This is a genomic window from Oceanospirillum multiglobuliferum, from assembly GCF_900167095.1.
Taxonomy (GTDB): Bacteria; Pseudomonadota; Gammaproteobacteria; order Pseudomonadales; family Halomonadaceae; genus Oceanospirillum; species Oceanospirillum multiglobuliferum.
In genome coordinates, this window is sequence record NZ_FUXG01000008.1 from 1 (window position 1) to 57671 (window position 57671).

The 57671-nt window shown below is 43.6% G+C and carries 44 protein-coding genes (1 of these 44 running past the window's edge); 18 read left to right on the forward strand and 26 right to left on the reverse strand.

Going from position 1 to position 57671, the window contains the following annotated elements; all coding sequences use genetic code 11:
* The first annotated feature begins 2 nt into the window (after positions 1–2).
* Positions 3–281, forward strand: coding sequence for a zinc ribbon domain-containing protein (locus tag B5D26_RS06920; RefSeq protein WP_234985219.1), 279 nt, complete (start codon positions 3–5; stop codon positions 279–281).
* Here the strand turns inward: B5D26_RS06920 and B5D26_RS06925 are convergent.
* The 5 genes from B5D26_RS06925 to B5D26_RS06945 form a co-directional block, all read right to left on the reverse strand.
* Positions 202–2460 (reverse strand): ATP-dependent helicase, encoded by a 2259-nt coding sequence (locus B5D26_RS06925; RefSeq protein WP_078745009.1) that lies wholly within the window; start codon positions 2458–2460, stop codon positions 202–204. The genes B5D26_RS06920 and B5D26_RS06925 overlap by 80 nt on opposite strands.
* 1 nt (position 2461) lies before the next feature.
* Positions 2462–3028 (reverse strand): DUF1285 domain-containing protein, encoded by a 567-nt coding sequence (locus B5D26_RS06930; protein ID WP_078745010.1) that lies wholly within the window; start codon positions 3026–3028, stop codon positions 2462–2464.
* Positions 3029–3095: 67 nt separating this feature from the next.
* Entirely contained in the window at positions 3096–3911 is an 816-nt protein-coding gene (xthA, locus tag B5D26_RS06935) for an exodeoxyribonuclease III (protein ID WP_078745011.1), read from the reverse strand.
* Positions 3912–3917: 6 nt separating this feature from the next.
* Positions 3918–4124 carry a hypothetical protein gene (locus B5D26_RS06940; protein WP_078745012.1) on the reverse strand — a complete coding sequence of 69 codons (207 nt, stop codon included), beginning with the start codon at positions 4122–4124 and terminating at the stop codon, positions 3918–3920.
* 220 nt (positions 4125–4344) lie between these two features.
* Positions 4345–6735 (reverse strand): sensor domain-containing phosphodiesterase, encoded by a 2391-nt coding sequence (locus B5D26_RS06945; RefSeq protein WP_078745013.1) that lies wholly within the window; start codon positions 6733–6735, stop codon positions 4345–4347.
* 351 nt (positions 6736–7086) lie between these two features.
* Between B5D26_RS06945 and B5D26_RS06950 the strand changes: the two genes are divergently transcribed.
* A complete protein-coding gene (locus B5D26_RS06950; protein WP_078745015.1) occupies positions 7087–7506 on the forward strand; it encodes an immunity protein Imm33 domain-containing protein in 420 nt (139 codons plus the stop codon).
* A gap of 107 nt (positions 7507–7613) precedes the next feature.
* Positions 7614–8735: a phosphoribosylaminoimidazolesuccinocarboxamide synthase gene (locus B5D26_RS06955; protein WP_078745016.1), complete on the forward strand. Its 1122-nt coding sequence runs from the start codon at positions 7614–7616 to the stop codon at positions 8733–8735.
* 57 nt (positions 8736–8792) lie between these two features.
* On the opposite strand, the gene B5D26_RS06960 is transcribed toward B5D26_RS06955, so the two are convergent.
* The 7 genes from B5D26_RS06960 to B5D26_RS06985 form a co-directional block, all read right to left on the reverse strand.
* On the reverse strand, positions 8793–10232 hold the full coding sequence (locus B5D26_RS06960) for a 1-acyl-sn-glycerol-3-phosphate acyltransferase (protein ID WP_078745017.1): 1440 nt from the start codon (positions 10230–10232) through the stop codon (positions 8793–8795).
* A gap of 63 nt (positions 10233–10295) precedes the next feature.
* The gene (locus tag B5D26_RS06965; RefSeq protein WP_078745018.1) at positions 10296–11669 is read right to left on the reverse strand and encodes a hypothetical protein; all 1374 of its coding nucleotides are present in this window, start codon (positions 11667–11669) and stop codon (positions 10296–10298) included.
* 202 nt (positions 11670–11871) lie between these two features.
* Positions 11872–13494 carry a methyl-accepting chemotaxis protein gene (locus tag B5D26_RS16160; protein ID WP_078745020.1) on the reverse strand — a complete coding sequence of 541 codons (1623 nt, stop codon included), beginning with the start codon at positions 13492–13494 and terminating at the stop codon, positions 11872–11874.
* 310 nt (positions 13495–13804) lie between these two features.
* Complete coding sequence (locus B5D26_RS06975; protein WP_078745021.1) at positions 13805–16288, reverse strand: EAL domain-containing protein; 2484 nt, start codon at positions 16286–16288, stop codon at positions 13805–13807.
* A gap of 263 nt (positions 16289–16551) precedes the next feature.
* Complete coding sequence (locus tag B5D26_RS16605) at positions 16552–17013, reverse strand: SLC5/6 family protein (protein WP_327196252.1); 462 nt, start codon at positions 17011–17013, stop codon at positions 16552–16554.
* Positions 16919–17944: a sodium-dependent transporter gene (locus B5D26_RS06980; protein WP_327196253.1), complete on the reverse strand. Its 1026-nt coding sequence runs from the start codon at positions 17942–17944 to the stop codon at positions 16919–16921. Before B5D26_RS06980 ends, B5D26_RS16605 begins: the two co-directional genes overlap by 95 nt.
* Positions 17945–18016: 72 nt before the next feature.
* Positions 18017–19111: a Glu/Leu/Phe/Val dehydrogenase dimerization domain-containing protein gene (locus B5D26_RS06985; protein ID WP_078745022.1), complete on the reverse strand. Its 1095-nt coding sequence runs from the start codon at positions 19109–19111 to the stop codon at positions 18017–18019.
* A 480-nt stretch (positions 19112–19591) separates the two neighbouring features.
* Between B5D26_RS06985 and B5D26_RS06990 the strand changes: the two genes are divergently transcribed.
* The 5 genes from B5D26_RS06990 to B5D26_RS07010 all read left to right on the forward strand — a co-directional run bounded on the left by B5D26_RS06990 (position 19592) and on the right by B5D26_RS07010 (position 28878).
* Entirely contained in the window at positions 19592–21199 is a 1608-nt protein-coding gene (locus tag B5D26_RS06990) for a sensor domain-containing diguanylate cyclase (protein WP_078745023.1), read from the forward strand.
* Positions 21200–21451: 252 nt separating this feature from the next.
* Positions 21452–22888: a C45 family autoproteolytic acyltransferase/hydrolase gene (locus B5D26_RS06995; RefSeq protein WP_078745024.1), complete on the forward strand. Its 1437-nt coding sequence runs from the start codon at positions 21452–21454 to the stop codon at positions 22886–22888.
* Positions 22889–22916: 28 nt separating this feature from the next.
* Positions 22917–24356 carry an extracellular solute-binding protein gene (locus tag B5D26_RS07000; RefSeq protein WP_078745025.1) on the forward strand — a complete coding sequence of 480 codons (1440 nt, stop codon included), beginning with the start codon at positions 22917–22919 and terminating at the stop codon, positions 24354–24356.
* A 28-nt stretch (positions 24357–24384) separates the two neighbouring features.
* Positions 24385–27918 carry a response regulator gene (locus tag B5D26_RS07005; RefSeq protein ID WP_159445609.1) on the forward strand — a complete coding sequence of 1178 codons (3534 nt, stop codon included), beginning with the start codon at positions 24385–24387 and terminating at the stop codon, positions 27916–27918.
* A gap of 18 nt (positions 27919–27936) precedes the next feature.
* Positions 27937–28878: a GGDEF domain-containing response regulator gene (locus B5D26_RS07010; RefSeq protein WP_159445610.1), complete on the forward strand. Its 942-nt coding sequence runs from the start codon at positions 27937–27939 to the stop codon at positions 28876–28878.
* A 160-nt stretch (positions 28879–29038) separates the two neighbouring features.
* On the opposite strand, the gene B5D26_RS07015 is transcribed toward B5D26_RS07010, so the two are convergent.
* Both B5D26_RS07015 and rlmF read right to left on the reverse strand, forming a co-directional pair.
* Positions 29039–31015, reverse strand: coding sequence for a methyl-accepting chemotaxis protein (locus tag B5D26_RS07015; protein ID WP_078745028.1), 1977 nt, complete (start codon positions 31013–31015; stop codon positions 29039–29041).
* A gap of 292 nt (positions 31016–31307) precedes the next feature.
* Complete coding sequence (gene rlmF / locus B5D26_RS07020; protein ID WP_234985220.1) at positions 31308–32300, reverse strand: 23S rRNA (adenine(1618)-N(6))-methyltransferase RlmF; 993 nt, start codon at positions 32298–32300, stop codon at positions 31308–31310.
* A 99-nt stretch (positions 32301–32399) separates the two neighbouring features.
* On the opposite strand from rlmF, the gene B5D26_RS07025 reads away from it, so the two are divergent.
* Positions 32400–33488, forward strand: a complete 1089-nt coding sequence (locus B5D26_RS07025) for a site-2 protease family protein (protein WP_200810634.1) — start codon at positions 32400–32402, stop codon at positions 33486–33488.
* 85 nt (positions 33489–33573) lie between these two features.
* Here the strand turns inward: B5D26_RS07025 and B5D26_RS07030 are convergent, their stop codons facing one another.
* Positions 33574–34800 (reverse strand): aspartate aminotransferase family protein, encoded by a 1227-nt coding sequence (locus tag B5D26_RS07030; RefSeq protein ID WP_139776627.1) that lies wholly within the window; start codon positions 34798–34800, stop codon positions 33574–33576.
* 241 nt (positions 34801–35041) lie between these two features.
* Between B5D26_RS07030 and B5D26_RS07035 the strand changes: the two genes are divergently transcribed.
* The 4 genes from B5D26_RS07035 (at position 35042) to B5D26_RS07050 (ending at position 38526) form a co-directional block, all read left to right on the forward strand.
* Complete coding sequence (locus B5D26_RS07035; protein ID WP_234985221.1) at positions 35042–36082, forward strand: GlxA family transcriptional regulator; 1041 nt, start codon at positions 35042–35044, stop codon at positions 36080–36082.
* A gap of 254 nt (positions 36083–36336) precedes the next feature.
* Complete coding sequence (locus tag B5D26_RS07040) at positions 36337–37107, forward strand: ABC transporter ATP-binding protein (protein WP_078745030.1); 771 nt, start codon at positions 36337–36339, stop codon at positions 37105–37107.
* Between the two features lie 40 nt (positions 37108–37147).
* The gene (locus tag B5D26_RS07045) at positions 37148–37834 is read left to right on the forward strand and encodes an ABC transporter permease (protein WP_078745031.1); all 687 of its coding nucleotides are present in this window, start codon (positions 37148–37150) and stop codon (positions 37832–37834) included.
* A 2-nt stretch (positions 37835–37836) separates the two neighbouring features.
* Entirely contained in the window at positions 37837–38526 is a 690-nt protein-coding gene (locus B5D26_RS07050) for an ABC transporter permease (RefSeq protein ID WP_078745032.1), read from the forward strand.
* Between the two features lie 59 nt (positions 38527–38585).
* On the opposite strand, the gene B5D26_RS07055 is transcribed toward B5D26_RS07050, so the two are convergent.
* Both B5D26_RS07055 and rraA read right to left on the reverse strand, forming a co-directional pair.
* The gene (locus B5D26_RS07055) at positions 38586–39467 is read right to left on the reverse strand and encodes a DMT family transporter (protein ID WP_078745033.1); all 882 of its coding nucleotides are present in this window, start codon (positions 39465–39467) and stop codon (positions 38586–38588) included.
* A 118-nt stretch (positions 39468–39585) separates the two neighbouring features.
* The gene (rraA, locus tag B5D26_RS07060; RefSeq protein ID WP_078745034.1) at positions 39586–40077 is read right to left on the reverse strand and encodes a ribonuclease E activity regulator RraA; all 492 of its coding nucleotides are present in this window, start codon (positions 40075–40077) and stop codon (positions 39586–39588) included.
* A gap of 331 nt (positions 40078–40408) precedes the next feature.
* Between rraA and B5D26_RS07065 the strand changes: the two genes are divergently transcribed.
* The 3 genes from B5D26_RS07065 (at position 40409) to B5D26_RS07075 (ending at position 45048) form a co-directional block, all read left to right on the forward strand.
* The gene (locus B5D26_RS07065; protein ID WP_078745035.1) at positions 40409–42400 is read left to right on the forward strand and encodes an exoribonuclease II; all 1992 of its coding nucleotides are present in this window, start codon (positions 40409–40411) and stop codon (positions 42398–42400) included.
* Positions 42401–42524: 124 nt separating this feature from the next.
* Complete coding sequence (locus tag B5D26_RS07070) at positions 42525–43037, forward strand: hypothetical protein (RefSeq protein ID WP_078745036.1); 513 nt, start codon at positions 42525–42527, stop codon at positions 43035–43037.
* 130 nt (positions 43038–43167) lie between these two features.
* Positions 43168–45048 (forward strand): methyl-accepting chemotaxis protein, encoded by a 1881-nt coding sequence (locus tag B5D26_RS07075; protein WP_078745037.1) that lies wholly within the window; start codon positions 43168–43170, stop codon positions 45046–45048.
* A 115-nt stretch (positions 45049–45163) separates the two neighbouring features.
* Here the strand turns inward: B5D26_RS07075 and B5D26_RS07080 are convergent, their stop codons facing one another.
* The 9 genes from B5D26_RS07080 to B5D26_RS07120 all read right to left on the reverse strand — a co-directional run bounded on the left by B5D26_RS07080 (position 45164) and on the right by B5D26_RS07120 (position 56507).
* Positions 45164–46204, reverse strand: coding sequence for a CaiB/BaiF CoA transferase family protein (locus B5D26_RS07080; protein ID WP_078745038.1), 1041 nt, complete (start codon positions 46202–46204; stop codon positions 45164–45166).
* Between the two features lie 59 nt (positions 46205–46263).
* Complete coding sequence (locus B5D26_RS07085) at positions 46264–47307, reverse strand: HD-GYP domain-containing protein (protein WP_078745039.1); 1044 nt, start codon at positions 47305–47307, stop codon at positions 46264–46266.
* Positions 47308–47320: 13 nt separating this feature from the next.
* A complete protein-coding gene (locus B5D26_RS07090; RefSeq protein ID WP_078745040.1) occupies positions 47321–50890 on the reverse strand; it encodes a response regulator in 3570 nt (1189 codons plus the stop codon).
* Positions 50877–51809, reverse strand: a complete 933-nt coding sequence (locus B5D26_RS07095; RefSeq protein WP_078745041.1) for a cytochrome-c peroxidase — start codon at positions 51807–51809, stop codon at positions 50877–50879. The genes B5D26_RS07090 and B5D26_RS07095 overlap by 14 nt, the downstream gene beginning before the upstream one ends.
* Before the next feature lie 152 nt (positions 51810–51961).
* Positions 51962–52570 carry a flavin reductase family protein gene (locus B5D26_RS07100; RefSeq protein WP_078745042.1) on the reverse strand — a complete coding sequence of 203 codons (609 nt, stop codon included), beginning with the start codon at positions 52568–52570 and terminating at the stop codon, positions 51962–51964.
* A gap of 117 nt (positions 52571–52687) precedes the next feature.
* The gene (locus tag B5D26_RS07105) at positions 52688–53473 is read right to left on the reverse strand and encodes an enoyl-CoA hydratase (RefSeq protein WP_078745043.1); all 786 of its coding nucleotides are present in this window, start codon (positions 53471–53473) and stop codon (positions 52688–52690) included.
* A gap of 72 nt (positions 53474–53545) precedes the next feature.
* Positions 53546–54151, reverse strand: a complete 606-nt coding sequence (gene paaY, locus B5D26_RS07110) for a phenylacetic acid degradation protein PaaY (protein WP_078745044.1) — start codon at positions 54149–54151, stop codon at positions 53546–53548.
* A 127-nt stretch (positions 54152–54278) separates the two neighbouring features.
* Positions 54279–55946, reverse strand: a complete 1668-nt coding sequence (gene paaN, locus B5D26_RS07115; RefSeq protein ID WP_078745045.1) for a phenylacetic acid degradation protein PaaN — start codon at positions 55944–55946, stop codon at positions 54279–54281.
* 111 nt (positions 55947–56057) lie between these two features.
* The gene (locus B5D26_RS07120) at positions 56058–56507 is read right to left on the reverse strand and encodes a flavodoxin domain-containing protein (protein ID WP_078745046.1); all 450 of its coding nucleotides are present in this window, start codon (positions 56505–56507) and stop codon (positions 56058–56060) included.
* A gap of 251 nt (positions 56508–56758) precedes the next feature.
* Here B5D26_RS07120 and B5D26_RS07125 point away from each other — a divergent pair, with 251 nt between their 5' ends.
* Positions 56759–57532: a Phenylacetic acid catabolic protein gene (locus B5D26_RS07125; RefSeq protein ID WP_078745047.1), complete on the forward strand. Its 774-nt coding sequence runs from the start codon at positions 56759–56761 to the stop codon at positions 57530–57532.
* Between the two features lie 138 nt (positions 57533–57670).
* Position 57671, forward strand: partial view of a 2,3-dehydroadipyl-CoA hydratase PaaF gene (gene paaF / locus B5D26_RS07130; protein WP_078745048.1) — a 1-nt sliver only. 773 nt of this gene lie beyond the right edge of the window; a 1-nt sliver of its 774-nt coding sequence is all that appears in the window; the start codon is cut by the window's right edge — 1 of its three bases falls inside, at position 57671; its stop codon lies beyond the right edge, outside the window.

Consider the following 57671-nt stretch of genomic DNA (forward strand, 5'->3'; position numbering starts at 1 on the left):
AGTTGGAGTACAAGTCTAAAGCGCAAGGTAAGCATCTGGTTAAAATCGACCAGTGGTTTGCCAGCTCCAAGACCTGTTCTTGCTGTGGACACAAGGTAGACACCCTGCCGTTGTCGGTTCGCATCTGGGCATGCCCGGCTTGTTCGGTAGAGCTAGATCGCGACATCAACGCCGCGATCAATATCCGCCAGCAGGGTGTTATCAAACTAAAGGCCGAAGGACTGTCGGTTCCTGCCAATGGAGGCTTGCGTAAATCCGGCCACGCGCCGGTTGCTGCCTGAGAAGTTGGAAGCCTCGCCCGAAAGGGCGGGGAGCAGTCACCCCTCTTCCAAAAAGCTTGTGCTTTATTTGGTCACCTATTTTATAGGTTAGCTTATTCTCTAGGGACGTATCGACTGATGACAAGGTGCCATAGCTGGCTATTGAGACCGTTTGACTACCGACCCTGAAGTTTAAGGCATTCAGTTGTAAATATTGCTGTACTAAAGGGGCTTTTTGTACGACTAAACCAAGATCTTTTTCCGGCTGCTTGAGCTGAGTAACCGTATTCAAACAGTCGGTTAGCGACATTTCGCCGATAAAGCGGCTCACCTTTTTTCGTTTATCTTCAATTAAACCAGTATCTGTGAGTAACCAGAGCATTTTTTGGGCACGTGTCATGGCGACATAAAATAGTCTGCGCTCACTTTCTTCATTATGCTTATTAAAATCACTGAGGTTTTGATAGCAAGGGAATTGCCCCTCTGTTAAACCTGCTAGCACTACATAAGGCCACTCTAAGCCTTTGGCTCCATGAACTGTGCTGATGATGATGCCTTGATCGGACTCCAAGCTTGCGCCTGCCTCACGCTGCCAACGCACTTGTTCTAATAGTGCTTGTACAGACATACGTTGCTGTCTCAGGTAATTGACTAAACCTTGCAGCATGCGCTTGCGCTCTTCTGCTTGATCGCGGGTTGCTGCTGCTTTTTCAATCAGTTCAAACGCTTCTGTTTCTTGTAGTAATCGTGTTGTTAAAGGGCCAACCGCTTGCTCTGCTGATTCTTTCTGCAATTTCTGCAAAAGCGTTAAGCGTTTTAGTAATCGTTTTCCGCTGTAAGGCTTAAGACTCAGGCTTTTACAAATGGCTTTAGGGTCAAGGCCATTCACAGCCACCAGCTGCTGAATACGCTGCTGCTCTTGTTGTGATAAAAATAGAGGCGGAAAGCTGAGTAATGCAGTAAGTGTTTCCGGCTGAATCGGTGCCTGTACAGGCGCAACCACTAAGTCTAAATAGGCCAAAAACTGTGTGATAAGGGGTTGATTAAAGACAAAGTGCCCTTGCTGTAACAGCTTGAAAGGGATCTGCTGTTGCAAAAAAGCTAATTGTATGGGGACGCTTAAAGCCCAGCTACGTACTAATACTGCACACTGATGAAAGCCTTGTTCAAGCCCTGTCTGCTTTATCAGTGGTAACAGCTCTACAAGCTGGTCTAGCTGTACAATATCAGTATCGGAGTGTTGAGCAGTTGCCAAACAAAGCTGCGCTTCACGTTCTCGATTTTCATTAATCAGATGGTTTGCAGCCAAGGCAAGGGTATGGCCGTAACGGAATGAATAACTCAGGGCATAGCTTTCAGGATTAGGAAACTGTTCTGCAAACTCTGACAGCATAAACTCAGGGCGAGCTCCCCGCCACTCATAGATGCATTGATCCACATCTCCAACGACCATCACCTGAGCGCGTGCACCTGCTAGAACCGACAATAGATAATGTTGAATACCGTTAATGTCTTGGTACTCATCGACAATCACTTGGTCTAAGTGATTGCTGATACGGGCTTTCAGCTCTGGTTGGCTTAATAGCGCCATCACAGGGCGATAGAGCAGATCTGAAAAGGTCATTACGCCTTGATCTGCCATAAGCTGTTCAAGTTGCTCAAAAGCACTGACAAAATAGAGCTGGTCGTCTGGTAGCGCCAGCTGTTTGAACTGTGTTGCTGCGGGGTCTAGGTCTGCTTTAACTCGCTCAACAAATTGAGAGAAAGCCTCTAGATGATCAAGGTCAAGCGCGGTGCGGCGGCTTTGTTCATCACAATCCGCAAGCGCTTGTGTGATCGCTTGGCGCATCAAACGCTCATAAGACCAACCTTCTTGTATCAACTTTCTCCGCTGTATTACACCCCAATTGCTTAAGGTGTCACATAAACGATGGCCGACAGAGTGGAAGGTGCGAATATCAGGTAGTGGCTGTCCATAAGGTGCTAACCGCTGAATTTTATGGGTAAAGTCTTCCTTAGCCGCGCGGTTATACATCAACACCATAATTCGCTTGGGCTGAAAACCCTGCTGTAATAAAAACAGTACGCGATGTACCAATGTGGTGGTTTTACCGGAGCCTGCAACAGCCATGACCCGAGCATGACCTTTGCCATGTTCAACCACCTGTTGCTGCTGATTTGTTAGTACAGGAGGCTGCACCTTATAGCTTACCCAGTGACCAAAACTGCCCAGCGCTTAAAACCCCTAAATGGGTTTCATCTCCAATGGTTTGCTCAACGGCTTGCTCTATAAGCTGATAAAACAGGTTGCGGTGCAAACGACCTTCTAACGCATCTCGCACTAACAGATAAGGTATAGGTTCATCTTGATCATTTAGTGTTACGTGTAACGGATGCGCTGTATCCAGAGGTACAATGTCGCCAACATTGGTCAAAAAGACCAGCGTATCATCAGAATAATTGTGCTCAGTAAGCTGTTGAGTGATTAGAAAAGGAGCGTCTTCAACTTGAATGCCAACTTTCTCAACGGGAGTCACCAAAACATAACCATGCTCTGGATCTTTACGTAGAATCGTTGAAAACATGCGTACTAAAGGCGCTCGGCCAATAGGGGTTCCCATATAATACCATTGCCCATCACGGGCAATACGCATGTCAATGGCACCACAAAAATCAGGGTTCCAAAGATGAATCGGTGGTAAACCTTTTTCACCTTGATTGGCTTCGATCTGCTTGGCTAAGTTAAGCGGAGAGAATGACAGGCTCATAAAGTTCACCAATGTATTGGGCTAGTTGAGGGTAATATTGTAAACTCACCGCCTAAAAACTAGCAGTTTAAAAGCTAAAAGTCGCCCAAACAGGGCAGTGATCTGAGGGCTTCTCCATTGCCCGAATCTCATAATCAATACCTGTCGCACTGCATTTGGCCATTAATGACTCAGTGACCATCAAAGTATCAATTCGTAGACCACGCTTTGGCTCATCATCAAACCCTTTACTGCGATAATCAAACCAACTGTACTGGCTACTATCATCTGGGTGTTGAGCGCGGTAGCTATCAATTAAGCCCCAGTTTTCTAAACGGGCAAACCACTCACGTTCTTCAGGTTGAAAGCTGGCTTTACCTGTTTTCAACCAACGCTTACGGTTGACTTCTCCTATACTGATGTCAAGATCAGTTGGCGATATATTGAAATCACCCATGATGACTAGAGCCTGCTGCGGACTGTACTCCGTTTCTAATAACCGTTGCAGGTCTTGGTAAAAGCGGCGCTTGGCAGGAAACTTCGTTTCATGTTCAACGTTTTCCCCTTGCGGGAAGTAACCATTCATTACTGTAATGACAGAACCATCCGCAGCGGTGTACTCTGCGCTAATCATGCGGCGCTGTGCATCATCAGCATCTGTCGGAAAGCCTTTGCGCACATTCTGAGGTGCCTGTTTAGACATCAACGCAACACCATAGTGGCCTTTTTGGCCATGAAACACCACTTGATAACCCATCGCTTCAATATCAGCGAGCGGAAAAGCACTGTCCTCCACTTTAATTTCTTGCAATCCAATCACATCTGGCGCTTGCTGATCAATTAAAGCTTGTAGCTGGTGAAGACGTGCCCGTAAGCCGTTAACATTGAAACTAATGATTTTCATGCAGTATTAACCCTCTTTCTTACTGATGCCAGAGCGCTCAAGCTTTTTGGCTGCTTGTTCTTTGCGTTGTTTGGCTTTTTTCTTTTGAAATGCAGATTTAGGTTTATTGGCATCATCCGCCCTTTCATGACGCCATTCACGGTAGTCATCTTTTTTACCTGTGCGGATATTAGCTTTGCCTTTCAGCGAGCGGGTTTTCTTAATACGGGTCATGGTGATTAGCTTCACTGTGCGCTTGAGGAAAAAACAGCAGGCTCAGGTTACCTGAGGGGCAAGCATTTTAGGCTACCCAAGCCAAGGTTACAATGATGATAGTAAGCAGGGCGATAATTGAACGAGGCTAACAGACCTTTTAGATCATCTTTTAAAGCTTGAAGGAGGAGCACTAGTTTAAATGCAACCTAGAAAGCAAGGTATACTGCCTAAATTCTATCTAAGAGCTTTCTAAAACAGTGGCAGGTAAGTACTTGGCTTCAAACTCTGCCAGTGGCAGTGGCCGGCTGAAGAAAAAGCCTTGAAACTCATCAACACCCAGATCCTTTAGCATCTGGATTTGTATTTCGTTCTCAACCCCTTCAGCATTAACCCACAAACCTAAACCATGTCCCAGCTCAAGAATAGTTTTAATGATAGCCTTATCTTGTGGGTCTTCATGCATATCCATCACAAAGCTGCGGTCGATTTTAAGTTTATCAACGGGCAATCGTTTTAGATAACTTAATGACGAGTAGCCTGTCCCGAAATCATCCAGCGCAATTTTAACCCCCAGCTGTTGCAATAGCGTTAATGTACTGTAGACATTATCTAGGTTGGCGATCATATTTTGCTCGGTAATCTCGATGCAAAGCGTCTCCGGTGGAATGCGGTATTTGGCAATAACTTTCTGCACAAACTGTGCAAAATCTTTTTGATTCAATCTATTCGCTGAAATGTTGACCGATAGTACAGGTGCATCTATACCTTGATGCACCCACATACTGATCTGCTGAGTGGCGGTTTCTAAAACCCAATCATCAAGCTTAGTAATTAAGCCTGTTTTTTCAGCGATAGGAATAAAATCAAAAGGAGGGATTAAACCGCGCTCAGGATGTGGCCAACGCACCAATACTTCGGCGCCAATTAAGGCTTCAGTGCTCGCATTGAGTAATGGCTGATAGTACAAGCACAGCTGATTGTCAGCGATGGCAACTTTCAGCTCTTTCTCTACTTGTTGCTCTTTTTCAACTTCCAGCTGCATTTCAAGCGCAAAAAAGGTGTAACGGTTACGCCCTGATGCCTTTGAGCGATAAAGCGCCAAATCTGCATAGCGGAAAAGTTGCTGATGCGCATCACCCTCTTCGATAACCTCTTTGGCTTCAGGGTAAATAGCAATGCCTGCGCTTACCGTACAGATGATCTCACCGTTATCAAACTCAACGGGTTTCTGTAGCTCTTCCATTAAAATATTGAGGCGTGCTGCAATTTCGACGCGATCGCTGACGTTCGGTAAGATAATTGCAAACTCATCACCGCCTAAACGGAAAAGCTGCCCTTTACCCACAATCAATTCTTGCAATCGATGTGCCGTTTTAATCAGCAACATATCACCCGTGGTATGACCTTGGGTGTCGTTAATGTCTTTAAAATTATCCAAATCCAGTAATATTAAGCTTAGTGCGCCTAACTCACCGTCTTCTACATCGCCCAGCAGCCTGCCTAGTTCATTTAGAAAGGACACCCTATTAGGCAGGGTCGTTAAGCTGTCAAAATGTGCTAAATACTGGATACGCTCATGAGAGCGCTTATTGTCAGTTACATCAACCACAGAGCCTTCAATATGCTCAGGCATCTCCTTAGTGGCTGCGATTAAACGATTGCTGACCGAGACCCATTTTTTACGCCCATCTCTAGTGCAAATCTCCACTTCATTTAAAGTGAAATAACCTTCACGACGTAGGCGATTCATTGCCTTTAACCATTCGTGGGGGCGCACATAAACCTGTTTACCAATATGTTTGACTTGTTCGATACATTGCTCTGTGGACTCATAGCCTAAGATACGAGCAAGGGCAGGATTCACGTTGATGTAACGACCATCTAAAGTGCTTTGATGCAGGCCTGCTAAAGAATTTTCAAAGATGCTGCGAAACTTATCTTCAGCGGTTATCAATGCCCTCTCTGCATTCTTTTGCGAAGTAATATCATGGACTGTACCAACAACTGACTGCGTTAGGCCATCTTTACCTTTAATAGCGCGGCCATTTAAACGAATCCAAAGACTCTGACCGTCTGTTCGTTTCATGCGTAGTTCCATACCGCGCACTTGACCAAACTGATCTAAGAGTTTGATAAACTCAGTACGATCTGCTTGGTCAACATAAAGGTCTGTAGCCAAGTTTTCAATCTGTTCGCTCATAGCGGTAGCGTTGGCATAGCCAAAGGTATCTGCTAAAGCCTGGTTGGCATAAATCAACTTGCCTTGTCTATTGGTTTGATAAACCCCATCCACCGAGTTTTCTAGAATAGTTCGATAGCTTTCTCTGTCTGTTAAGTTATAGGCAAACAATAACAGTCCGCGTTCAGAAACCGATACTAACTGCCAACGCAGCACCAAGGCTTCCGAATAAGTGGCGTCATATACACTGCCGACTTCTGCATGGGGGTTTGAAAAAATCTGTAGCCTAAAAGGTGCAGGTATCAAATAGGCGCAAGGCTCTATCTTAAGCTCCATGAGTAATTTCTTGGCGGCCTCATTAGACTCAAGGCAGTCCCCTTCATGCGATAGCAGAAGCATCGGTAAAGGTAAGTCTGTGAAGTCCGTTTGCGCCAGAATAGATGTACTCATGAAAAACTTAAACAACCTCTTGAATAGTAGTAGGGGTTAGCCTATGAGGTAATGACACAAAGTACAACACTAAGGCTACAAATAAATTGTTCACTCAAACAATTTGTTACAATTCATTGTGTTAGAGCATCTGGCTTACACAACTTTACATGCGCTCAAGATAGAGCCCGCAAGCAGCTTTATATACCATAAAGCCAAAACTTATGGCAATTCAGCTTAGGAGTAGCACCAGATTCCCCCCTATCCTGTAACGTTTATTATTACTTGCTGGCCTTAGCGCCTTAAAATTCCGTTCCACGCCACTCTGTATTAGAATGTGCGACCCTATATTTACTTTGCCAGCGAGTTATTATGCGAACACCTCATATCGACGACGCAAAAAATCCTGATTTGGAAACCAATCAAACTAAAAATGGTTTTCTGTGTCTGGTCTCTAAACTGGTAATTGATGAGAAACTCCCGATTCGTTTTATGTATAAAACGGTACCCGATCACCTAAATGACACGGGCTGGCGCATGTATACTGGGTATGAAACAGAAGACTTTCTCGAAGATGAGCTACTGAACATGATACCTATGCCTGTCGAAACCATGTGTAAAGCTGATCCGACATTAACCAAGCTTGTAGAATATAACGCAGGCACAGTTTGGGAGCGTCACCCCGGCGCAGATGAGAATGGCTGGGAGCGAGTGTATGATTATAAAATCCCTTCTCCTCAGGTTGACGTCAGTATCACCAATGATGCAGATGAGTTTAACAGTCTGAAGTAGTCAATATATAAAGACCTGAGTATTGAGCATAGAATAGCGCCTGACTCAGAAGCCACTAAATGCTTAGCGATTGAATCTAAAACATCACTTAAACGGGACAGTTAACAATGAGTCTTGATAATTCAGGGAACTTGGCAAATAAAGTTCTAGCGGTAAATAATGATCTGCCTATTCGTACCCATCAGCCTGTTCATAGTGGAAAAGTTCGCTCTGTTTATTGGCTAACTGAAGCCGATAGCAAGCGCCTGATTAAAGAGAAAGGCTACAACGTTGTCCCTGATGCGCCTCTCGCTATCATGGTGATTAGTGACCGTATTTCTGCTTTTGACTGCATCTGGCATGGTGAAGGTGGTATGAACGGCGTACCAGGTAAAGGGGCTGCGCTGAATGCAATATCTAATCATTGGTTCAAGCTATTTCGTGAACAAGGTTTGGCCGATAGTCATATTCTAGACATTCCACACCCTTTTGTTTGGATTGTACAGAAAGCACGCCCAGTTATGATTGAGGCAATTTGCCGCCAATACATTACAGGGTCAATGTGGCGCTCATATACAAAAGGCGAGCGCGAGTTCTGTGGTATTGCAATTCCTGATGGTCTACAGAAAGATCAGAAACTGCCTGAACTACTGATTACACCTTCAACCAAAGGTATTTTGAAAGGTATTCCAGGCGTGCCAGAGGCCGATGATGTCAATGTTACTCGCCAGAACCTTGAACAGAACTTCTCTGCGTTCAACTTCCGTAGTGCTGATGATATCGACCGTTATGAAACCTTATTAAAAGAAGGCTTTGGTGTTATCAGCAATGAGCTTGCCAAGCTAGATCAAGTGTTTGTTGATACTAAATTTGAGTTTGGTTACGTCACTGATGCCTCTGGTACAGAAAAGCTAATCTATATGGATGAAGTAGGCACACCTGATTCGTCCCGCATTTGGGATGGTGCGGCCTATCGAGATGGTAAGGTAGTTGAGAACTCTAAAGAGGGCTTCCGACAGCTGCTGCTAAACTATTTCCCTGATCCAGATATTCTATTGAATAAAGACCGTATGCCAGAGCGTCAAGGTTTAGCCCGTGACAACGCGCTACCTGAATCCGTTCTGATGGCTGTATCAAAAACCTATATTGATATTGCTGAGAAAATTACAGGTGAAAAGCTAAACCTATCTGATAATCCAAAAGCAGAGATCATCGAAGTTCTACGTGAACAATATGGTTTGATTGATTAATCACGTCCTGATCAAAGCAAGCTCTTGATGATAAAGCCGCCAAGGATGGCGCTTTTATTAATCTGTTTTGTTTACTTCTGCATCAGGTAACGAGTTATGATAGTACTCGAACATTTTTTGATAGCCTAACATTGGCAAGTAAAATCCTGCTGAATTTCGTACCAACATACCCCGCTTTCTAAGGGTGTATAAGCCTTGTGCTATAGCCTGATCTAGATCGCCATCAGGCATCAATAAGTAAGCTCCTTGTTTCTTCAAGTTATGCAAAATCTGATTAGCTTCCACTTTTATCTCTAAACTAGTACGTGCTTGCTGCATGTCTTGTAGAAAAATACCCGACAAAACAGATACAGGTAAAACAGGGATCTGCTTCTTAATCTCTCCCGCAAGCTGCTCACCTAATTGATTGATTACGGCAATCCGTTCGTCCTTGCTTAAAGTTGTGATGTCATCAATATTTTGGTCATTTAGCCAGCGTTTTAGAGAGATAGGCTCGCCAAAATTAACGCAAGCATAACCAAAGGGCTTATGCCGATGCGGTAACAAATGTACTGACAACTGAGCAAAAAACTGCACAAAAGACCAAAGCGAATAAAAGCGGTTTTTTTCTTTAAAACTACCATTTTGGTGAGCCAATAGTGTTTTATCCTCTGGTATCTTGTCGTAATTCAAAGCAGAGGGAATAAAAACAATATCTTGACACTCTTCATGCCCCATCGCTTTGATCACGTAATTTAACATCCCTAATTTCAAGGGCTGCATTTTACCATCACGACTTAACCCCCCTTCAATAAACAAGCCTTGAGGCACGCAGTTTGAAACTGCCGTGTATACGTAGCGCTCCAGTAACTTACGATACAGCGGATTACCACTTTCTCGTCGAATAATATAAAAGCCAATTGCGTGTAAAATTTGCCGAAAGGGCCAGCCCCTAGCCCATTCACCAGCAGAGAATGAAATAGAAGAACGCTTTGAGGCTAAGTAAATTAAAAACAGAGGGTCAAAATTAGAACGGTGGTTCGACACTAGTACGACACAAGCATGTTTGTCTATACGATCATAAGCGGTTTCAGCGGAATAGCCGACCTGTATACGGTATAGAAAACGTAGAAATCCACGCGCTAGCCAGTAGCCGACTCGAAAGTAAAGCAACAAATTGAACGAAGGCACCAGCTCAAATGCATATCGTCTAGCCTTATGCCAGCTTTCTTTGAATTGTAGCCCTGATTGTTCTGCATCTTGTGTAATAGCCGCCACCACGGGAGGATCACTTAATAAGCGTTCAATCCAAGATAATCGGTTTGATAAGGCTTGGGGGCGTAAACCATGAGCTAATTTTTCATCTAGTAGGTGGTACGTATGTAATGTTCGTTGGTAATACAGCCAATGGATAAGAGGGTAAATAATGTAATGAATAATACCCGCAGTGGCCCAAAAACTTAATACAAGTACAAGCCATATAGGAAGCTCGACGCTGCTTATTAGCGTGTGAAACATAGTGAAACCCTTTTTTGTTTTTATTGTTGTTTTGACTTTGTTTATTGCTTCAGTGCAATAGTATTAGCGATTGAGAATACCCCAGAGCTGTAATAGCGGCTCATGGTCACGAATCAAACCAAGAGGCACAGTAAAATGCCCCCTCTGGTAAACAAATCGGTTCACAGCAGGTACTTGCCAAAGATCTAAATGCTGATTACCTGAGGCAAAAGGGGTTACCGTATCTTCAGAGCCTAATACGCTAACAATATGGTTAGGTGGCATCACAGGCTCTCCGTAAGGATCAAGCCGTTCTAGCCAGCTGCGTGCTAGCTCTTTATTCCAGCCTTTATCACGCAGTGCATCAGACAACCCCCAAATTTTTGATAAAGCACCATCTAAGGCCGCTTCCGCAATATGGGTGCAATGAGTCACCATATACAAAGCATCGGGCCGTAATATTTCTGGCCAATCTTTTGCACGTACCGCCACAGACTTAGCTGTTTGTGCTCCTAAGCTACTACCACCAATCGCTACTTTTCCTGAGCTTGTTTCGCGACTCCATGCAATCCAGTTTGCCCACTCTTTGGTTTGGCTACTCAAAAACTCAATCAAACCTGCAGGAGAGGTCGACAATAGTCGCTCGCCACCAAAACGACCCGGTAACACTCTGCGACCGTGCCAAGGTGCCTCTGGTCGAATGACACGAATTCCCATGCGATTCAATGCAGCTACTTCATTAATTAAATTGTGATGGTGATCAAACTCAATAAAAATGCCATGGCCGAAAATTAATGTCGGTGGATTTTCAACACCGTAAGGTTCATGGACACGAGCATAGGCCATATCTTGCATATCTTCAGAATAAAAGCGTAACCAGTAGTTCTTACCCTCAGGTACATTAATTGAACGAGAGCGCTCCACTTTCGCTCGCTGCTTGGGCAAGGCAAAGCACTGCTCTAATTGGCCGGGCTGACCATACTGTTGTTCAATTTCCTCTGGTGTCGGTGGTTCTAGCGCGATCGCTGACTTAACATATTTACGCAGTGGCATAAACTGCTTACGCATCATCAAATACGCAGTACGGGTATCAAGACGCATCTCTTCTATGATTTGTAAACGTTGCTCTGAAACCTCCTCTTCTCCGAAAAAGTAGGTTTGCCAAAGCTGCTCTGTCATCTCATTTTTAAGTCGCACATGCTCATAAACATCAAGTAATCGACGTATTTTGGCAACTTTTGATGCAGGGGGTTGAATAGGCGCTTCATGAATAAAACGTTCAACAGAGCCCTCTGCAACATGAGCCGCAGCCCAGAGCCTAGAAAGTGGAAAAAAGAACTTTTGTAATCCTTGCAAAATCAAGGCATCAGCCCAAGGCTGGGTCACCAATCGGCTAAAAGGCGACTGTAAAAAGCGCATGGTGTGGTCAGAGGCAACATAACGAGGGCGGCTCACCATAAACAATATTATCCTTTAACTTTTTACAAGCGACACAATTAATCAAACAAGTATCATGTTCTTGTATCAAATAGGCAAGTATAGGATTGTGTGAAATATCGGGTTATGGGGCTAGATCAATAAAGGAGGATGATTAGTTAACATCTTAGGCTATGTACTCCTCGTCGCTACAGAGTACATAACCTAAGCAAAGATAGACTCTCTAGGCTGTGAACTTAGCCAGCTGATTTTTCAATGCAACGGCAGAGTGTTGCAAGCGCTCTGCAGCATCTGATATTTCATTTGTACTATTAGTATTGTGATGAGTTTGAGATTCAACATTACCCATAAGGCTTAATACATTACGTGTACAGCTTAGTACTTCTGATACATTGGTTGAAGTTTGATGCATTTTATGACGCGTACCATGCATTGATGAGGTACTTTCTGTAACACGTTCAAGCGCCGTATTAGACTCTGTCAGTAGCTTATCAAACTGGCCTGCGCTATTTTTCATTTTGCCTGCAATACCGCCAATTGATACGACAATATTGCCGATAATAGAGCTGGTTTTATCTAAGCTATCTTGTGTACGTGTTGCTAACTGGCGAACCTCATCAGCAACAACAGCAAAGCCTCGACCATGCTCACCTGCACGGGCAGCCTCAATGGCAGCATTAAGCGCCAATAGATTAGTTTGATCAGCAATACCACTGATCACTGATAACACCTCGTTGACGCCTTCAGCTTGACGGGACAATTGATCTAATTCCTCTGAAAGCGCTGACTGCGAACGCGTAGTGTACTCAATAGTTTCAGCAACCTTCTTAATAGCTGCCTGTCCTGCATCCAAACGTTCAACTGAGCGCAACACTTCAGCAACCGCATTAGACAGCTCTGTATCGGAGGACTCCAACAGTTGCCCTGTTGACATTGCATGTTGGCGCACTTCATCAACTGCAGACACTACCTCTTGCGCTCGGATACTCATTTCATGGCTACTGGCTTGTAGCTGATCAGCAACAGCAGCTGTTTCCCATGCGTTTCGAGCGGTATTTGCCAGAGCACTTTGTAATTCAGTCATTAAGTTATTAAAGTCTTTTAATAACAAGCCAATCTCATCAGGGCCTGTTTCAGCACGCAGAGAAAGGTCTCGACTACTGGCAACCCTGCGCATTAACTCCTGTGCTGTAGCTAACGGTTTTAATACACTAGCAACCAAACCATAGGTAATAAGTGATGCAATCACAAAAATCACAAAGCCAATACCACAAGAAGTTAGCAACGTTGCCATTAGCTCGGTGCTGATTTGAGTAATAGCAATATCAGCACCCGCAACAAACTGCTGCCCTGTTGTCGTTGTGTAAGGGATAAAAATCGAACGAAACTCACCCCACTCATCCTTATATTCATCAAAAACGGGCTGCTGTGTTCTAAATGCCTCTGCAATACCGTCGCTAGGGTCTTTATATATAGAGAGCTTCTCGCCTAAATCACCTTTATCAATTTCCTCTTTTTCAGGTGTGTCTAGAACAAACGCAATGCCTTCTGGTTTTTGCACCATTGTGTAAATATAGGTCACATTGGTTGATTGCAGTAGGTTATACACTCGGCGCTGCAAGCTATCAGACTCTTGCTGAGTGAAACTGCCATTTGCTACTCGGTCATATAGAGACTGATCGGTGAGATGAGCAACTGTACGGGCTGCAAAGCTGAGTTGACTGTCTATTTGATGGTATAAATCAGCTTTACGCACTTGATAAAGGTAAGCGGTATAGCTAGCAACGGCTAAGGCATTAAGCAATAGCACGACAACCAACAGGCGGGCGCGAATAGTAACAAACATGATTATTCCCTAAAACATGTTAAACGGAGTTGCAAATGATAGAGTTTAGGTCGCTCTAGAGCAGCTAAGAAAAAAACAGCCGCAAGAGCGAACACCTATTGTAGAGTTAGGGGCAATACTAGTTAGTCACAGAAAGAGTGCAACTGTTTTGTTGCTATATGTTAATAACGTCAGTACAAAAAACACCCAAAGGTGTATAGAAAAATGTCAGGTTGAGACTCTAGCTACTTTAAGCCTGTATGCAGGAGGCGGCCGATAATAGATGCTTCATATCTCTGGGCGAGAAATCAAAACACTTTTGTTCAGGTGTTTATTTATCTTCACAGCCAAAAAACTCAACTTTTGGCAGCTTAAAGCCCTCTGTTATCATTTGTGTGCAACGTGAGGCTTCAACCGGAGGGCTAAACAGATAACCTTGTATCAGATGACAGCGTAGCTGTGCTAGAAATGCCAGCTGTGTTGCTTCTTCTACGCCCTCAGCTACCACTCTCATACCTAGGCCATGCGCCATTTGAATAATAGACTTTACCATCACTGATTCATCACGATGATGACAGATATCCATAATAAATGAGCGGTCAATTTTTAGTTTATCGATAGGAAATTCTTTCAAGTAGCTCAGCGAAGAAAAACCAGTACCAAAGTCATCAAGTGCTAAGCTCACCCCCAGAGCTTTGAGTTCGTGTAACCTATTTTTGACCCATTCAAGCTGCTTAACTGCAACACTTTCTGTAATTTCAAGCTCTAGCCAGCGTGCAGGTAACCCCGTATTTTTTAATGCTTGCTGTACTTGGATAATAAAGTCATCTTGACTGAACTGTATGTTAGAAACGTTAACAGCCATCTTTACAGGCTTGCCTGCATCAAGCCACTCTTTGGCTTGCATGCAAGCTTGGCGTAATACCCAGTTGCCAATAGGTATAATAAGCTGGGTTTCCTCTGCCAAAGGGATGAAACGAAAAGGTGGCACTATGCCTTTTTCTGGATGACGCCAGCGAATGAGTGCTTCGACACCAATTACCATGCCATTGTCTGGGTTGACCTGTGGTTGGTAGACCAAAAATAACTGCTCTTCTTTTAATGCGGTACGCAGATCCTGTTCCATTTCCAGCTTTTGTTTGGCTTGCTCTGTATGGTCTGGTTCGCAGCTTCTAAAGCAGTTGCGCCCAGCCTGCTTCGCCTGAAATAAGGCCATATCTGCGTGCTGTACCAGAATTTCGGAGCGCTCACCATGCATAGGAGAGATGGCGACGCCTATACTCAAAGTAAGGTTTAGTGTTCTATCTTTTAATGCGATAGGGTGTTGAGAAAAATGAGTAATTATTTGCCCAGCTAGTTGTTCCGCACCGTATAAGTTTAATCCTGATGCAGCAACAATGAATTCATCACCTCCAAAACGACTCACTAGAGCGTTTGGTGGTAACAAGGTTTGTAGTTGTCGGCTGACTGTTCGAATCACCTCATCACCAAAGCTATGACCGAGAGAGTCATTCAAGGTTTTAAAGCGGTCAATATCAATAAATAACACTGCTAAAGGTTGATGCTTACCTAATAAAATAGCCAGCGATTGCATAAAATCTAAACGATTAGGTAGGCCTGTCAGTGTGTCATGGTAGGCTAGGTGACGAATTTGCTCCTCTTGTTGCTTATACTGAGTGATATCTCGAGTTGCGCCACGCATCCCAGAAACAGTTCCGTCCACGCCAAAAATTGGTACTGCGCTACTTTTATACCAGTGTTCAACGCCTTTCGAACTACGGCGGCGAAACTCTAAGTCATGGAATGGAATGCCCTTTTCTATAGCACCTAAAAAGACGCTTTTAACACGCTCCATATCTGCATCTGCAACAAACTCAAAGCAAGAACGACCAATATAATTTCTTTCTGCTGGATGGCGGTTTTGGTCTACATCTGCATCTTGCTTGTGATTCTCTTTTGATAAATAGCTATAACATGCCTGTGAATCAGACTCCCAGACGGTTTCATCAAAGGCTACGATCACGTCACGAAAGCGTTGCTCGTTATCAGAAACTTGTTGATAAGCAACAACTAATTCTGAATAAATATCTAATAGTTCTCCAGAAAATAAATGTACATCTTCTTTGCTCAAATCTCGGGTTCTGATTTTTGTTAGAAATAACTTCAAATTCCTTTGGAAGCGACCAAATACTAATTGTGTCCCTAGCATACCCATAATCAGAATTGCAAATATCAAGGGCAGCTGCTTATCTAAAGCCGCTAATAGCATCTGTTGGAAACTTTTAGCAGAGATATTAACCCAGATATGACCAACGACTTCATTGTCTCGGATAATAGGGCGAATCGTCGCTATCACTTGCGTTTGCCGAGTTTGGGAGTAGTCACTAAAGCGATATGGTTTGGCTGTTCTATAAACAACTCGAGATTTAGAGTTTGGAGAAATATCAATTAAACCAGCCTCATTAAAATTCGGGCCGAATGCAACAATTCGATTGAGTTTTTTCGAGTAATAACCCGCACCATACCCAGGAAATGCCTTTGTAATATGGGTGATATCAGGTTGTAGTTGAGCATTGATATCTGCAAGTGTTTTTTCGGTGAGGTCATCTGCCGTGATAGTTGAAAAAATATTCTTATTTCCGTCTAGCTCATCCTCAAGCATTTTAGCTAGTGCGCCTGTTAAATAATATTGCTCCTCCTCTAGAGCAACGCGCATCTGCCATAACTGCATTGCAAAGGTTGCCGCAGCAGCCATTACAATTAATAAAAAAGTCAGGAGATAGAGACGATGTTTTGTCGAAAAATAGCGAGTCATGGCTTATCCATCAGCGCTTTATTTGAGGGTAGTCATATACTAACTAAAAAAGCCCATAATTCCTGTATTTAATATATGGTTTTTTGTAACCAAAAAGCTCTAGAGATAAATATACTTCATTTCATCATTTAGAAAATAACTACTTGCGGCTCTGAGCTCAAAGCAAGTGGAAATGAATGATATACAGCTCTCAAAATAAAAATAGGCCACATGTTAGAAACATGTAGCCTATGTAACTTGCACTTGCAAACCTGTAAGTAAGGTTAGCCGATCAGGTTGTAAACAAACACAATGATTACAGCTACCGGAGTCACATAACGGACTACGGTGTAGAACAGGTTAAAGCGGCTTTCTGTCATTTCAAGCTCAGTTGCCACTTCGTCTTTCTTCATGATCCAGCCGACATACAGTGCCGCCAGCAAGCCTGCCAATGGCAGCATGATGTTAGCAGTTAAGTAGTCTAGAAGATCAAAAATGGTTTTGCCTTCAAAAGCAGAGAACATACCCAGTGGGTGGAAGCCTGACCACTCGTTCAGCGACAGAATAGACGCAATACCCAAGAACCATACAGCAACACCTGCTGTTAACGTTGCAGTCGTACGTGTAAAACCGCTGCGCTCTTCTAGCCATTCAACTGAAGGCTCTAGCAGAGAGATTGCAGAAGTCAGTGCAGCAAACACCAGCAGTACGAAGAACAGAGTGCCGATCAGCGTACCCATTGACATGTGACCGAACGCCAGTGGTAAAGACTGGAAGACCAGGGCCAGCACCCGGCTCCATGCCGTTTGCAAATACGATTGGGAAGATCGCCATACCTGCAACCAGTGCCACAACGGTATCCATTACACCAACCGCCATAGAGGTTTTGGCAATTGAGATGTTGCGATCTAGGTATGAACCGTAAGCCATCATCACGCCTGTACCTAAGCTCAGTGTGAAGAATGCGTGACCTAGCGCCGTCAGGAAACCTTCGGTGGTGAGCTTAGAGAAATCAGGGGTAAATAGGAAATCAATACCACGACCAAAAGAGCCAGTTGTCATTGCGTAGATCACCATGATCACCAGAATCGCAAACAGCGCAGGCATCAGGTAAGTGACCGCTTTTTCAAGGCCGCCTTTTACACCACGTACCACGATGAACATGGTCACCGCCATAAATACGCTGTGCCAGAATAGTAGCGACACTGGGTCAGACAACATACCGCCAAACAGTGCGCCAATATTTTCACTGGTTTCACCAGTAAACGCACCGCTCACCGATAGGCCCACGTAGTTGATCGCCCAACCACCAATCATGCTGTAGAACGACAGAATCAAGAACGCCGCTAAAGTACCCAACGCACCAATAGAGATCCAGCCCTTACTAGCATTATGGCTTTTCACCATATCACGCATACTGGCGATAGGACTTTTGGCACCTTTGCGACCCAGTAACACTTCGGCCATTAAAATAGGCAAGCCCACTATTGCGATACAAGCCAAATAGACCAGTACGAAAGCACCGCCACCATTTTCACCAGTGGTGTAAGGGAACTTCCAGATGTTACCTAAACCAACCGCAGAACCTGTTGCGGCCAAAATAAAAGCCCAGCGTGATGACCAGTGCTGGTGTGTCCCACCTGCCGCTGAAGCAGCTGTAGTTGTTGTATTAGACACTTGTTTCTCCTCGGGTTTAACAATGAGTATGCCTAAGCGTTTGAGATGACGACGCTTAGGCAAAATTAAAAGTTAAGCGACTTGGTGTGTTAGGTTGGATAACCGACCTTCTGGATTAGAAAAACGTTCTTTAGCCACCTGATCAGCGACGACCTGAGTGCTACGCTGTTCGCGGTCTGCGCGAGCGAAAATCTCTGTCAGCGTGTCGTGAATCGACTCGATGTGCTGATTGAGTGCGCCTGCGTTTTGATTCCCCAAATGCTCGTAGCACACATCAATGATGCCGCCCGAGTTAATGGCATAATCTGGTGCATATAAAATACCGCGTTGACGCAGTTGCTCACCGTGAATAGGTAGTTCAAGCTGGTTATTGGCCGCGCCGGCAACAACAGTGGCCTTGAGCTGGGCGATCGAGTGGTCGTTTAGTACGGAGCCAAGTGCACAAGGTGCAAATACATCGACAGGTAGGCTGTAAATCTCATCAGCCGCTACAGCGGTTGCGCCAAGTTCATGCACGCAACGCTGTACCATATCGTCATAGATATCAGTTACCCAAAGTTCTGCACCTGCGTCTTTAAGCTGCTTGGCTAAACGGAACCCCACGTTGCCTACCCCTTGGATCGCAACTTTTAAGCCTGCTAGGTCGGAGCGACCTAAACGATACTGAACCGCAGATTTAAGGCCGATAAACACGCCATAGGCAGTAGAAGGTGATGGATCTCCGCTGCGCTGGAGGCCGTCCACTCCGATTTTGTCCTTGATACCTGCAACATAGCGGGTTTCTTCTGCCATGACTTTAAGGTCTGGAACGCTTGTGCCCGAATCTTCAGCCGTGATGTAACGTCCGCCCGCAGACTCAATCAATCGACCCATCGCTCGCATCATGTCAGCGGTTTTGTGCTGGCGAGGATTGCCAATAATCACCGCTTTACCGCCGCCTAAAGGCAGGTTAGCAAGCGCTGATTTATAGGTCATACCCCGAGACAGACGCAGTACATCGCGTACCGCTTCTTCGTCAGAGCTGTACGGCCACATACGGCATCCGCCCAATGCTGGGCCAAGATTGGTGTTGTGAATGGCGATGATGGCTTTCAAACCGGACTGGGGGTCGCAGCCAAAGATAACCCGCTCGTGGTCATCAAAATCGGGATGGCTAAATACGTTCATGGCGTACTCCTTTCTTATTAAATCGGCTTTTGGCCTTATGTTCAGTTTCGCTTTTGGCAAAATCTGGCACCCATGCTGTGTCAGTTGTTTAAAGCTTAGCTCAGATTGAGCGGCCTTATTGGTGCAACCGAAGTGGTCAGTTGAAAACGGAGGGTGTTGTTTTCAACCGTGCATACACAGAATTGAGGCAAAAGATTAACACATTGTATGCCAACAATTAAAAACCTATATTTTTCAATAGTTTAGTCATTTTTAGCATGACTCATGCCATATGGTTATGAGACTTTGGTGTTACCAGAGTACACGCCTATGTTACCAAATAGACTCAGGATGATTAAACTGAATATTCAAAATTATCAGGTCATGCAACTATTTTTCTATCATAAATCAGATTATTTAATTTGTTTTTAATTGAGACGTATCTGTAGTAGTGGAAAGACCTATAATGAAGGCAGGGATAGCTATCAACGGGGATTACTCATGATTTATTCAACAGCTCAAAAGCGATACTCAAGCAGATTAAGCTATGCGGTATTAATAACGGGGATTATGTTGTCACTATCTCTTGCATGGGAGGTTGATCGTATTAAACAAGATACGTTTAATGTTCAACTTACGGCAGATATGAAGGCATTATCACACCACTTGTCTCGTGAGCTATTGATTAACTTTGAGTCACTGTATGAGCTGAAAGGATTTGTTGATAATTCAGAACAACTGGATCAACAGGCTTTTAATAATGTGGCAACAGGTACTTTGGCACGCCATCCGCAGATACGCTATTTACAATGGGTTGCAGCCCTACCTTTATCAGCCCAAACAAACATCCCTTTAATATTGCAGAACCAGCGCTACCAACTATCAAATACCGCTATTTCCTCTAATGAAGTACGCGTCTATCCCTTAATTTTTTCCGCTCCAAATTTAGGTGAGGTTAATCGGCTTGGGCAGGATGTTGGGCGTATTCCTGAGTTGAATAGCGCGTTTCAAACAGCTGTAAACAAGGGGCAGCTTGTCATGTCATCACCCTTTATCAAAACTAGAGGAGATATATCAGAAAAAGTTTTTGTGGTGACATTGCCTGTTTTTCGAGGTGAATCAGGAACCCAAACTGCACGTAGTGAAAATATAAAAGGCTTTATTGTCGCAGGCTTTAATATGAACAGCATTATTCGAGAGGTGATGTCTGGATCAAGACTATCAGGACTACATTTAAGCTTAATTGATCTCACCGCCCTTGAAGAGCAGTTTCAAGAGTCTGCCACTCTTTATCAGCAACAGCCTGCCACACCACCTATGACTGAATATCAACAGCGTTTCTCTTTAAGCAATATCGGCAACCATCAGTGGCAACTGCTTGTTGCACCATCAGAGGGTTTTGTTAGCGAAAACAAAAGCGACCTAGCCTACATCGTTATGTTGTTTGGTTTAGTGGTAACAGGACTACTATCAGCTTATTTAAGAATGACATCTAAACGAGCCTTTGAGATTGAAGAAATAGTCACACAAAGAACCCATGATTTGCATGAAGTTACTAAGCAGCTGAAACACATTTCACAAACAGACGAATTAACAGACATTGCTAACCGTCGCCATTTTGATCATGAGTTTGATCAAGAATGGAAGCGCACAAGACGAGAGCAGCAGCCTATATCGCTGGTGCTCTTTGATCTTGATTTTTTCAAGCAATACAACGATCACTATGGCCATCTTCAAGGAGACGAGTGCCTCATAAACATCTCAGAGTTAATTAAATCGGTTATCAGTCGACCTGGCGATCTTTTTGCTCGTTTTGGTGGGGAGGAGTTTGTTTTATTGTTGCCAAATACACCTATTGAAGGTGCTATGAAGATAGCTGAAGAGTGCAGGCAGCTAGTTGAATCGATCTCAATTCCACATCAAAAATCATCAATTTCTGAGGTTGTCACTATCAGTGCTGGTGTCTATACATTAATACCTAATGGGGAAATTGATAGAGATCAAATGCTAGATTTAACAGATCAAGCCCTATATCTGGCCAAAGAGCAGGGTAGAAATAGAGTCGTTAACGGATTGTTGGCAAAAATTGAAATCAGGCCGAGTAAATAGTCTAAATAATCACACACTCCCATATCTGAACTTTTATACTGAAACAGCTTAGGGGTGATCTAAGTCAAGATTACTATCATCCCTATTGCCTAGCTAGTCGATCTAATCTATAAACAGGTTTACATATATTAATAAGCCTCATGTAAAGCGTTACCGTAAAGAATGTTCATATTTTTCCAATCATTGATCGGAAAATGCCGAAATACTTTTTGCTCAGTGCTTATTGGCGTAAAAAATAAAAGGGAATTTATAATGAACGAATCATTTCAACACTCTACGATCTTAAGCAAAGGCAGTATTGATAATGTGCAAGGTGTTAAGATCATTAAGCTATCTGGTAACTCCTATGAAATTGGTTTTCAGCATGGTTACCTTTTAGCAGACAATATTCGGTTGATGATAGAGCAAACATTACCTGCGGCAGCTGCCGTTATTGCAAAAACATTGCATAGTGATTTCGATACAGCATTTGAAAAAATGCAACGCGCAGCGAAGCTGGCCCGTCCTTATCTGCCTGAGGAGCTTGTCGCTGAGATGAGGGGGATTGCTGATGGCGCAAATGCTGCGGGTTATTCAACAAATTTTGAGACTATCCAGCTATGGAATACCATGTATGACCAGTGGTGTATCTATGCTCATCCACATTATTGGGATATAGATAATCCAGAGCGTAAAGGCCAATACCCTAATGGTAAGGCTGGTACTCATGTTCTAGCTGGAGCGGGATGCAGTAGCTTTTCAGCATGGGACGAATCCGCAGGTGGCGATGGAAAGCTTATTTTTTGTAAAAACGAAGACAATCTGAATCTCCCTGCTCAATTAGAAAACCGCTACCTTTTTGTTGTTAACCCTGATATTGGTAATGCCCACTTATACCTATGCTTTCCAGGCATGATTGGTATGGATGGTGGTTTTAACGATAAAGGCATTACCATGATGACGCAGTATAGCGCCTCTATCCATGAAACGATGGAAGGCTGTGGTATAGGTGTTTTTACACGTTTGCTGCTGACTCATGCGAATAATTTAGATGAAGCCAAACAAGTATTCTTTGATCATCCCCGTTGTACAGGCATCGCTTATCACTGTGCTGATGCCATTAATAAGAAAGCCTGCGTAGTAGAAACCTCTGCAAAAATGGTGACAGTTCGCGACCCAATGCCTAACTTTTCTCGGCTATGGCAAGCGAATGATTCAATTTGCTACCCGGGTTATCAAGCTTATTACGGCTACAACATGGTAGCTGATCAGCAGCTAGTATATGAGCTTGCTGATGTGAGTAGTATTCAGTCTTATCTCGATAGTATGAAAGCGCCATACAACATGGTTGTGCCTGCACCCTGCCGATTTGAACGTTATGATCAGTTACTTCAGAACTATTATGGCGAAATTGATGTGAATGCTGCTATCAGTATTGTGAGCGACCGTTTCGATCCTTACACCAAAATGACGCGCCCGAAAGATGCGCCATCTTATACCAATAATATTATGGCCAGTATCAGTGCGAAATATCCTGAAGACCTCTTCACAGAAAGCCCTAATGGCAGCTTCAAAGCTGGAGTCGCCAATCTGTGGAGCCTAATTGCCTATCCAGAAACAGGAGACTTTTGGTTGGCAATTGAAGACTTTCCTGCGAATCAAGGTGAGTTTCATCAATTTAATTTAAATAACTTACTGGGTCGAAAGTAACTCGAACCTGTCAACCTCGGAGATAAAAATGTCCTTTAGAGCTGGCTTGCTGTCTGCGCTTATATTCATTTCAACCAGTTTGAGTTTTTCACTTTATGCCGCGTCAAACTCAAAATCAGAGCAAGCCGTTGCACATGCACAGCAGTATCGTGGCACCACATTAAACGTGGTGTGGAATAAAGGACTGATGTCAAAAGAGGTGTTGCTTTATTCTGGACCATTATGGGAGCAGCTAACAGGGATAAAGATCAACGTGATTGAACTGGCTATCCCAGAGGTTTATCCATCAGTTGAGAAGGAACACTTTAAGCGATCAGGCAGTTACGACATCATCAGTATTGTACCGAATCGACTGCCTGACTATATTAACCTTGATGCATTAGAGCCATTGGATGCTTTCCTAGATCAGTATCAGTACCGCAATGATTTAGACGATATTACCCCTGCTTTTCGTGACAACTGGATGAGTGTGAACGGCCAAATTTACAGTATTCCAGACGATGGCGATGTGTTGCTGCTGTACTATCGGAAAGACCTGTTTGAAGACCCTAAAAACAAAGCGGCCTTCTTAAAGCAGTACGGCTACCCCTTGGCTCCACCCAAGACTTGGCATGAATTTGATCAAATTTCAGCTTTCTTCTCAGTAACTTATGCCCCTCAAATGTACGGTAGTGCATTTATGCACCAAGAGCTGTCTCATTATTTTTTCTCTGAACAATTCCGCATCAACGGCGGTGTTTTCTTTGATGCCAAAACAATGCAAGCAAAAATCAACTCTAAAGAGGGGCTGAAAACTTTAGAGCAAATGATTGCGCGCCAAAGCTCAATGCCTCCTGGTGTTGAAAACTGGAGTTTTATGGATGTGCTGGGTGCCTTTATTCATGGACAGCTGGCAATGACAGAGTTTTGGCCGCCAATGGGGCGCTGGGCGGAAGGCTACGGTAAAGACTCTGAGCTTTTAGCTTGGGTACCTAAAAGTCTTGTAGCAGGAAAAGTAGGATATGCCCCCTCCCCCGGAGGACATGGCGCATTAGCCGCAGGCTTTGGCTTATCTATCGCAAGTACCAGCAACAATAAAGATGCGGCTTATTTGTTCATACAATGGCTCAGCAGCCGAGAGGTCAGTTTGAATCGTGTGCAAACGCCCTATAGTCTGCGCGATCCGTATCGGATCAGTCATTACAATAGTGCCAGTTATAGGAATTTATGGCCAAGTGCAGGTGACTATCTAGATACCTTGCAAAAGTCCACCAAAAATGGGCTGTTAGATCTCTCTCTGTTACAGATCAACTTGTATGAAAAATCATTAATGGAGGGTTTAAAAGCAGCATTCACTCGAAAAATAGAACCTCAGCAAGCACTTGATCACATCGCACGTCAATGGAACCAAATTACGCAGAGTATTGGTGTTGAAAAACAGCAACATTATTACAAAGAATGGATGAGCAAGCCTTTAGCTTATCCTTAACAATGGATGTGATTAGATGTTTTCTAATATGAGAATCAGAACAAAGGCGGTGGCTTACACCATTTTTGTTGTTTTATTTACAGCGGCAGTCTCTTTGGTAGGCTCTTTGATCATCAGTATTAGTCAGACTACTGAGGACAATCACCAACGCCTAAATACTGCAAGCTCTATGTTTATTCGTAGTTTTAACCGTCTACCCAGCCAGTTAAACGCACGTTATGAGAATTTTCAGCAGCAAGAAAATCTTGCAATTCAAACTCTGAAAACAATTGAAGCAGGTTGGAGCTTAGAAGTAGGGTTGGCATTTACGGGCAATTTTGACCTATATGATAAAATTCTACTAGGTGATCAAACATTAGAACAGTTAGCGTTTTACTACGCGCCAAAACTGGTGGGAGAGGAAAAGCTAGCGCTGTACTACGACAATAAAATTGGTGCTTTGGTACAGATTGAAGAGCAGCAGCATTTTAAACGCCTGCCGATTGGTCGCCAACAGATCAAAAACCCAAATATATTTCCTGAGCGCTACAAGCCCTCCGACGAATATGCCTTACAGGTGCGAGGCAATGATATTGTATTAATCGCAGAAAAGTCTTACTCCATTGAAACCGCAACCGACCCATATCCTAAGCATATTGGTACTTTTGTATTCACTAAAGCGGTAAATCTAAATCTTGAGGCACTGAACAAGGAGTTGGGCGTCGTCATTAACCTCTACGACATTAATGGCAAAGCCGCCTCAGGCGAGGTTGAGATGCCGGATTTAGATCTCAAGCAAAACTATAGCTTCAATCAACTGACGCTTTTGAGTGATAAACAACAACAAACTTATGATGCCATTTTGGTCCCCTTAGTTGTGAATCGCTCAACGGTAGGCTACGTGTCTGTGAGTATCTCGCAGTCTCTTACCATGCAGCGCATTTTTGATACTTTAAGCCTGTTTGGTTTATTGGCCTTAATCACAGTCGGCGCGGTAACACTGCTATCAGGACTATTAGTGTCACGCTGGAGTAACACCATTGCAAAGCTTAGCCGAGTCGTAGATGAGTTTGCTAAAGGCAATCTCAACGAACCAATCGAGGTTAAAGGTGACGACGAACTGGGCGCACTTGCCAGTAATTTTGCTGTAATGCGCGATTCCCTTAAAGATCAAATGAGCCAGCTGCAAAGTAAAAGCGAAGAGCTGGCTGAGATGAATAACAACCTTGAGCAGATGGTGGCGCAACGTACTGAAAAGTTAAACCTGTTACTAACAGAGCTAGAAGCCGCTAAAAATAAAGCCGAAGGCGCAGCCCAAGCTAAGTCTAACTTTCTAGCCAACATGAGTCATGAAATCCGCACTCCCATGAATGCTGTCATTGGCTTGAGTCGCTTGCTGCTAAATACCAAGCTCGACGAGATGCAAAGTGATTACCTTAATCGTATCCAAGAAGCATCTGACACTTTATTGGCGGTGATCAACGATATTCTTGATCTGTCTAAAATTGAGGCTAACAAACTTGATCTTGAGAACACAGAGTTTGAGCTAGAAAATGTAATTAAAAAAGTGGTGAATGTTTGTGCTTACAAGCTTCATGAGAAAGACCTAGAACTGGTGGTTGATATAGCGCCTGATGTACCTTATGTACTATACGGTGACCCTCTACGCCTGCAACAGATCTTAATCAACCTTACAAGTAATGCCGTTAAGTTCACCGAAACGGGTAGCATTTATTTCCATATTTCTCGCCTAGAGGCTGAAGATAATCACATTAAACTTCAATTTCATATCAAAGATACTGGTATTGGTATGACAGAAGAGCAGCGTAACAAGCTCTTCTTATCGTTTTCTCAAGCTGATGAATCTGTTACCCGAAAGTATGGTGGCACAGGGCTAGGTTTAGCCATTTCTAAACAATTAACTGAGATGATGGGTGGTTCAATTTGGGTTGAAAGCGAGTTGGGCAAAGGTTCTAGCTTTACTTTCACCGTCGTATTGGAGCATCAGCCACAGGTCAATAGTGGGCAGCATTTAGTTAAGTTAGCGCAGGCGAAGTTAAAAACCCTAGTCGTAGATGACTCTGACATCGCCCGTAAAGTGTTATTAGAGCTACTGAATGCACTGGGTATAGAAGCTGACAGCGCTCATGACGGCCAACAGGCAGTGGATAAGGTGATTGCCGCAGACCAAGCCAACGACCCATACGAGCTGATTCTTATGGATTGGAAAATGCCGAGAATGGATGGCATTAACGCCGCTAAGCAAATTCAAGCCCGCGTAAAGCATGATGCACCACATATATTAATGGTTTCAGCTTATGATAAAGATAAAGCCAAGCGCTTAGGTCTAGAGGCAGGTATCAAACGGTTTATTGAAAAGCCTATCAGTCAATCCTCTCTTGTGGATGCCATTGTCAGCATGACTAGAGGTCAATATGACTTCTATGATCAGAATAACGTTATAAACGCCAGCGTCCCAGATCTTAGCCAATATCGTTTGTTACTAGTAGAAGACAACGAAGTTAATGAAATTGTTGCAAGAGGCTTTTTAGCCAGCACTCACGCACAAATAGACAGCGCACAAAATGGGTTAGTCGCACTACAACGTTTACAAGAGCAGCACTATGACCTTGTTTTAATGGATATTCAAATGCCCGAAATGGATGGTTTAACCGCTGCAGGTAAAATCAGAAATGAGCTAGGTTTAAAAGATTTACCTATTTTGGCAATGACAGCTCATGCCATGGCGGGTGACGCGAAAAAGAGCCGCAATGCGGGGATGAATGACCATATTACAAAACCGCTCAACCCAGACATCCTCTTTACCAAACTCGCACAGTATTTAGGGCAACATATCCCTGTAAATACAGCGCAAGATACCGCTCAAAGACCCATGAGTGCGTTAACAGCAGAGCAGGCATTACAGTTAGACCAGCTTAAAACTCAAACCTCACTTGAGGTTGATGTTGCCATCTCGCGCCTTCAAGGCAATGCAACGCTTTATTTAGAACTAGTCACCTCCTTTTGGCAGGAAAAACAGCAGAAACAGCAGCAGTTAAAAGCATTTCTCGATCAAGAGAGTTGGGATAGTCTTTATCGTGAAGCCCATACCCTAAAGTCAAATGCTGAATATATTGGCGCATCTCTGCTTTCGAACGCAGCAAAATCATTAGAGCTAGCAGTAACACAACAATCTTCAGATATTGAGTGGCTACTAACACAAGTTTTAAATGAATTGGAACTGCTTTTGACCCCTTTAAATAGAGTGTTGAATCAACAAACACTAAATAAAAACAAAGACACCGATAAAAATCAGCCTCAATTGACCCCGATGACTGACGCAGAGCAGAGTAATATTGTTGAATTACTGCAACAGTTGAAACCTCTGCTACAACAGAATAATACAGATGCAGAAGCACTTGCGGACTCATTGTTTGACTTAACTAGGCATACCTCAGTCGCCAACTTAGGCGAATGTTTGTACGAATTAATCAATGATTTTGAGTTCAGCGCAGCACTTGAGTGTTTAGTTCAAATCGAGCAGCAAATCAAAATAATAACAACTGAGACACAGCGCGTTTAATCTATGAACCCTAAAGATATGCTTCCAATACAAACTAACCATTCAGAACATAAGTTCACTATTTTGTGTATTGATGATGAAACTAGCAATCTCAAAATTCTCTCTACATTATTGAGAGGCGATTACCAAGTTATCGCCAGTAAGCAGGCGTCAGAAGGGTTAGCAAAAGCCATTGAAACGCAACCCGACTTGATTTTACTTGATGTGGTGATGCCTGAAATCAGCGGCTTTGAGCTTATTGTGCAGCTGAAAAACCACCCAAACCTGCACAATACACCTGTCATTTTTATAACTGGCTTACAATCTCCAGCGGATGAGGCGATGGGCCTAAAGCTGGGAGCCTGTGACTATATTCATAAGCCTTTTAATGCCAGCATTGTATTAGCAAGAGTTAAGACTCACTTGGAAATTGTGCGCCAGCGGCGATTATTAGAGCGCTATGCCAATATAGATACTTTGACGGAGCTACCTAATAGAAGAAAATGGGATTTAGATACAGCGGAGCGCATTAAGGTTTACAAGCCCCATCCAGAACTATCATTTGTTGGCATCATAGACATTGATCACTTCAAACTTTATAACGACCGTTATGGGCATCAAAAAGGCGATACTGTTTTAAGGAAAGTCTCTAATCAAATTGCGCAATACCTGCATGCATTTGGTGGTCATCTGTATCGTTGTGGAGGTGAGGAGTTCTTTTTTTTCCTGCCTACCACTCAAGAAACCTCTATAGAAAAGCTACTACAAGGCTGCTTACAGGCAGTACGTGCTCTTGCACTCGAACACGAGGACTCACCTACAGCACCTATTGTCACCGTTAGTATTGGCGTGGCAACTTGTTCATTTGCTAATGCTGCGGAGGTCAATAGCGCACTTAATCAAGCCGATCAACTCTTGTATCAAGTAAAACACAGTACTCGCAATGATTATTGCTGTAATGTTCAACTCCAAAATAGCTAGGCTCCTACGTATGTTTTTACCAAGAGCCTCTATATTTGATAATCCCTTACCGGGAGTTTTGTTCAAGCGTTATCTTTGACTTCAATATTGTACCGTGCCACTTCCCATTACCCTTAAATAGATAAATAGGGGTGGCACAGTTATGAATATTTAAAAATGGCTATACGCTGAATTGCTGTACCATATTTTCTAAGCGGTGAGACAGATCAGACAATGTTTGGCTGCTTTGCTCAACTTTATGGGAGGCTAAGGCAGTTTCAGAGTAACGTTGTCGAATATGACTAACATTCCTATTAATTTCTTCAACCGTTACGCTTTGCTGTTCTGTAGCGGTTGCAACTTGAGTATTCATATCTGTAATTTTGACAATAGACTGGCTGATCTCATCTAGTGCTGTTTGAGCATTGTCGGCATGTTGTGTACTTTCTCTCACCTGATCAAAGCTATGCTGCATGACCTTGATAGTTTGATCTGAGCTTAGGCGTACACGACTGATCACCGCCTCAATCTCTCGGGTTGAGTCTTGAGTTCTCTGCGCTAATGTACGCACCTCATCAGCAACCACCGCAAAGCCCCGCCCCTGTTCACCGGCACGAGCAGCCTCAATCGCCGCATTTAACGCAAGTAGGTTAGTCTGCTCTGCGATAGTACGAATAACGTCAACCATACTTTCAATATCTGCGGTATCAGCACTTAGGCTGTTCACTGTTTTACTTGAATGCGCTAAATCTTGTTCCAACTGACGAATGGCTGAAATGGACAAACCTACAACGCTTCGACCTTCCGCCGTTTGCTGATTCGTATTATCAGCTTGTAGCATAGCATCAGCTGCATACTGTGCTACCTCTTGCACAGTGCTATGCATCTCTTCCATTGCAGCCGCTAGCATTTCAACTTGTTGGTGCCCCTCACTAATGTCGTGCTCCATTTGATGAGAGACTTTTAGCGTATTGTCAGCAGAGGCTGACAATTGCGTACTGGCCTTACGTACCTGCTGAATAATTTCAACAAAGGCATCCAACATGTTGTTAAAAGAATGAGCGGTTTGTCCAATTTCATCACGACTGAAGACAGGGATACGTGGTCTCAAATCGTGCTGCTGTGCAATTTTCATAATCATCTGATTTAGATTGATGAGCTGCCCTGAAATAATACGAATCACGCTCAGGCTTAATAAAATAATCGCTGCGACCATACCGATCTGTATTCCCGCAAGGGTGATTAGACTATTCTCTGTAGCAAGCGCTTTTTGCTCAACGCGTTGTATGAGTGTATTAGAGCCTTGTTCACTCAGCCGATACAGCTGCTCTCTCCAGCTTTGGCTAAGCTTATGCCAGTTTTCTTTAGATTGGCCTATCCCAAAATTACCATCTAGGTATATCTGACGTATGCTGCCATGTAGCTTATTGATCTCTTGACGAGTTTGGCTCTTTTCGATCTCTAGCAATGCTGCTTTGAGTGATGAGTCATCAACCAGATCCGAAAATGATGTTAGATAAGTCGCTTGCTCACTAGAGAGTTTGATAAAACGTCCATAATAGCCATCAGGGAAAGAGTCATTACTGAAAGTGTGACTTAGAATCCACTCCTCCTGTGCCGCACGCACTTGCGCAGATAGAAGCATTGTTAATGCATTTGCAATAGGTGCGGTCTCACTATGAGTATTCATTCGACTTAATTGGTCGACAACATTTTTGATCTCTGTAATGAGTGCAACATAACCCTGTGACATTTTTATCGGGTCTTTATGCTGCTGAGCCTGAGTTCTAATTTCAAGCAACTTTTGAAGTGAAATCTCTAGCTGTTGTAGCTGACGTTGTAGGTCGGCATGACTGAGCTGTTGTACTGCGACCTGCATAGCTGATCGAAAACGCTCAAGCTGCTGGTCTGTGCGCTGCACGGTGTAGGCAGTATCAGTGTCAGATTGATAGCTACTAGCTTCATTCATAAGCTCATACGAGGTATGAACACTTTCCGTCAACAATTCGGTCGAGAATTGTAGCTGTTTCATCTCCTGGTTAAGTTTTAAACGATCATAAAAAGTAATGCCTGCGTAGTAGAGCATGCCCGCTAAAGGCAAGAGTAATACAGCAAACAGCTTGACTCTAATAGATAAGTCTTTGATTTTCTGCAGCATATAGGTAGATCCGGGTTCTGTCGCTTTGCGCTAATTTATTGTTTTTAGAATGACCATATAGTCATGCTGTAGACTATAGTATAAATTTTAATGTGATACATAATTCTTTTTGTTTTTATTTATTATGAATCGAAAAAGGATAGACAAAATTAGAAGTGGAAACTGCCGATGTAGCATTGTGATTAGGCTAGTTGAGACAACAGAAGTTTAAGAGACGCTATGCACTTATAAGATCAAAACACTTTACTCAAGTGCACAGCTATTTATGAATGGGGGGGTAAAGCATTATCGCTCAGCGTTTCCAACGAAACTGTTGCCATTGCAGCTGCTGTGGAAGATCCATAAAGCTCCAAGCAACTATACGACTTACTTTTTGCCCTTGTTGCATCTCTATGGTTTGAACTTGTTTGGCATTAACTGCTTTTAATGCTTGATAAAGTGCGGGTAAATTTTCTTTTTTAGAAACTAGACTGCTAAACCATAAGCATTGCGCTGCATACTCGGAGCTTTCTTTAACCATCTGCCGCAAAAATGCAATTTCCCCCCCTTTGCACCAAAGTTCGGTTTGTTGGCCGCCAAAGTTAAGCGTTGGTTTTTTATTTGTTTTCGAGGAAGGCTCTCGGCTTAGGTTTAAATTACGTAGTTTACGCTCAGTACCTGCACTAGCCTCTGCTTCTGAGCTATGGAAAGGAGGGTTACACAATGTCAAATCAAAGTGTTCACCAGCCTGAATAATATGTTTGAATATTTTCTGGCTATCGGTTTGCAGGCGATACTCGATTTTGCCTGATAAACTTTGATTGGCTCGTATTAGCTGCTTCGCACAGTTCACTGCAATAGGGTTAATATCAGACCCCACAAAAGACCAGCCGTAGCTTTGGCTGCCAAGAATAGGGTAAACGCAGTTAGCTCCAGCACCAATATCCAATACTTGAATATGCTTACCCCTCGGGGGCTGTTTGGCATGCGGTTGTGCTAATAAGTCCGCTAAATAATGGATGTAGTCAGCACGCCCTGGAATTGCAGGGCATAAGTAGCCTTCTGGTATATCCCAAAAAGAAACGTTGTAGTACTGCTTCAGTAATGCTCGATTAAGGTGCTTTACTGCTTCGGGGTCTGCAAAGTTAATAGAATGATGCCCTTTCGGTGTGACAACAACAAAAGGTTTTAAGTCTGGTAGTAGGGCCACTAATTGGTCAAAGTCATAACCTTGATTGTGGGGGTTTCTGGGATGTAATCCATTTTTTAAAACTTGCTGTTTTTTAACCATTACACCTTGACTCATTATTAACTTTTTAAGCGTGCGCATTGTAACAGCCTAAGCAATATTATCTACGTTAGGGCATAATAGCGCCCTACTCTAAGCTCGATGGCGTACGTAACTGTGGAACTATTAAAAACTGATTTTTTGGGTCAACCCTTGCGACTAGAAGCCTCTATGGCAGGCTGGCAAATACTATATTGGGGCGATCAGCCCGTTGCAGGTAAAGATGCTGACGGTCAAGCTGATGGAGACTTCAGTTTGAGTTTTGATCTCAAAGATCCTGATAATGGCAATGTATTACACTGCACGGTTGATTTTCAGGTCAGTTGGCAGCCTTTTCTATTCAGTTATCAACTGAAAATAAATAATGACACTATCCATGAGGGACTGCGTAGCACTAAAGATATTGAACGCCAGATACCTACAATTAAGCCCCAAACTAAGCAAAAGCCGAGCATGGTAGGCTTGCTCTCATTGGGTTTTAAACTCTTAAAAAGTGCAAAAATAATTAAGGTTGTCTTGGCTGGTGCGAGCTTGGCTGCATATTCATGGCTGTTCTCTCTACAATTTGCATTAACTCTAATTGCCTGTTTGGTGATACATGAGTATGGCCATATCCGAGCTATGAAATATTTTGGCATGCCAACCAAAGGCATCTACCTGATTCCTTTTATGGGAGGGCTTGCGCTCAGTGATGGCAAAATAAACACTCGTTGGCAAGATGTGGTGATCTCTTTGATGGGGCCATTCTTCGGCCTTGGGATGTCAGTTTTAATGCTGATCGCCTATTGGATAACAGGTAATCAGTTCTTTGCTGGTGTTGCAGCGTTCAATAGTTTGCTCAATCTGTTTAACTTGTTGCCTATTTTGCCGCTCGATGGAGGGCATGTTCTAAAAAGCATTAGCTTCTCTATGAACAGCGTAACTGGGTTGATTTTATGTGCGCTTGGTGCCGCATTGGGGATTGCAATCAGCTATAGCTTTGGTTTGGCATTATTGGGCTTTTTGTTGTTGGTTGGCAGTGTTGAAATTTTCTTCGAGTGGAAAACACGCCATGCGAGTCATTTGCTGCCATTAGATCGTTATGGCCAGATTGTTTCAGCATTATGGTATGTTGCGACCGTAGCAGGGCTGGTTGCTATTATCATATATTTTGCTGGTAGTGGTGATGCAGTCTTAGGCTTACCGCTTAAAATATTAAATGCTTAGTTTATTATTTGAAACTAAGAGACTTTTCGATAAAAAAGCGCCTGTTAGTCATCTAACAGGCGCTTTTGCTTTATCACGTAGAATGTTAGGCGCTTTGTTCCGCAGTTAATACTTGTGCAATCGCATCGCCTAGTTTCGCCATACCTGCACGAATATCTTCGTCAGGGATAATCAGTGATGGTGCAAAACGAATCACGTTCGGGCCAGCTACTAACATTAACAAGCCATGTTCGCGGGCAGCAGCTAAGAACTGTGCTGCCTTACCATGCCATGCGGGTACTAGCTCGGCTCCAATTAACAAACCACGACCCCGTACTTCTGTGAAGATGTTGTACTGGTTATTAATTTTCTCTAGTTCTTCTTCAAATACTGCACGTTTAGTTGCAACGCCTTCCAGTACTTCTGGCTGGTTGATAATGTCTAGCACTGTTTCTGCCACCGCGCACGCTAGAGGGTTACCACCGTAAGTGCTACCGTGAGTGCCAAAGCCTAAGCTTGGTGCTACTTTGTTAGTGGTAAGCATTGCGCCTATAGGGAAGCCACCACCAAGTGCTTTTGCTGTCGACAGGATGTCAGGTGTTACACCCAGCTCCATATACTGATACAGACGGCCTGTACGGCCTACACCTGTTTGTACTTCATCATAAACCAGTAGTGCATTATGTTGGTCACACAGCTCACGTACGCCACGGGCAAACTCTGCATCGGCAGGAATTACGCCACCTTCACCTTGCATTGGCTCCATCACAACCGCACAGGTCTTATCTGAAATAGCCGCTTTTAAGGCTTCTAAATCGTTATAAGCAACATGAGTAATAGCACCTGGTGCAGGCTCAAAACCTTCACGGTACTTGGCTTGGCCACCGACTGATACAGTGAATAATGTACGGCCATGAAAACCTTGGTAGAACGCAATAATTTCGTTTTTGTCTGCACCAAAATTATCGTATGCAAATTTGCGTGCTAATTTGAAAGCGGCTTCGTTAGCTTCTGCGCCAGAGTTACAAAAGAACACTTTGTCTGCAAAAGTTGCATCGGTTAGCTTTTTGGCTAAGCGTAAAGCAGGCTCATTAGTGAAAGTGTTACTTAAGTGCCACAGTTGATCCGCTTGCTGCTTCAGCGTTTCAACCATTGCAGGATGGCAATGGCCTAGTGCATTAACTGCAATGCCGCCTGCAAAGTCGATGTATTCGTTATTGTCTTGATCCCAAACGCGAGAGCCTAAGCCACGAACTGGCACCATCTGCTGTGGGTTGTAGTTAGGCACCATGACTTCGTCAAATAGAGCGCGTGTTACTTGCAGTGTGGACATACCGATTTCTACCTTATTGATTCAGCCTATCAGTTTGGCTGAAGTATGAATATTGTTATGAAAAACCGCTAGATACAGTATCAATAAAAGTTCGGCACTATAACATAGGCAGATTTACATATGAGCGACATAAATTTGCGCTAAGCTGACATTTAACAAAGATCCGAAGCAATATTAGACATAAGTCGGTATCCTAGGGGTATAAACTTTAGTCAAATAATCGTGCAAAGGAGATTGTCATTTGGTCAGCACCGTCGATGCTCAGTCTAAACAGAGCCGCCCTCCTTTAAAGTACGGCTTTTTGCTTTTACCCAACTTCTCATTGATTGCTTTTTCATCTGCGATAGAGCCTTTGCGGATGGCAAACTGGGTAACGGGCGACGAGTGCTACGAAACGATATTGATCAGTCACGACGGTGAACCTGTTGCCAGTAGTTTTGGTGTTAAAACTATCGTCGATTGCAGTCTGGATAATATTCCGATGTTAGATGCTGTATTTGTGTGTGGCGCTAGTCCCATCGCCCGCACAGGTAACGATGCCATTATCGCTTGGCTTCGGAAACAGCGTCAAAGTGGTATGGCTATTGGCGGTATAGGCACAGGTTCTTATCTTCTCGCCTGTGCAGGTTTATTAAATAACCATAAAGCGACCATCCACTGGTGGGATATTGAAAGTTTGCGTGAAGACTTTCCACTAACACAGGTTACCAATAATTTATTTGAGATTGATAATAAGCGTTATACCTGTAGTGGTGGTACTGCTGCGATGGATATGATGCTGTTTCTGATCAGTCAGCGACACAACATGGATTTGGCCGCATCTATTTCTGAGCAGTTTGTTTGTGAACGTATGCGCGCCAGTGATGATCAACAACGCATTCCACTTAAAGCGCGTATAGGCGTTAGCCAGCCTAAACTCATTGAAGCGGTACAATTAATTGAAGCTAACATAGAAGAACCTCTCAGTGCGGATGATTTAGCACGTCATGTCGGTGTCTCTAGGCGTCATTTAGAGCGCTTATTTAAAAAGCACTTACAAACAGTACCTTCTAAGTATTACCTTGAGCTACGCTTAGATCGTGCTCGTCAGATGCTCAGGCGCACAGATAAGTCGGTATTACAGGTGGGCCTAGCCTGCGGTTTTTCCAGTGCTTCTCATTTTAGCACCGCTTATCGTAGTCATTATGGCTTAACCCCGAGGGAGGAGCGTAAAAAACTCAGCGAAGTAGAAAGTCATGAGTTAAATGTTACCTCCAGATCAATTTTGCTAGAAAATCATTAATTTTTAGTGTTATCAATCAGATAGAGATGATTTAAACTATAGGCACTTAATGTCTTTATTGTAGAAATACTCCAGTAGATCACCCTGATAGGGGGTCGCTTGAGGTGAATTCAATGGCCGATTTTGAAAATATACAACACGGCTATTCTGATACTCTCAAATTAAGATCGACTACCTTAGACCGTACCACAAGTTTCTCGTAGAACCTTGGAGCGCACCGTAGTCTCATATCAGGCAACCTAGAGAAGAATAACATGCCAGAAAATAGCGTCATTTGCTTAAAGAATATTCATAAATCCTTTGGTGACCTGAAAGTCTTAAAAGGTATCGATCTACAAGCCCATGAACATGATGTGATCTCAATTATTGGTTCCAGTGGTTCTGGCAAAAGCACTTTTTTACGCTGCATCAATCTACTGGAAACACCTACAGAAGGGGAAATTTGGATCACGGGCGAGAAGTTAAAGTTAGCCCGCAATAAGAAGGGGGACTTAGATGCCTCTGATCCTCGTCAGCTGGCCGCTATGCGTGCACGGGTGGGTTTTGTATTCCAAAACTTCAACCTCTGGCCCCATAAAACACTGCTAGAAAACATTATTGAAGGCCCAACTCAAGTATTGGGTAAAAGCAAAGATGAAGCTATCGCTTATGCAGAGCAGCTTTTACGCCGTGTCGGCTTAGAAGAGCGCAAAGACTTTTACCCAAGCCAAATTTCTGGTGGTCAACAGCAACGTGTTGCTATTACCCGCACCTTAGCAATGGACCCACAGTTAATTCTGTTTGATGAGCCAACCTCTGCACTTGATCCTGAACTGGTCGGTGAAGTACTAGGCGTGATGCGCGACTTAGCAGGCGAAGGTAGAACTATGCTGATCGTAACTCATGAAATGCAGTTTGCACGGGAAGTGTCTAATAAAGTGATGTTTCTACATCAAGGTCAAGTAGAAGAGTTTGGTCATCCTGATCAAGTTTTTGGTAACCCTACCTCTGAACGCTGTCGTGAATTTATTTCTTCTGTTTACTAAGCAGAACAGCTTTCATTCTTTTTGATTTGAGGTACTTCTGATGTTTGATCTCAAAGGCTTTGGTGATCAACTGCTAGCAGGCACAATGGTGACAATTGAGTTGGCTTTGGCCAGTTTGGTTGTGGGTTTGTGTTTGGCAATTTTAGCAGCCACCGCACGTTTATCTGATAACTGGTTTGCTCGAAATATCGCACTGGCTTATACCAGCGTGATTCGCGGTATTCCTGAGTTGTTAACCGTTTTAATCATCTACTTCGGTTCTGCCACTGCGATTATGGCCGTAGCAAGACTATTTGGTTACGATGAATATATCGAAATTAGCCCATTTGTAGCCGGTGTGATTGCATTAGGGCTAACCTTTGGCGCTTATGCCAGCGAAGTGTTTCGTGGGGCAATTATCGCCATTCCAAAAGGCCAGCGTGAGGCGGGTTTAACTATTGGTATGTCACCGCTCAAGATTTTTTGGCGCATCACTTTGCCCCAAGTTTGGCGCTTGGCTTTACCTGGTTTAGGCAACTTATTTCTAGTGCTGCTGAAAGATACTGCGTTGATTTCGGTGGTTGGTTTGCACGACCTAATGCGTAAAACCACTGAAGCGGTAAGCTACTCAAAAGAGCCATTCTTGTTTTACAGTGCTGCTGCCTTTATCTATTTAGCACTCACCATCCTAACGATGGTTTTTATCCACTTTATGGAAAAACGTAACAGTCGTTGGGGGGATAAATAATTATGGATTTTAACGTTATCATTCAATACTTTCCGCGTTTGCTGGAAGGTGCAATGACCACTCTAGAGTTGGTGGTGGTTTCAGGCCTAATCGGCTCGTTGCTTGCCTTGCCTCTTGGTCTTGCCCGTCACTCGCATCGCCCTTGGTTATATGCTCTGCCTTATGCCTACATCTTCTTCTTCCGTGGCACGCCCTTGCTGGTGCAGATCTTTTTGGTGTACTACGGTTTAGCTCAGTTTGAATTTGTGCGTGAGAGTGCGCTTTGGCCTTATCTCAGAGAGCCGTATTGGTGTGCGATTATCGCATTTTCACTGAATACCGCTGCTTATACCGCAGAAATATTGAGAGGGGCGCTGGGTAACGTACCCAGAGGTGAGATTGAGGCCGCCAAAACTATTGGTATGCGTAGGGTGATGCTTTACCGTCGTATTATGCTACCAAGAGCATTTGGAATGATCATGCCTGCTTATGGTAATGAGGTGATTCTTATGCTGAAAAGTAGTGCCTTGGCCTCGACAATTACATTGTTAGATCTAACGGGGACTGCACGTACTATTATCGCCAGAACTTACACCCCAATTGAAATTTTCTTAGCTGCTGGCTTTATCTACCTAATGCTAAGTTTGATCATCATCCAGTTCTTCCGCTTTTTAGAGAAGCGTAGTAATAGACACTTGGTCAGTACTCGCTAACTTTCTCGCTTCAGCGCTATTGAAGTTGTCTATTTGATAACTTCAATAGCGCCTCTTCTTTATCGCCTATTAACCAAATAGATGCCTGCTGCAACCAATCCCAGCGCTATTGCAAAATCTAAGCTTAAAGGTTCGTTCAAAATCAACCACGCGAATAACACACCAAACATCGGCGTCATAAAGCTAAAAGTGGCAATCCGAGAAGCTTGATAGTGACGAATCAACCAAAACCAGCCTAAGTATGATAAGAATGCAACCACCACAATTTGAAATAGCATGGCAAGCGTAACACTTTGATCAAGCATAAAGATGCCTTGCTCACCCATTAACACTGAAGCGACAGGCAAAATCACCGCAGAGATACCAAGTTGATAGAGCAAAATACGTGCAGGCGAACTGGCTGCTTGTGGGCTGGCTTTAATCACCAATGTGGTTGCACCCCAAAGAATAGCTGCACCTAAAGCCAAAAGATCTCCCATTAAGCTGTGTATGCTGGAGGTGTTAGCCTTGTCTGAAAAAGCTAAAACAACCCCAACAAAAGCGCACATCATGCCGAAAAAATGTGCCGGACGCATGCGGTCAGTGGGCAACAGAATTTGCGCGCCTATGGCGACAACAAAAGGAGAAGTGTATAGGAAAATGGTCGCCCGAGCGGCTCCGGTATATTCCAAAGCGATATACAGCAACAAAAATTCAGCCGCAAATAAAAGCCCTGCCAATATACCCCAAAGTTCAGCGCCATCTCGTTGCCAAATTTTTTCGCCTTTGTAACGCATCCATAACATCAACAGAGCAGCAGCGCCGATAGAACGTAACCCCGCCTGCATTACGGGAGAGATCCCTTCAAGGGCAAATTTAATCGCGATCTGTTGTAAACCAAAGTTAATACAGAGCAAAGTTAACAGGCCAATGGCCAGCGCATCTAATCGTTTTGCGATCATGATCAGCCTTAAAAAAAGATAGGGAGCCGCAGAATAAAGGGTAGGCCAGATTATTACCAGAGAGGAGGACAGAGAATGGTTGTTCAGGCCGAGAAACCTGAACAACCAAAATGCCAAATTAAGCTTCAGGCATAGTCAAAGCTTCAGGAGATACGATAATGCCATTGTTATCGGCATAAACGAACTCACCCTGGCGGAAGGTTACACCGCCAAATGTTAACTCAACACCCAACTCACCAATGTCTTTTTTCTCGCTTTTCATTGGGTGAGAGCCTAGTGCTTGAACGCCTAGATCTAACTCAGCCAGCACGTCAACATCACGTACACAGCCATACATAATAATGCCTTCCCAGCCGTTTTTAACGGCTTTTTCTGCCAGCATATCGCCTAGCATTGCACAGCGGAATGAACCACCAGCATCTACAACCATCACCTTACCTTCGCCCGGCTGATCAACCATTTGCTTAACTTTTGAGTTGTCTTCAAAGCACTTGATCGTAACAATTTCACCACCAAACGAGCTAATACCGCCAAAGTTAGTGAAAATTGGCTCAACAGCCTTAACCAAATGCGGATAAGCATCACATAGATCAGGTGTTACATACTTCATATTTTAAACTCCCATTGCCCTTTTTAATTAACAGCCAAAGCTGTTATCTACGATTAACAGAACACACTGTGCCAATATGCCCTGCTGATTGCTTTTATAATGTGCCGCAGGCATTTTCACACAAGCGTTGGCAAGGGTCACTTGGTCAAAGGTAATAATTGAGCATGAAACACCTTGATTTAGAAAGAATAAATAGACTAACCCTATTAATTTCAGAGGCTTATTTGTCTTTTTCTAAGCATATGATCTGCTTTAAAAGCGGAAACTTATTGGTTTTGTCATGTATCCGAACTATTATTTCCGCCTTTCTTAAGCGGCCAGACAGATCCCAATGTTACAAAACAGTGAATTACTCAAGCAGCTAAAACAACAGATTCAGGAAAGTGTGCCTAAAATTGAAGGCACAATTAAAGCCACTGAAAAAAGTTACGGCTTTTTAGAGACCGATAAAGGTAAAAGTTACTTTGTCGCGCCTCCTGAAATGAAAAAAGTGCTGCACGGGGATCGTGTGATTGCCAAAGTAATATCAAAAAATGGCAAAGACTCGGCAGAACTAGAATCATTGGTCGAACCAGCGCTCAATCGCTTTATTGGTCGAGTCACTTTTTACAAAGAACACCTACAAGTATTGCCTGACTACCACCTGCTAAATCGGGCATTGCCTGCTGTTGCTCCAGACCTAAAAGAGATTGAGTTTAAGGAAGGGGATTGGGTTGTCGCTGAATTAAAACAGCACGCGATGAGTCAGAATCGCTTTCAGGTTTGCATTACTCGTTGGATAGCCCGTGACCAAGATAACGGTTTACCTTGGCTGGTTGCCTTGGCAAAACACCAGTTGCCAACAGATGCACCACAGGCAGAAGAAGGTGCACTGGTTGAACTGCCAGACTGTAGCCATCGCCGTGACCTAACCGCATTGTCAATGTTTACCATAGACAACCACAGCACCCGAGACATGGACGATGCATTGTATGCAGAAGCTTTGGCAGAGGGTGGCTGGCGCTTAGTCATCGGTATTGCTGACCCTAGTGCCTACGTAGCGGAAGGTAGCACGCTAGATAAAATTGCCCGTGAGCGTGGTTATACCACCTATCTACCGGGAAAAAACGTACCGATGTTACCGCGTCAATTAAGCGATGAACTTTGCTCATTGCAGGCACATGTACGTCGACCTGCGTTGTGTTGCGAAGTGCTAATTGGCACTGACGGCAGTATAACGGGTACCCCAAGCTTCTTTACCGCTTGGATCGAATCTAAAGCGAAACTCAGTTATGACGAAATTTCAAACTGGTTAGAGCTAGGCGAGCCGCTATATCATGACATCAACCTGCAAACTCCTTTGCAAGCTCTAAAAGAATTGGCCGAGGCCAGCAATCTATGGCGTCAAAACAATGCAGTTGTATTCACTGATCGCCCTGATTATCGCTTTCGTTTTGACGCTGAAGGCAAGGTTTTCGCTGTAGTGTCTGACCCTCGCCGCATCGCACACCGCATGGTAGAAGAAGCAATGGTAGTGGCTAATATTTGCGCCGCACAGTTTTTAGCCAAGCACAATGTCGGTTTGTTCAATACCCATATCGGGTTTGAACCTGAAAAACTGGCCGAAGTGGTTAGCCTACTAATAGAAAACGGTTATAGCACAAGCGTTGAAACCTTAGGCACCATTGAGGGCTATAGTGCTTTCCGTCGCCAGTTGCAAGCAGACAACAACCTTTGGTTAGAAATGCGCCTACGTCGCTATCAAGGTTATGTATTAACCCAGAATCACCCCGCTCCGCATTACGGTATGGGTTTGTTGGGTTATGCCACATGGACTTCGCCAATTCGTAAATATAGTGACTTGCTGAACCATCGCCTAATTAAAGCCATCTTGTCTGATGAAACTCCTGTTAGTCCAGCGCCAGAAGTGGGTGAAAAGCTAGATCAGCAGCGTATAGCCAGCCGTGTTGCAGAACGCGATGCTAGCCAGTGGTTATATTGCCAGCTGCTCACCTCCGCGGTAGAGGCTGAAACTGTTTTTGAGGGTGAAATTTTTGATATTAGCCGTGGCGGTATGCGAGTGCGTTTGGTGGAAAATGGTGCTACACCTTTTATCCCCGGTGGCATGATTCATAGTGAACGCAAAGAGATGACCTTAGATAACCACTCGGGCTGCATTATGATCAAAGGCAAGGCAGTTTATCGTCTAGGCGACTTAGTGACTGTACAACTGATCAAAGCAGACGAAGTGCGCCGTAGCTTGATCGGCAAGTTGGTGTTACCTGTGGAGGATAAGGCAGCAATCCCTGATGAGACTCAGCAACAAACAGAGGTTACTGAATAAGCATACTTTTTAAATCTCGACTTAAGCTTTAAAGCAAGGACTATTTATTGCATTGGATAGTCCTTCCTATTATCTGGCTTAATATAAAGAGGATTTCAAATATTCACATGGCGGGACAATAGCAATGTTTTTAACAAAAAACAGATTCAAAAAAACACTTTTAGCTTGTACTGCGGCAGGCCTTTTACTAAGTGGACAAGTTGCTTTAGCACACAGTCATCACTGTAAAGACACTGAATTAAGTAAGCTAATGGAAGGCATGAAGGATGATTTAAAAGGGTATGTGGCGGCATTTAAATCTTCCAAAACTGAAGAGATGCAGATCCGAGTACAGCAGTTGCTAGATGCCACTATAGCAGCTAAAGACCAAATACCTCTGAAGCTGCAAGAAGCACAGCCTATGCCTAATATGAAAGCCGATGAACATAGCAATATGGCAAATATGGCGGGCATGTCTCATGGCGAGCATATGGAACATATGCGTTATTTAGAAGGCATAGATAAACTAAACCAACTACTAGCGGATCTACAAGCCGCAGGTACGGATAGCAATAAAATTAAACCGTTGCTAGGTGAAATTAAACAACACAGCAAATCAAGCCATGAGGCGTTCCGAAAAGAGTGTAAGCACTCGTAGTGTGTACCAAGCTTATATAAACAAGGGCTGAAACAGCCCTTGTATTTATCATATTAGTGCTATAGTGAAGTTAATAAATGGGTTCAGGGATGAGCCAAGTTGTTATGCTCATAATAATAGGCACTAGACTATGAAAATTTCCCAGAAAATCGCACTATTAGCCTCGGTGACCATAGTGGTTACCTTTACAGCTTATTCATGGCTGCAATATCAAACTGTTAAAAACACTTTATTAGAGAAAACCCAACAAACCACTCAAGAGGCAGCTACAGTGTTGGGCTATCAAATCACTAACTGGCTTAATGCCAAGTTAGGGCTAATTGATTTAATGGCGCAGACTATTGATCAAGATTTCAATGCTGACACTATTCAACGTACTTTTGATCTGCCCATGTTAAAAAAGGAGTTTATTTTAATTTTTGGAGGGTTAGAAACAGACGGTAAACGTATTACCAACGATGTGAGTTGGAACCCCCCAAATTGGGATGCTCGAAAACGTCCTTGGTATCCCTACGCAAAAAACAACAAGCAGGCGGTACTGACAGACCCTTATCCTGATGCAGCAACCAAAGAGATTTTAATTTCAGCGGTAGCCAACTTTTCAAAAAACGGCCAGTTTATGGGAGCATTTGGTGGAGATTTAAGTTTAAAAACAGTTTCTGACGCACTGAATAAACTTAACTTTCACAACACAGGTTATGCATTTTTGGTAGATGCTAAAGGCAGTATCATCAGCCACCCTAATGCCGATTTAAACAGCAAGTCTTACAGCACACTTTTTGATGGCCAATCTCCTACTATGTCGACAGACCTACATGAAGCTAGTGTTAATGGCGATCAAGTTTTAACAGCTTTTTACAAGCTGGAGAACTTATACGGCAGTAATTGGCTGGTAGGTGTAGTACTGAATAAACAACAGGTAATGGCTGAAGCAAACAAACTAGGTATTACCGCAGTGATTGCTACACTGATTAGTGCGCTAATATGCAGTGCTGCGCTTTATATCACCTTAACCAAGCAGCTGGCACCACTGCAAAATTTACGCAAATCCCTACAAGAGATTAACAGTGGTGAAGGGGATTTAACTCGCCGTTTACCTGTTGGCCGCTTAGATGAGTTTGGGCAAGTATCGACTGACTTCAATCGGTTTGTTGAATATCTGCAAGGATTAATTGTTCAGATTAAGCAGATCACCTCAGAAGTGAGAGACAACAGCGCTTTAATCTCTGACTCTGCATCAGGCGCTTCTGGTCATCTAACGGCACAACTGTATGAATTAGATCAGCTGGCAACGGCAATGAATGAGATGTCGGCCACAGCACAAGAGGTCGCACAAAATGCTCAACATGCCGCAGATGCAGTCAACCAAGCAGATGCAGCTGCCGCAGCTGGTGCTGATGTAGTGGCGCACACCAGCTCGGCTATCGAATCGCTGTCTAATGATATGGAAGGGGTGGTAAAAACCATCAACGATTTAGCCAGCTATAGCAATAATATTGAGTCTATATTGACGGTGATAACAGGCATTGCTGAACAAACTAATCTGCTGGCACTCAATGCCGCTATTGAAGCCGCCCGTGCAGGAGAAACAGGTAGAGGCTTTGCGGTTGTGGCGGATGAGGTGCGCGCCTTGGCTTCTCGTACCCAGCAGTCGACAGAAGAGATTAAAAATATGATTCAGCAGTTGCAATCTGGGGTTAGAACTGCAGAAAGCACTATTCTAAAAAGCCGAGATCGTGCTAAACAAACTCAACTTGAAGCCAGTAAAGCCAATGAGGTGTTAACCAGTATTCGCACGAGCATCTCTGACATAAGTCAGATGACGATTCAGATTGCCACGGCGGCTGAGCAGCAAAGCGCAACAGCGGAGGAGATCAACAGAAACGCGTCTAATATTCGTGACTTAGGGCAGTCGGTGGCAGATGGCGCTAAAGACCAAGAACAAAGTTGTAAAACAATGGCAGGATTGGCCTATCAGCAAGATGACTTGTTAGGCAAGTTTAAAGTTTAACAAAAACTGTACGCCCCACATTTTGCTTCTTGCGGTATGCATTGATGCAAAACAGTACAGGCAGGGCTGAGATTTTATACTCAGCCCTGTTTTTTATAGATCGAGCCGACAACAGCTATTTCAATCTAAACGGTGGGCTAAGCTGTTTTAATTCACCTTGCTTCTGTGTCACACCACGAGCAACAAGTTGAACATGGTGCTGCGCTTCATCAAAAGACAATACTGGCTCTACACAAGCATCGACCTCTGAGAAAACTTCACACCAATGAGAGAACGAGTGGCGAAGGAAGGCTTCTGCAATGGCTTTTTTCACTTTGGCTTGGCTTTTAGGTCTAAAGTCTGTACAAGCTTCTGTTAAGCTTTCTAGATTTAAACAAGCCAGTAAACTTTTCTGAAACTGTGGTTCTAAGCTGCCAACGGCCATATAGCGCCCATCTTCTGTTTCATAGTAGTCGTAAAAAGTACCGCCATTTAACCAGCCTGTTTCCGCCTCAGGTTGCTCACCGCCTGCTAATGCAGTAGCGCCTGCCATTGCGTTTAGAGCGAAGGCTGCATCAGTCATACTGATGTCTATATATTGCCCCTCACCTGTTGTTTGACGATGTATCACGGCGGCTAAAATAGCCATTACAGCATGGTGAGATCCACCTGCAACATCTGCAATCTGCATCCCTTGTGGCACTGGTGCATGGCCCTTTCTACGGCTGTAATGTACAAGCCCACTGAGGGCTAGATAGTTAATATCATGGCCAGCACGATCACGATAAGGGCCAGATTGGCCGTAGCCTGTAATGCTGCAATAGATGATTTTAGGGTTAATGGCCTTAAGTTCTTTATAACCCACGCCCAATCGAGACATAACCCCCGGTCGAAATTGCTCGACAATAATGTTGTACTCTTGAACCAGTTGATGCACTTTAGCAACAGACTTAGGGTCTTTTAAATCTAGTGCTAAGTGATTCTTTTTTTGGTTGAGTTGACGATAGGCCGCAGATTGTCCATCAATTTGAGGCTCTAAGCCTTTGACTAGATCAGGGCGGGTTGGAGACTCAACAGATAAAACTGTAGCGCCCATATTGGCTAGCAACATTGTGGCGTAAGGGCCAGGTAATAATGTGCTGAAATCTAAAATTTTCAACCCTTGCAAAGCTTTCATGTACAACCCTTTTTAGTTTTTATAATTTGAGACTTATCAGTGCGGATAAAAATTATGGTTTAGGCTTTATCTGCTAGGCGTTTTTGTATTTCGATTACTTGAGGTAAAACTCTTTTAAACGCCTCTACAACATTAGGGTCAAAGTGTTTACCTTTTTGCTCTTCAAATAGTGCTAAGGCTTGTTCTGTTGACCATGCTTTTTTGTAGGGGCGAACAGAAATCAATGCATCATAAACATCTGCAATACTGGCAATACGTGCGGTAATGGGGATGTTTTCTCCTGATAAACCTTCAGGATAGCCGCTGCCATCCCATTTTTCATGGTGGTAAAGCGCCACCTCTCTTGCAACTGTGAGTAGTTCTGAGTCAGGGTGTTCTAAAATTTGTGCACCAATCAGAGGATGAGATTTAATCACTTCAAACTCTTCATCGGTCAGCTTCCCTGGTTTACATAATATGGCGTCTGGAATACCCAGTTTACCAATATCATGCATAGGTGCTGCGGATGCTAATGTTTCCGCATTTGCAGGGCTGAAACCCAACTCTAATGCGACAAGCCGAGTATATTCAGCCATACGCTGCACATGTAAGCCTGTTTCATTGTCTTTGTACTCTGCGGCTAAGCCTAGTCGTCTAATCAATTCTTTTCTTGAGTTAGCCAGCTCTTGGGTTCTAGCTTCAACTTGAGCCTCAAGATTTTTCTGCTGATTAAACAAAGCTAAGTGTGTTTTTACGCGGGCCAAAACAATAGGTGGGCTAATAGGCTTTGTAATATAGTCTACTGCACCAAGCTCTAAACCCTTGGCTTCATCACCGACATTACTCATAGCGCTGATAAATATAATGGGAATATGCTTGGTTCTTGCATCTGCTTTAAGCCGACTGCACACCTCATAACCATCTATACCGGGCATCATGATGTCCAGTAAAATCAGATCCGGCAGAACTCCAGAGTAGATTCGATTCAATGCCTGCTCGCCATCTTTGGCTACAATCGTACGGTAATTGTCCTTTAATAAACCTACCAGCACACTGATATTTACCAAAGTATCATCAACGATTAAAATCGTTGCTTTGGTTGCTAAACTCTCCTGAGACTGCATTCTGATGATCACCTTAGCTCATACGTTGTTCAAAGTTAGCAAGGAGCGCTAGCGCTTGGTCAAAATCGAAGCTTTCAACTAACTCTAACGCTGCCATTGTTTGGTTAAGCATCTCTTCATTAGATTGCACCAAGGCCATTAGCTCTGGCAGTTGATCTAAAACGTCTGTGTCCCCTTCTGTAAGCATGGTGCGGATAGTGCTTAACAAAGGTTTGACTACATCCATGTCAATTTTAGCGTTTTCTATTGGCATCAATGCATTACGAAACTGTTGATCTGTTTGTTCTTTAATACCTTGCGACTCTGAAAGCTGCTTCTCTTCCATGCAATGCAGAACATTCTCAATAACCTGTATCAGTCTGTGCTCTAAAGGCTCTAAATTCTGATCACTAGGAAGTTGTTGACTCAAGAGCATTTTTTCAACTTTAGCGGCTTCATCTGCAACATAGGTCATGCCCAAAGTCGCAGAAGTACCTTTCAGAGTATGTAGCCATAGTGCCAAAGCTTCCCATTGGCCTTCTGACATCATCTGGCGAGCAGGTTGAATATTGTTCTGATAGTCGACGCAGAACTGATGCATTAGCTTTTGTAACAGTTTTGTATTTCCACCTGTTGAGCGCATCGCAAGGTTAAGGTCTACACCTTCTAGATAACAGGGCATATCAGGCTCAATATTATCGGTTAAGCCTGAGTCATGTACTGCAATAGTACCCGATATAACCCTAGGTTCGACCCACTGTATTAATATGGTTTGTAAACGTTTTGGATCAATCGGTTTAGATATGTGATCTGACATGCCTGCATCTAAACAGCGCTGTACATCTTCAGCCATTGCATGGGCTGTCATCGCAATAATAGGTGGTGTTTTGGGCAACCTCATTTGCAGAATTTGCTGGGTGGCTTGAATACCATCCAATTGTGGCATCTGAATGTCCATCATGACTAAATCAAACTGTTGCTGCTGTATTAATTCAACTGCAGACCGACCATTGTCAACCAATGTTATCTCAAGGCCGTAAGGTTCTAGTAGACCTTCTATTACCTCTTGGTTAATGCGATTATCCTCAGCGATTAATAACTTAGCACCTAGCAGGCCATTAATTTCATCACCTTCTCTGAAAAGGCCACGCACAGTTTTTACTGTTTTGAGCCGTTCTCGGCGCTCAGATAAGGTTTGAGCAACGGTATCAACTAAGTGAGAAGCTGTTACAGGTTTAAGTAAAACTGCATCAATAAGTTCATGATTGATCTGTCGTTGTAAATCTTCACCACCGTGAGCTGTAATTAAAATAATGGCGGGTTGAGTACTCAGGGATGAGTTATGACGAATCGCTTTAGCAACGGTAAAGCCATCCATGATGGGCATTTTCCAATCAACAATTACCACATCAAAGGGCTGTTCTCCTTCCGCCTCTGTATTGACAAGACGATTTAAACCATTGGGAGAGCTAGCTTCACTCACTACTGTTATCCCTTGAGATCCAAACTGAGCTACTAAGGACTCAAGCATAGTTTTATCATCATCAATGCATAAAACACGCACTTTACTCAGGTCGATGGGCTGTTGCTTTTCGTGATGATGCACACCAGCTTTAATGGTAAAGAAGAATTCACTGCCAGTACCAACAGTCGAGAACACGCCTATATTCCCACCCATCAGCTCTACCAGCTGCTTACAAATGGCCAATCCAAGACCTGTACCACCATACTTTCGTGTAGTAGAACTATCTGCTTGTGAGAAGGCTTTAAATAGTCTTTTTTGCTGCTCATCAGATAAGCCAATACCTTGATCTTTTACAGAGAAACGCAGTTCATGTTCAGCATTACTGCTTGATAGTAGCGATACTTGAATATGAACTTCACCTTTATCAGTAAATTTAATTGCATTATTAACAAGGTTTAACAATACCTGCCCTAGGCGTAAGGCATCACCCTCCATCTGATTGGGTACATTGTCAGCAATATCAAAAATAAGTGGGATATTCTTTTCTTCTGCTTTAACTCGGGCAACATCTGCTAAGTGATTTAAAACATTGTCTAATCGGAAGGGAATGTGCTCAACCTGAAGCTTGCCAGCCTCTATTTTAGAAAAATCTAAAATATCATTGATAATTCCTAACAGGTTCTGAGCTGAGAACTGGATCTTGTCGATGTAATCATCTACTTTTTTATCTTTGTTTTGCAGGCGTGCCAAATGACTCATACCGATAACTGCATTCATCGGTGTACGAATCTCGTGACTCATATTGGCTAAGAAATCACTTTTTGTTTTATTGGCAACTTCGGCTCGCTCTTTCTCTGCGGTTAACGCTTTCTCAATCTCTTTCTGTGGCGTAATGTCTGTGCGAATGGACATTAACTCTTCAATCTCACCGTCTGCATTTAAGATGGGTACAACAGTTGCGTTAACCCAATACAGCGTGCCGTTTTTGGCACGATTGCACACCGCACCATGCCAGACCTGTCTTGATAATACGGTTTGCCAAAGCTGTGTAAAAAAGCCCTTAGGATGTACGCCAGAGTTAATCACTGCATGACTGCGGCCAAGTAACTCTTGTGCGTTATACCCGCTGATTTCAATAAACTTTTGGTTTACGTAAGTGATTTGACCTTTGCTATTGGTGGTGCTGACAATTGCGTGTTGATCAAGCGCAGTTTTAAAAGAGTCTAGACGGTTAAAGCTGGTTAATAATTCATCTCGTGTTTTTTTCAGCCGGTACAACACCAATACCATAATGCCCAAAAGTATAAAAATAGCGAAAATCAATGCAGATTTGCTATATCTTTGTTGCTCTAGGGTATCAATAAACCATTGGCTTAAAATTTGATCAAACTGGTTCAACTCTGTAAGCGCTTGGTTTTGATGCAAGATTTGTAGCTTTATTTGTAAGTTTGAAGCATGTTCAATAATTTTTTTGGAGTGATCCTGAATATGCTGAAATGCCATTTGAGCTTCAGCATAGGGTAGTGTGCGAATATTAATAGCACTGGTTGTTAGTGCACTATTCAAATCTATAGACGATGTATTAGATGGTTCAGCGCTGTATTTTAGCACCTTGACAACTAAGCTGAGCAGGTCGTTCTCAAGCTGTTTTTTTGTATTTACAGGAATGGGAGCGTTATGAATCTCTTGTAAACTTTTAGGGTAGCGTTTATCCAGTAAATGTATTTCAAGGGAAAACAGCGCAGAGTATGAGGCCAGCTCTAAAAGATGCTTGCGTGTACGCTCGATAGCCTGTTCATACTGATCCCATTTGCTGTTGACCTGACTAAAATCATGCTCTCGATGCACCTGTAATATTTGCCGCACATGCTGAATACTGTTGTCCAGTTTTTGTAGCTGCTGTTGTAACTGTTCGGGATTAGGATCTCCCGTTGCAGAGGCTAGCTCTGAAGCATAGGAGTTTAAACTGCTAAGCAGCATTTTTTGCTTAATAGTTTCTTGTTCTAAGCTCTTGATATGATTGTCGTAAACGGGATCTATAAAGAAAACCAATAATGGTATCAGCAATAAGAGCCCTGTTAGACTTGCCCATAAAATGCTGTCAAATAAACTGCCAAAAAAATGCTTAATGCGGGGCACGAAAAACCTCACCAGATGAATCTGATATAGAACTGGAATGCGTAGAAAGAAAACGGGCTATCTTATCGGCTTCATCTTGGCTTAAAGCACGATAGCTATAAGTCTTTGCCATAAAGTCAATGGTATTAATCAGAGAGATTTCACGGCCATCATGTAAATAGGGTGCAGTAAAGGCAATGTTGCGTAAGGTTGGCACTTTACGCCATACCTTTTCATTGTTGATCTGAACAGGTGCGGTCGTAAGACCACCTAACTCTGATCCGCTATGACAGTGGTTGCAACCATGTTCCATAAACAACTGATAGCCAGCCCGTTCTTCTTCAGAAAGAGCTTTTGTATCGCCATTTAAGAACTGGTCATACTTTGACTCACTGAACTCCAAGTCAAGCAGATATTGCGCAATGACCTGATAGGCTGAACCTGCGCTAAGACGACCAAATAGCTGGTTAAAGTTAGTTTTTAAAACATCATCACTTTGCAGTACAAACAGCAGTTTGGCGGGGGTCACATTCATGTTGTTTTGAAAGCAATGTCTGATTTGATTCACTAAGTTAGGATCCTGACGTTCTATGCCAAATACAATTTGATGATTAAGGCGTACTAAAGCAGGTGCATTATAGCGGGTTGCTTGCCCTGTAAAAGTACGATTAAACTGCTTCGAAGAGGCAAAGCTACGGCTGGCTTGATGGCAGCTGCTACAGCTAATGTTATTGACGCCCTGCGTTTTAAAATCAAGATTAAAGAGTAAACGTCCTGTTTCGGCAGCCTTTTCGCCGCGGTGCAGTTGCGTTATAGATTCGGCATGATCGCCCCATGCCTTTGGCAGGATGAAAAACATGATGAAGCATAGCAGTACAGCAAGCTTTCGGCATGCTGTACGAAAAGTTTGCGTTAAGGCCGTCAAGAGATAAAAATCCATAAGCTCATTTACAGAGGCGCACCATTATCCATATTAGAAGTATGATTTAAACCTAAACATTAGCTGGTTACGACTTTAATATCTGTTACGCTCAGCTCAACGTGGCAATATCTAAAGCAGTACTGTTGCATTTGGCCATTTAAATTACATATCTAGGCTTGTGGTCGTTTCAAGCTGAAAGTCTGGTTACTCTCGCTATACCTGTGACCACCCAACTTAGCAATTAAGTTCCATGCGTCCATATTCACGCGACCATTTTGCCAGACATTGTCATCAATATGGATGTTGACGATTTCACCTAGTACCAAATTACCTGCTAATGGGCCATCACCTAAGCGTTGAACGCTGTGTAAACGACACTCAAACCATGCTAATGCTTCCTTTATAGCGGGGCTTGACCCTGACGCAACTCTTAAAGGTGTTAAGCCAGCTAGCTCAAACTCGTCGACCTCGGCAGGTAAATCTGCACTGGTTTGATTCATCTGTTCGGCATGGCTTTTGTCGACCATATTCACGACAAAATGTTTACTGGCTTTTAGATTGATTAAGCTGTCTTTCTCTTCACCTTTGGCATTCAGTAAAACGGAGAAGCTGATGATAGGAGGGTTAACACTGGCAACATTAAAGTAAGAGAAGGGTGCTAAGTTATTGATCCCTTCAGCGCTTTGTGTTGAGACCCATGCAATTGGGCGAGGGTAAACTGTGCTTCCTAAAAGATTGATGGTTTCAATGGGGGAAAGTGACTCGGTTGCAATATCCATAATTTAGGCTCTATTGAACGGTGATGATAAATGAAACTGTATAAAAAAAGCCGCACAAGGCGTTGTGCGGCCAAAGCAAGGTGAAAGGTTTATAATCGTGAATCAGGATAAGGTTGATTAACGATTTTTGAACTCAGGCTTACGTTTTTCAACAAAGGCTTTCATGCCTTCTTTCTGATCTGCGGTGGCAAAAGTAGAAGCAAAAGCGCGACGCTCAAAACGTAAACCCTCTTGCAGGCTGGTTTCAAAAGCCACGTTAACCGCCTCTTTAATCATATAAACGGTTGGGCGTGACAGTTTTGCGATTTTACCAGCGACTTTTAGAGCTTCTTCTTCTAGCTGATCCGCAGGAATAATTCGGCTTACCAAGCCTGCACGTTCTGCTTCTTCAGCATCCATCATGCGACCTGTCAGACACATTTCCATCGCTTTAGCTTTGCCAATTGCTTTGGTTAAACGCTGTGTACCACCCGCACCTGGCATTGTGCCAATATTGATTTCAGGCTGGCCAAATTTGGCGGTATCGGCGGCCAAAATAAAATCACAGGCCATAGCCATTTCGCAGCCACCGCCTAATGCGAAGCCGGCCACTGCGGCAATAATAGGCTTACGTGCTGTATTTAAGCTGTCCCAACCATCACGACGGTTGTAAGGGAAGTCTGCGAGAAACAGATCAATAAACTCTTGGCCTTCCATGTCTTTAATGTCAGCACCTGCGGCAAAAGCTTTGGCATTACCTGTGATGACCATTGCGCCAATATTGTCATCCGCTTGGAACTGTTCAATGGCTTGGCCTACCTCTGAAACCAAAGCATTGGACAAAGCATTCAGCGCTTCAGGGCGATTGAGTTGAATCCAGCCTACTGCACCACGGGCTTCAGCAATGATATTTTGATAAGACACAGTGTGTTCTCCACTTATTCGTTTGCAGTGATTGTTTTTTGTAGTTAGGGGACGAACGCGCGAGTTAACGAATCAGTCTTGCTGTTTAACCGCGTATAAAGGTTTCACATCAGGTATATCAATGCGCTTTCGATCTGGTTCAACCTCAGTTAAAGGTGCTACCTTCTGCATAGTTTGTAAGCTACGAATCGAAAGGTTTTGATATTCAGCAGTGCCTTTACCCTTCCACTCGATCTCTTTGTCGGATAGCTCTCGGATAATTTTAGCTGGCGTACCTGCCAATAATGAGCGGGGAGGGCAATCAAAGTCGGCTTTAACAAAGGCGCAAGCAGCAACAATTGAGGCTTCACCAATACGAGCATTGTCCATCACTACGGCATTCATACCGACCAATGCATTTTTACCGATATAACAACCGTGTAACACTGCGCCGTGGCCGATATGACCGTCCACATCCACAACGGTTTCTGTACCAGGAAAACCGTGCATCACACAGGTGTCTTGCACGTTTGCACCCTCTTTAATTACTAGACGACCAAAATCACCCCGTAAACAGGCATTAGGGCCGATATAGCAGCGTGGGCCGATGATGACATCACCAATTAGAACGGCGGTAGGGTGTACAAAAGCGGTAGGGTCAACAACAGGAACGATGCCATCAATGCTATAGACTTGCATAAAGGAATCCTTTGTTTGAGAAGGTTTCTTAACTCAAAAGCCTGTTAATATCAGATTGATTTTGTCTGAGGCTTGAGCAATAACGGCCAGCGTATACGCCAGCCGTTAGATTCAGAGCAATACGCGCTTACTGATGGCGACGGCTTTGAACAGTGATGAAACGACGTGATACAAAGGCAATATCAGTCAAAGATGCGTTAGAGGCTGGGTTGCCACCTGTGGCATGGAAATCACTGAATGCAGCCGATTGATTGACAAAAACACCACCATCTAGGTTGCAAGACAGGGCTACACCCACATCCATTGCCAACTCTTCAGCTTGCTCTAAAACAGCAGCATCTGTTGAGTAAACACCTAAGGTGATAGCGCCTTTTTCGCTAATCACTTCGCCTGCTAACTGCAAGCTGTGCTCAGTGCTGTCAGTGGCAATAATGAAAGAGACTGGGCCAAAACGCTCTTCGCTGAACGTTTCTTTATCTGCCGCATCCACTTTTAAAATCAGTGGAGTGTGAACGCGCGCATTCGGGAACTGTGGATGTTCAAGCTTGGTGCTGGCCAATACCACTTCACCCAATGCTTCACACTCTTTAATACGGGCTTCAGTTGCACAAGACTGTATTGCACCTAGCACCATAGTTGCACGGTCAATATCAGACAAGAACTTGGAAGTAGCAGTTGCTAGGGTTTGTGCTACATCATCAAAGCTCATTTCACCGTCAGCAGTTTTAATGCCTGTGCGAGGTACATAAATTGCCTGAGTTGTAGTACACATTTGGCCTGAATATAAACTCAGCGTAAACGCAAGGTTACGGGCAACAGCCTTAATGTCCGTTACACTGTCGATTACAACAGAGTTTACACCGGCTTTCTCAGTGAACACCTGTGCTTGGCGTGCATTGTCTTCTAACCAAGTACCGAAGAAGTTAGAACCCGTAAAGTCGATCAGTTTGATATCTTTATGGGTCGCCAGCTCTTTGGTGATAGGTGCTTCAGCAGTATCAACAACCATAGACACCAAGTAAGGCGGGAAGCCTGCTTCTTTTAATACGTCTTGCGCGATCTTGATTGAAACGGCTGCTGGCAAAATGGCTGCAGGGTGTGGCTTCACAATCACAGGGTTACCCGTAACAAGAGAAGCGAATAGACCTGGATAAGTATTCCAAGTTGGGAAGGTTGAACAACCTACAACCAATGCAACACCGCGTGGAACGATGTGGAATTTCTTTTCCAGTACCAACGGATCATGTTTGCCTTGTGGCTTAGTCCAAGTTGCGCTTTCAGGTACTTCTTTCATAGCGCGATAGGCATAAGCAACGGCTTCCAGACCACGGTCTTGAGCGTGTGGGCCACCTGCTTGGAATGCCATCATAAAGCCTTGACCTGAGGTGTGCATAACACCATAAGCGATCTCAAAGCTGTTTTTGTTTAGGCGATCAAGAATTTCCATACAAACGCCAGCACGGGTGTCTACACCCGCATCACGCCATGCTTTCATCGCTTTTTTCATTTCAGGGATCAATACGTTGTGATCAACCTGAGGATAGCGCACACCCATTTCAATACCGTAAGGTGAAGGCTCTCCCGCTACTTCACCTGTAATGCCTGGCATTTCAAGCTCGAAATAGTTGCCTAGAGTCGCTTTGAAAGCTTCCTCACCTTTCTGATTGGCATCTTCACCATAAACGCGTGGGCTTGGGTTTTCAGAGTATGGCGTCCAATAGTCGCGACTCTGAATAGCGTTTAACGCTTGCTCTAATGTATTTTGGTGACGCTGGAAAAATTCATTTTGACTCATAGCAGTATTCTCTCCTGAAAAACTCGTATCACATTATTATTTTGAGCAGAGTGATACTATAAAGATAATTAATAAACAGTTTTAAAGCAGTGTAAACTTGTTTGGTTAGAGTTAAAGCTCTTTTAGCCACTCATTGACCCATTCTAACGCATCTTCATCTGGTAGCGGCTGTGTGCAAGCGTCGATTTCTAAGCGCTCACCCACTTTAACGGCACCTAATGAGGCTAGTAGTACGTCCATATCCTTACCTGCTTGACAAAAAGTCTGATGGTAAGTTTGGTCGCCTAAAGCGATAACGCCATATTTAATATGTGATAAATCTGGCTTTTGTTCTTTAAGTGCATCGTGGAACGGAATAATGTTGTCTGGCAATTCACCATCACCATGAGTAGAAGTACAAATGAGGATCACTTCTCTATTTTCAATGTCGAAGCTATCTAGATCAGCCTCTTCTACTAGTTCACACTCATGCCCTTGACTCAGCAGTTCGTCGTTTAACGTGTCTGCCACCATTTGAGATTGGCCGGACTCTGTACCAACCACAATTACGATATTAGTCATAGAACCTCACAGGGATCTGTGCTTGATGCTAGATCAGCCAGTTGTCAGTTTTTATTGTTTGCAAGGAGACACCCCTCGTTTATTTGCTCAAGATACACCATATTTTGCGATACCGAAACCCTTGTATGCAATTTAACTCTTGTATCCCTTTCTAGGAATACGGTAGTCTTAAGGGAACAGAAAAAAAACAATCACGTCCGGACGTCTTAGTACCCACGGGCACCTTAAAGAATTAAGCGGGAGAAGCGACTATGACCGCGGACATCCAGATTCTGATCGACCGTATATCCAAAGGTGAAAAAGTTTCACAAAGTGACACACTGCCGACAGGATACCGTAATGAATTGATGCGCCTTATGGTGGTTTTTGTTGATTCAGAACTTGCAGGGGCAGCAGGGTTTGCCTCTCAAATCAACTCAGCACCGGGTGTTAAAGAAAGCATTCTTGCTTCTAGCATCGTTTCTGAGAAGTTTTCCAGTGCCGATCGCATTCTTAACCTATTAAAAGGTTTTGGTGTTGATCCTCAACTATACGTAGCCTCGCATGCTTGGTCTGCTCGGGTTGCTCGTAGCGTTGATCTAGGCCAGCGCCGCATCGGTGGTGATAAGCGCCTGAATGTATTCCACTACCCGCTACAAGGTTGGGTGGATTCGTTGGTGATGAACTTAATGATGGGTACAGCCTCTCTAACACAACTGCGTGAGTTACAAAATTGCTCATATCAGCCGTTAGCAGATGAAATGGCTCAAATTTTAAAAACTGAGTCTGCTCATACCGAGGCCGGTGAAGAGGGCTTAAATCAAGCCATTTCCAATGCATTCTCTACAGATGAAGCGCAAAACAGTGTGAATTACTGGTATCCACGTGTTAGAGCTGCTTTTGGCCGTGCAACGTCTGATCGTGCTGACCTGTATCGCAAATTAGGTTTGATGCGTAGTTCAAATGTTGATCGTTTAGCGGCATGGGAAGGTGAAATTAATGATCGGTTAACCCGATTAGGCTTAACTGTTCCTGAACTAGACTGATTCGTACCTCTGTTTTCTATATTTTAGAAAACAGAAAACAAAAACCGCAGCGTTAAATTGGAATTAACGCTGACGGTTTTTTGTCGTGCGCCTTAAAGCTCCAATACTGCAATGGGGTTGCTACAAGTGATAAACGAAA

Bases quoted from the DNA above. Each gene is read 5' to 3' on its own strand.
- B5D26_RS06930 (WP_078745010.1), bottom strand. From the start codon at position 3,028: ATGAGCCTGTCATTCTCTCCGCTTAACTTAGCCAAGCAGATCGAAGCC.
- xthA (WP_078745011.1), bottom strand. From the start codon at position 3,911: ATGAAAATCATTAGTTTCAATGTTAACGGCTTACGGGCACGTCTTCAC.
- B5D26_RS06940 (WP_078745012.1), bottom strand. From the start codon at position 4,124: ATGACCCGTATTAAGAAAACCCGCTCGCTGAAAGGCAAAGCTAATATC.
- B5D26_RS06945 (WP_078745013.1), bottom strand. From the start codon at position 6,735: ATGAGTACATCTATTCTGGCGCAAACGGACTTCACAGACTTACCTTTA.
- B5D26_RS06950 (WP_078745015.1), top strand. From the start codon at position 7,087: ATGCGAACACCTCATATCGACGACGCAAAAAATCCTGATTTGGAAACC.
- B5D26_RS06955 (WP_078745016.1), top strand. From the start codon at position 7,614: ATGAGTCTTGATAATTCAGGGAACTTGGCAAATAAAGTTCTAGCGGTA.
- B5D26_RS06960 (WP_078745017.1), bottom strand. From the start codon at position 10,232: ATGTTTCACACGCTAATAAGCAGCGTCGAGCTTCCTATATGGCTTGTA.
- B5D26_RS06965 (WP_078745018.1), bottom strand. From the start codon at position 11,669: ATGGTGAGCCGCCCTCGTTATGTTGCCTCTGACCACACCATGCGCTTT.
- B5D26_RS16160 (WP_078745020.1), bottom strand. From the start codon at position 13,494: ATGTTTGTTACTATTCGCGCCCGCCTGTTGGTTGTCGTGCTATTGCTT.
- B5D26_RS06975 (WP_078745021.1), bottom strand. From the start codon at position 16,288: ATGACTCGCTATTTTTCGACAAAACATCGTCTCTATCTCCTGACTTTT.
- B5D26_RS16605 (WP_327196252.1), bottom strand. From the start codon at position 17,013: ATGTCAATGGGTACGCTGATCGGCACTCTGTTCTTCGTACTGCTGGTG.
- B5D26_RS06985 (WP_078745022.1), bottom strand. From the start codon at position 19,111: ATGAACGTATTTAGCCATCCCGATTTTGATGACCACGAGCGGGTTATC.
- B5D26_RS06990 (WP_078745023.1), top strand. From the start codon at position 19,592: ATGATTTATTCAACAGCTCAAAAGCGATACTCAAGCAGATTAAGCTAT.
- B5D26_RS06995 (WP_078745024.1), top strand. From the start codon at position 21,452: ATGAACGAATCATTTCAACACTCTACGATCTTAAGCAAAGGCAGTATT.
- B5D26_RS07000 (WP_078745025.1), top strand. From the start codon at position 22,917: ATGTCCTTTAGAGCTGGCTTGCTGTCTGCGCTTATATTCATTTCAACC.
- B5D26_RS07005 (WP_159445609.1), top strand. From the start codon at position 24,385: ATGAGAATCAGAACAAAGGCGGTGGCTTACACCATTTTTGTTGTTTTA.
- B5D26_RS07010 (WP_159445610.1), top strand. From the start codon at position 27,937: ATGCTTCCAATACAAACTAACCATTCAGAACATAAGTTCACTATTTTG.
- B5D26_RS07015 (WP_078745028.1), bottom strand. From the start codon at position 31,015: ATGCTGCAGAAAATCAAAGACTTATCTATTAGAGTCAAGCTGTTTGCT.
- rlmF (WP_234985220.1), bottom strand. From the start codon at position 32,300: ATGAGTCAAGGTGTAATGGTTAAAAAACAGCAAGTTTTAAAAAATGGA.
- B5D26_RS07030 (WP_139776627.1), bottom strand. From the start codon at position 34,800: ATGTCCACACTGCAAGTAACACGCGCTCTATTTGACGAAGTCATGGTG.
- B5D26_RS07040 (WP_078745030.1), top strand. From the start codon at position 36,337: ATGCCAGAAAATAGCGTCATTTGCTTAAAGAATATTCATAAATCCTTT.
- B5D26_RS07045 (WP_078745031.1), top strand. From the start codon at position 37,148: ATGTTTGATCTCAAAGGCTTTGGTGATCAACTGCTAGCAGGCACAATG.
- B5D26_RS07050 (WP_078745032.1), top strand. From the start codon at position 37,837: ATGGATTTTAACGTTATCATTCAATACTTTCCGCGTTTGCTGGAAGGT.
- B5D26_RS07055 (WP_078745033.1), bottom strand. From the start codon at position 39,467: ATGATCGCAAAACGATTAGATGCGCTGGCCATTGGCCTGTTAACTTTG.
- rraA (WP_078745034.1), bottom strand. From the start codon at position 40,077: ATGAAGTATGTAACACCTGATCTATGTGATGCTTATCCGCATTTGGTT.
- B5D26_RS07065 (WP_078745035.1), top strand. From the start codon at position 40,409: ATGTTACAAAACAGTGAATTACTCAAGCAGCTAAAACAACAGATTCAG.
- B5D26_RS07070 (WP_078745036.1), top strand. From the start codon at position 42,525: ATGTTTTTAACAAAAAACAGATTCAAAAAAACACTTTTAGCTTGTACT.
- B5D26_RS07075 (WP_078745037.1), top strand. From the start codon at position 43,168: ATGAAAATTTCCCAGAAAATCGCACTATTAGCCTCGGTGACCATAGTG.
- B5D26_RS07080 (WP_078745038.1), bottom strand. From the start codon at position 46,204: ATGAAAGCTTTGCAAGGGTTGAAAATTTTAGATTTCAGCACATTATTA.
- B5D26_RS07085 (WP_078745039.1), bottom strand. From the start codon at position 47,307: ATGCAGTCTCAGGAGAGTTTAGCAACCAAAGCAACGATTTTAATCGTT.
- B5D26_RS07095 (WP_078745041.1), bottom strand. From the start codon at position 51,809: ATGGATTTTTATCTCTTGACGGCCTTAACGCAAACTTTTCGTACAGCA.
- B5D26_RS07100 (WP_078745042.1), bottom strand. From the start codon at position 52,570: ATGGATATTGCAACCGAGTCACTTTCCCCCATTGAAACCATCAATCTT.
- paaY (WP_078745044.1), bottom strand. From the start codon at position 54,151: ATGCAAGTCTATAGCATTGATGGCATCGTTCCTGTTGTTGACCCTACC.
- paaN (WP_078745045.1), bottom strand. From the start codon at position 55,946: ATGAGTCAAAATGAATTTTTCCAGCGTCACCAAAATACATTAGAGCAA.
- B5D26_RS07120 (WP_078745046.1), bottom strand. From the start codon at position 56,507: ATGACTAATATCGTAATTGTGGTTGGTACAGAGTCCGGCCAATCTCAA.
- B5D26_RS07125 (WP_078745047.1), top strand. From the start codon at position 56,759: ATGACCGCGGACATCCAGATTCTGATCGACCGTATATCCAAAGGTGAA.